57 protein-coding genes and 1 tRNA gene (2 of these 58 running past the window's edge) are annotated in these 55,149 nt (G+C 68.6%); 22 read left to right on the top strand and 36 right to left on the bottom strand.

The features are described from left to right. The 5 genes from BO226_RS01680 to BO226_RS01660 form a co-directional block, all read right to left on the bottom strand. Window positions 1-430, bottom strand: the beginning of a protein-coding gene (locus BO226_RS01680) for a resuscitation-promoting factor (protein ID WP_006553818.1). 698 nt of this gene lie to the left of the window's left edge; the window shows 430 of its 1,128 coding nt (coding positions 1-430); its start codon is at window positions 428-430; its stop codon lies off the left edge, out of view. Window positions 431-822: 392 nt separating this feature from the next. Continuing rightward, window positions 823-2,502 (bottom strand): sulfatase-like hydrolase/transferase, encoded by a 1,680-nt coding sequence (locus tag BO226_RS01675; protein WP_033098246.1) that lies wholly within the window; start codon window positions 2,500-2,502, stop codon window positions 823-825. 141 nt (window positions 2,503-2,643) lie between these two features. Beyond that, window positions 2,644-3,072, bottom strand: coding sequence for a DoxX family protein (locus BO226_RS01670; RefSeq protein ID WP_019288774.1), 429 nt, complete (start codon window positions 3,070-3,072; stop codon window positions 2,644-2,646). A 79-nt stretch (window positions 3,073-3,151) separates the two neighbouring features. Continuing rightward, on the bottom strand, window positions 3,152-4,228 hold the full coding sequence (locus BO226_RS01665) for a maleylacetate reductase (protein WP_071934494.1): 1,077 nt from the start codon (window positions 4,226-4,228) through the stop codon (window positions 3,152-3,154). 40 nt (window positions 4,229-4,268) lie between these two features. After that, a complete protein-coding gene (locus BO226_RS01660; RefSeq protein WP_060652139.1) occupies window positions 4,269-5,099 on the bottom strand; it encodes a TatD family hydrolase in 831 nt (276 codons plus the stop codon). A 22-nt stretch (window positions 5,100-5,121) separates the two neighbouring features. Here BO226_RS01660 and metG point away from each other — a divergent pair, with 22 nt between their 5' ends. From metG to BO226_RS01635, 5 genes are all read left to right on the top strand, one after another. Further along, the gene (gene metG / locus BO226_RS01655; protein WP_006553813.1) at window positions 5,122-6,702 is read left to right on the top strand and encodes a methionine--tRNA ligase; all 1,581 of its coding nucleotides are present in this window, start codon (window positions 5,122-5,124) and stop codon (window positions 6,700-6,702) included. 86 nt (window positions 6,703-6,788) lie between these two features. Beyond that, window positions 6,789-7,928, top strand: a complete 1,140-nt coding sequence (locus BO226_RS01650) for a DUF2786 domain-containing protein (protein ID WP_051121661.1) — start codon at window positions 6,789-6,791, stop codon at window positions 7,926-7,928. Window positions 7,929-8,062: 134 nt separating this feature from the next. Then, window positions 8,063-9,268: an NAD(P)/FAD-dependent oxidoreductase gene (locus BO226_RS01645; RefSeq protein ID WP_083543564.1), complete on the top strand. Its 1,206-nt coding sequence runs from the start codon at window positions 8,063-8,065 to the stop codon at window positions 9,266-9,268. Continuing rightward, entirely contained in the window at window positions 9,265-10,146 is an 882-nt protein-coding gene (locus BO226_RS01640; protein ID WP_024103206.1) for an RNA polymerase sigma-70 factor, read from the top strand. The genes BO226_RS01645 and BO226_RS01640 overlap by 4 nt, the downstream gene beginning before the upstream one ends. Before the next feature lie 12 nt (window positions 10,147-10,158). Then, complete coding sequence (locus tag BO226_RS01635) at window positions 10,159-11,511, top strand: aminodeoxychorismate synthase component I (protein WP_071934493.1); 1,353 nt, start codon at window positions 10,159-10,161, stop codon at window positions 11,509-11,511. On the opposite strand, the gene BO226_RS01630 is transcribed toward BO226_RS01635, so the two are convergent. The 3 genes from BO226_RS01630 to rsmI form a co-directional block, all read right to left on the bottom strand. Beyond that, complete coding sequence (locus BO226_RS01630; RefSeq protein ID WP_071934492.1) at window positions 11,475-15,449, bottom strand: nSTAND1 domain-containing NTPase; 3,975 nt, start codon at window positions 15,447-15,449, stop codon at window positions 11,475-11,477. The genes BO226_RS01635 and BO226_RS01630 overlap by 37 nt on opposite strands. Window positions 15,450-15,735: 286 nt before the next feature. Beyond that, window positions 15,736-17,139, bottom strand: a complete 1,404-nt coding sequence (locus tag BO226_RS01625; protein ID WP_006553808.1) for an alanine/glycine:cation symporter family protein — start codon at window positions 17,137-17,139, stop codon at window positions 15,736-15,738. 224 nt (window positions 17,140-17,363) lie between these two features. Next, a complete protein-coding gene (gene rsmI / locus BO226_RS01620; protein WP_071934491.1) occupies window positions 17,364-18,251 on the bottom strand; it encodes a 16S rRNA (cytidine(1402)-2'-O)-methyltransferase in 888 nt (295 codons plus the stop codon). A 23-nt stretch (window positions 18,252-18,274) separates the two neighbouring features. Between rsmI and BO226_RS01615 the strand changes: the two genes are divergently transcribed. Beyond that, on the top strand, window positions 18,275-19,852 hold the full coding sequence (locus tag BO226_RS01615; protein ID WP_071934490.1) for a dolichyl-phosphate-mannose--protein mannosyltransferase: 1,578 nt from the start codon (window positions 18,275-18,277) through the stop codon (window positions 19,850-19,852). A gap of 31 nt (window positions 19,853-19,883) precedes the next feature. Here the strand turns inward: BO226_RS01615 and BO226_RS01610 are convergent, their stop codons facing one another. The 5 genes from BO226_RS01610 to mscL (BO226_RS01590) form a co-directional block, all read right to left on the bottom strand. Beyond that, window positions 19,884-20,684 (bottom strand): T3SS (YopN, CesT) and YbjN peptide-binding chaperone 1, encoded by an 801-nt coding sequence (locus tag BO226_RS01610; protein ID WP_006553805.1) that lies wholly within the window; start codon window positions 20,682-20,684, stop codon window positions 19,884-19,886. Window positions 20,685-20,772: 88 nt separating this feature from the next. Beyond that, a complete protein-coding gene (locus BO226_RS01605) occupies window positions 20,773-21,219 on the bottom strand; it encodes a hypothetical protein (protein WP_071934489.1) in 447 nt (148 codons plus the stop codon). After that, entirely contained in the window at window positions 21,216-22,826 is a 1,611-nt protein-coding gene (locus BO226_RS01600) for a BCCT family transporter (RefSeq protein WP_006553803.1), read from the bottom strand. The genes BO226_RS01605 and BO226_RS01600 overlap by 4 nt, the downstream gene beginning before the upstream one ends. 114 nt (window positions 22,827-22,940) lie before the next feature. After that, entirely contained in the window at window positions 22,941-23,303 is a 363-nt protein-coding gene (locus BO226_RS01595) for a GntR family transcriptional regulator (RefSeq protein WP_006553802.1), read from the bottom strand. A gap of 12 nt (window positions 23,304-23,315) precedes the next feature. After that, a complete protein-coding gene (gene mscL, locus BO226_RS01590) occupies window positions 23,316-23,765 on the bottom strand; it encodes a large conductance mechanosensitive channel protein MscL (RefSeq protein ID WP_006553801.1) in 450 nt (149 codons plus the stop codon). Window positions 23,766-23,915: 150 nt separating this feature from the next. Here mscL (BO226_RS01590) and arsC point away from each other — a divergent pair, with 150 nt between their 5' ends. Next, on the top strand, window positions 23,916-24,263 hold the full coding sequence (arsC, locus tag BO226_RS01585) for an arsenate reductase (glutaredoxin) (RefSeq protein ID WP_006553800.1): 348 nt from the start codon (window positions 23,916-23,918) through the stop codon (window positions 24,261-24,263). Between the two features lie 7 nt (window positions 24,264-24,270). On the opposite strand, the gene arcA is transcribed toward arsC, so the two are convergent. Beyond that, window positions 24,271-25,482, bottom strand: a complete 1,212-nt coding sequence (arcA, locus tag BO226_RS01580; RefSeq protein ID WP_006553799.1) for an arginine deiminase — start codon at window positions 25,480-25,482, stop codon at window positions 24,271-24,273. A gap of 100 nt (window positions 25,483-25,582) precedes the next feature. On the opposite strand from arcA, the gene BO226_RS01575 reads away from it, so the two are divergent. Continuing rightward, complete coding sequence (locus BO226_RS01575) at window positions 25,583-26,050, top strand: FABP family protein (protein ID WP_071934488.1); 468 nt, start codon at window positions 25,583-25,585, stop codon at window positions 26,048-26,050. Between the two features lie 61 nt (window positions 26,051-26,111). Here the strand turns inward: BO226_RS01575 and BO226_RS01570 are convergent, their stop codons facing one another. From BO226_RS01570 to BO226_RS01545, 7 genes are all read right to left on the bottom strand, one after another. Continuing rightward, window positions 26,112-26,960, bottom strand: coding sequence for an SDR family oxidoreductase (locus BO226_RS01570; protein ID WP_071934487.1), 849 nt, complete (start codon window positions 26,958-26,960; stop codon window positions 26,112-26,114). Between the two features lie 183 nt (window positions 26,961-27,143). After that, complete coding sequence (locus BO226_RS26890; RefSeq protein WP_153811617.1) at window positions 27,144-27,287, bottom strand: hypothetical protein; 144 nt, start codon at window positions 27,285-27,287, stop codon at window positions 27,144-27,146. Between the two features lie 101 nt (window positions 27,288-27,388). Continuing rightward, a tRNA-Ala gene (locus tag BO226_RS01565) sits at window positions 27,389-27,461 on the bottom strand. 163 nt (window positions 27,462-27,624) lie between these two features. Then, window positions 27,625-28,443 (bottom strand): divisome protein SepX/GlpR, encoded by an 819-nt coding sequence (gene sepX, locus BO226_RS01560; RefSeq protein WP_024103194.1) that lies wholly within the window; start codon window positions 28,441-28,443, stop codon window positions 27,625-27,627. 256 nt (window positions 28,444-28,699) lie between these two features. Further along, window positions 28,700-29,335: a GNAT family N-acetyltransferase gene (locus BO226_RS01555; protein ID WP_019288787.1), complete on the bottom strand. Its 636-nt coding sequence runs from the start codon at window positions 29,333-29,335 to the stop codon at window positions 28,700-28,702. Then, window positions 29,335-30,588: a molybdotransferase-like divisome protein Glp gene (gene glp / locus BO226_RS01550; protein ID WP_019288788.1), complete on the bottom strand. Its 1,254-nt coding sequence runs from the start codon at window positions 30,586-30,588 to the stop codon at window positions 29,335-29,337. The genes BO226_RS01555 and glp overlap by 1 nt, the downstream gene beginning before the upstream one ends. A 31-nt stretch (window positions 30,589-30,619) precedes the next feature. Further along, on the bottom strand, window positions 30,620-31,531 hold the full coding sequence (locus BO226_RS01545; protein WP_006553794.1) for a UTP--glucose-1-phosphate uridylyltransferase: 912 nt from the start codon (window positions 31,529-31,531) through the stop codon (window positions 30,620-30,622). A 61-nt stretch (window positions 31,532-31,592) separates the two neighbouring features. Between BO226_RS01545 and BO226_RS01540 the strand changes: the two genes are divergently transcribed. From BO226_RS01540 to mscL (BO226_RS01525), 4 genes are all read left to right on the top strand, one after another. Then, a complete protein-coding gene (locus BO226_RS01540) occupies window positions 31,593-32,195 on the top strand; it encodes a 5-formyltetrahydrofolate cyclo-ligase (protein ID WP_024103191.1) in 603 nt (200 codons plus the stop codon). An 84-nt stretch (window positions 32,196-32,279) separates the two neighbouring features. Then, complete coding sequence (locus BO226_RS01535) at window positions 32,280-32,567, top strand: FmdB family zinc ribbon protein (protein ID WP_006553792.1); 288 nt, start codon at window positions 32,280-32,282, stop codon at window positions 32,565-32,567. 103 nt (window positions 32,568-32,670) lie between these two features. Further along, the gene (locus tag BO226_RS01530; protein WP_006553791.1) at window positions 32,671-33,396 is read left to right on the top strand and encodes an SAF domain-containing protein; all 726 of its coding nucleotides are present in this window, start codon (window positions 32,671-32,673) and stop codon (window positions 33,394-33,396) included. Between the two features lie 125 nt (window positions 33,397-33,521). Beyond that, complete coding sequence (mscL, locus tag BO226_RS01525; protein ID WP_006553790.1) at window positions 33,522-33,953, top strand: large-conductance mechanosensitive channel protein MscL; 432 nt, start codon at window positions 33,522-33,524, stop codon at window positions 33,951-33,953. 89 nt (window positions 33,954-34,042) lie between these two features. Here mscL (BO226_RS01525) and BO226_RS01520 read toward each other — a convergent pair whose 3' ends face one another. The 10 genes from BO226_RS01520 to mrf all read right to left on the bottom strand — a co-directional run bounded on the left by BO226_RS01520 (window position 34,043) and on the right by mrf (window position 42,132). Continuing rightward, a complete protein-coding gene (locus BO226_RS01520) occupies window positions 34,043-34,675 on the bottom strand; it encodes an MspA family porin (RefSeq protein WP_006553789.1) in 633 nt (210 codons plus the stop codon). 53 nt (window positions 34,676-34,728) lie between these two features. Then, the gene (locus tag BO226_RS01515; protein WP_198040600.1) at window positions 34,729-35,544 is read right to left on the bottom strand and encodes an MspA family porin; all 816 of its coding nucleotides are present in this window, start codon (window positions 35,542-35,544) and stop codon (window positions 34,729-34,731) included. 574 nt (window positions 35,545-36,118) lie between these two features. Beyond that, the gene (locus tag BO226_RS01510; protein WP_006553787.1) at window positions 36,119-36,328 is read right to left on the bottom strand and encodes a hypothetical protein; all 210 of its coding nucleotides are present in this window, start codon (window positions 36,326-36,328) and stop codon (window positions 36,119-36,121) included. Window positions 36,329-36,335: 7 nt separating this feature from the next. Further along, window positions 36,336-36,833, bottom strand: a complete 498-nt coding sequence (locus BO226_RS01505; RefSeq protein WP_006553786.1) for a MogA/MoaB family molybdenum cofactor biosynthesis protein — start codon at window positions 36,831-36,833, stop codon at window positions 36,336-36,338. Window positions 36,834-36,907: 74 nt separating this feature from the next. Further along, entirely contained in the window at window positions 36,908-38,122 is a 1,215-nt protein-coding gene (locus tag BO226_RS01500) for a S1C family serine protease (RefSeq protein WP_198040599.1), read from the bottom strand. Between the two features lie 167 nt (window positions 38,123-38,289). Continuing rightward, window positions 38,290-39,693, bottom strand: coding sequence for a HAMP domain-containing sensor histidine kinase (locus BO226_RS01495; protein WP_156895328.1), 1,404 nt, complete (start codon window positions 39,691-39,693; stop codon window positions 38,290-38,292). Between the two features lie 8 nt (window positions 39,694-39,701). Then, on the bottom strand, window positions 39,702-40,391 hold the full coding sequence (locus tag BO226_RS01490; RefSeq protein ID WP_006553783.1) for a response regulator transcription factor: 690 nt from the start codon (window positions 40,389-40,391) through the stop codon (window positions 39,702-39,704). Between the two features lie 69 nt (window positions 40,392-40,460). Then, entirely contained in the window at window positions 40,461-40,634 is a 174-nt protein-coding gene (rpmF, locus tag BO226_RS01485; protein WP_006553782.1) for a 50S ribosomal protein L32, read from the bottom strand. A gap of 32 nt (window positions 40,635-40,666) precedes the next feature. After that, window positions 40,667-40,918 carry a type B 50S ribosomal protein L31 gene (locus BO226_RS01480; RefSeq protein ID WP_006553781.1) on the bottom strand — a complete coding sequence of 84 codons (252 nt, stop codon included), beginning with the start codon at window positions 40,916-40,918 and terminating at the stop codon, window positions 40,667-40,669. Then, entirely contained in the window at window positions 40,915-42,132 is a 1,218-nt protein-coding gene (mrf, locus tag BO226_RS01475) for a ribosome hibernation factor-recruiting GTPase MRF (RefSeq protein ID WP_033098236.1), read from the bottom strand. Before mrf ends, BO226_RS01480 begins: the two co-directional genes overlap by 4 nt. A 101-nt stretch (window positions 42,133-42,233) precedes the next feature. Between mrf and rpmB the strand changes: the two genes are divergently transcribed. The 7 genes from rpmB (at window position 42,234) to BO226_RS01440 (ending at window position 45,944) form a co-directional block, all read left to right on the top strand. Beyond that, window positions 42,234-42,470 (top strand): 50S ribosomal protein L28, encoded by a 237-nt coding sequence (gene rpmB, locus BO226_RS01470; protein ID WP_033098235.1) that lies wholly within the window; start codon window positions 42,234-42,236, stop codon window positions 42,468-42,470. Then, window positions 42,470-42,637, top strand: coding sequence for a 50S ribosomal protein L33 (rpmG, locus tag BO226_RS01465; protein WP_006553778.1), 168 nt, complete (start codon window positions 42,470-42,472; stop codon window positions 42,635-42,637). Before rpmB ends, rpmG begins: the two co-directional genes overlap by 1 nt. 2 nt (window positions 42,638-42,639) lie before the next feature. Continuing rightward, window positions 42,640-42,945: a 30S ribosomal protein S14 gene (gene rpsN / locus BO226_RS01460; RefSeq protein ID WP_006553777.1), complete on the top strand. Its 306-nt coding sequence runs from the start codon at window positions 42,640-42,642 to the stop codon at window positions 42,943-42,945. Between the two features lie 10 nt (window positions 42,946-42,955). After that, a complete protein-coding gene (gene rpsR / locus BO226_RS01455) occupies window positions 42,956-43,213 on the top strand; it encodes a 30S ribosomal protein S18 (RefSeq protein WP_006553776.1) in 258 nt (85 codons plus the stop codon). A gap of 173 nt (window positions 43,214-43,386) precedes the next feature. After that, on the top strand, window positions 43,387-44,313 hold the full coding sequence (locus tag BO226_RS01450) for an AEC family transporter (protein WP_071934485.1): 927 nt from the start codon (window positions 43,387-43,389) through the stop codon (window positions 44,311-44,313). 32 nt (window positions 44,314-44,345) lie between these two features. Continuing rightward, window positions 44,346-44,768: a hypothetical protein gene (locus BO226_RS01445; protein ID WP_039958480.1), complete on the top strand. Its 423-nt coding sequence runs from the start codon at window positions 44,346-44,348 to the stop codon at window positions 44,766-44,768. A 3-nt stretch (window positions 44,769-44,771) separates the two neighbouring features. Next, window positions 44,772-45,944, top strand: a complete 1,173-nt coding sequence (locus BO226_RS01440) for an MFS transporter (RefSeq protein WP_006553773.1) — start codon at window positions 44,772-44,774, stop codon at window positions 45,942-45,944. Between the two features lie 27 nt (window positions 45,945-45,971). On the opposite strand, the gene BO226_RS01435 is transcribed toward BO226_RS01440, so the two are convergent. Further along, a complete protein-coding gene (locus tag BO226_RS01435; protein ID WP_071934484.1) occupies window positions 45,972-47,909 on the bottom strand; it encodes a vWA domain-containing protein in 1,938 nt (645 codons plus the stop codon). Next, entirely contained in the window at window positions 47,906-49,294 is a 1,389-nt protein-coding gene (locus BO226_RS01430; RefSeq protein WP_071936320.1) for an ATP-binding protein, read from the bottom strand. Before BO226_RS01430 ends, BO226_RS01435 begins: the two co-directional genes overlap by 4 nt. Window positions 49,295-49,366: 72 nt before the next feature. Between BO226_RS01430 and BO226_RS01425 the strand changes: the two genes are divergently transcribed. The 3 genes from BO226_RS01425 to BO226_RS01415 all read left to right on the top strand — a co-directional run bounded on the left by BO226_RS01425 (window position 49,367) and on the right by BO226_RS01415 (window position 51,526). Next, on the top strand, window positions 49,367-49,996 hold the full coding sequence (locus BO226_RS01425; RefSeq protein WP_071934483.1) for a DUF4126 domain-containing protein: 630 nt from the start codon (window positions 49,367-49,369) through the stop codon (window positions 49,994-49,996). Window positions 49,997-50,008: 12 nt separating this feature from the next. Continuing rightward, complete coding sequence (locus BO226_RS01420; protein ID WP_039583540.1) at window positions 50,009-50,974, top strand: alpha/beta hydrolase; 966 nt, start codon at window positions 50,009-50,011, stop codon at window positions 50,972-50,974. A gap of 309 nt (window positions 50,975-51,283) precedes the next feature. Then, a complete protein-coding gene (locus BO226_RS01415; RefSeq protein WP_006553768.1) occupies window positions 51,284-51,526 on the top strand; it encodes a hypothetical protein in 243 nt (80 codons plus the stop codon). 39 nt (window positions 51,527-51,565) lie between these two features. Here BO226_RS01415 and purH read toward each other — a convergent pair whose 3' ends face one another. The 3 genes in view from purH to BO226_RS01400 are tightly spaced (at most 55 nt apart) and all read right to left on the bottom strand, a layout consistent with a single transcriptional unit that may run on beyond the window. Beyond that, window positions 51,566-53,128: a bifunctional phosphoribosylaminoimidazolecarboxamide formyltransferase/IMP cyclohydrolase gene (gene purH, locus BO226_RS01410; protein WP_071934482.1), complete on the bottom strand. Its 1,563-nt coding sequence runs from the start codon at window positions 53,126-53,128 to the stop codon at window positions 51,566-51,568. Then, window positions 53,115-53,762 (bottom strand): phosphoribosylglycinamide formyltransferase, encoded by a 648-nt coding sequence (gene purN, locus BO226_RS01405; protein WP_024103172.1) that lies wholly within the window; start codon window positions 53,760-53,762, stop codon window positions 53,115-53,117. The genes purH and purN overlap by 14 nt, the downstream gene beginning before the upstream one ends. Window positions 53,763-53,817: 55 nt before the next feature. Then, window positions 53,818-55,149: the 3' portion of a cell division protein PerM gene (locus tag BO226_RS01400; protein WP_071934481.1), read on the bottom strand. The gene runs 270 nt beyond the window's last position; the window shows 1,332 of its 1,602 coding nt (coding positions 271-1,602); its start codon lies off the right edge, out of view — the gene reads right to left on this strand; it ends in the stop codon at window positions 53,818-53,820.

Raw genomic sequence — 55,149 nt, 5'->3', positions numbered from 1 at the left:
CGGCACCGTCGAGCGGGAGGCGGTGCGAACGGGAGGCGGAGACGTAGGCGTCGTCGGAGAGGCGGAACTGGTCGAGCGCCTCGTCGACGGTCAGCGCGGTGGTCCACACCGAGCGCTCCTCACCGTCGACGGTGAGGCGCAGCTCGCGAGCCTGTCGCAGGACGATGGTGTCGCCGTCGGAGACGGACGAGTCCACGGCCGGGGCCACGACGTCGTTCTCGTCGACGGTGTAGCCGGCTGCGGCCAGGATGTCGCCGACGTTGGAGTTCATCGTGCCGAAGGCACGCTGCTCACCGTCGACGTCGAGGACGACGTCCTTGTGCTGAACCACAGCAGTGGCGCCACCGGCACCGAGGGTGACGAAGACGGCGGCGACCACCGAGTAGAACACCGGCGACTTGAGGCGATTGATCTTGGTGAAAGGTGACACGATTATTTCCAGACGGACGACAACTGTGATCACAGCACGGTAACGAGACGGCATTGTTATCGCAACTTCATCGCCTTTACCTGCACAGATCATGATTTCTGTCAGATCACGACGCACGTCACAGATATCGGATCGATATTAGCTCGATCATTTTCGAGTGTCCGAAATCGCCATTTTCGATCGACACTCGGAAGAAGAACTTCCTCGCGATTCGGGCGGCAAGGACATGGATTCCGTGAGGTAGCCGAGGAGCGCGCGCAGCTGTGCCCTGCCCCATGCGGGGGCGTTCGAGGTGCCGATGCCCACAGGCTCGGACGGAGCGGCCGGCTTCGCGGGCGCAGCGGTTTCCGGGACCGCCTACCGATGGTCGCGGTTGCCGGTGATCGGCTTCGTCAGCGTCCGGCCGACCCGCTGGGAATCGGGAGATCGGCGGATCCGCTCGGTACGGGGAACTGCGGAATCGTCACAGCCGGGGTGGTGCCCGTGCGGGCCATCACGTCCATCAGGACGGCGTGCATGGCCGCGACCTGCACCGGGTCGAAGTTCGCGAGATCGAGCGGGTTCGCGCGGTTGCGCGTCTCGAGCGGATCGTCGTGCAGGTCGTAGAGCTCGAACTGCGGCAGCGCGCGTCCCGACGGATCGAAGTACATCGCGTACTTCCACCTGTCCTGCCGGACGGCACGAATGTGGTTGGGCTGCTTCACCGTCGTCTGCCCGTTGGCCGCGGCGGCGTTCTCGTCGTCGAAGGTGAACAGGACGGTGTCCTGCACCTGTGGCGGCGTGCCACCGGACGACGCGCCCTCGATGACGGGCGTGAGGTCGACGCCCTTGAACGTCCACGCCGAACGGTCGGGCACGGCGGCCATCGTCGCGAGGGTGGGCATGACGTCGATCAGCGACGCGAGCGCGTCGGTGGAGACCGGCCTCGGGAACATCACCGGATTGCTCACCACGAGAGGGACATTGAGCGTCTCCTCGTAGGCGTTGAAGGCCTTCTGGCGGAGTCCGCCGTGGGAGAGCCCCATCTCACCGTGGTCGGCCACCCGGAAGACGACGGTGCGTTCGCGCATGCCCGAAACCGATTCCAGCGCATCGAGAACCGTCCCGATGTGCTGGTCGACGACCTTGTGCATGTAGGCGTACAGGTTGACGTACTGCCGTGCCGCTTCGGGACCGACGAGCGGACCGAGCGCACCTGCGAGCAGCAGGAGCAGTTCGGCCTGGGCGGTGGGCTTGAAGTTGCGGAGCAGGTCCTCGTCGATGGTGGGCGGCAGGTCGATTCCCTGCTCGAAGGCCTCGGGTGCGAAGGCCCCGTAGTTGTTGCAGTCGCCGTCGACCTGATCCCAAGTCTTCGGGTACGAGAGGATGTCGTGGGGATTGGCGAACGACACGATGAGCGCGAACGGCCTGTCGTCGGAGGCGCTGCGCGACCGCAGGAATTCGGCGGCGTCGGAGGCGATCTTGCCGTCGCGGTCGGCGCAGCCACCCCCGAAGTTCTCGGGTGCTGTGTCCTGCCCCGCCTCCGGGGGCTCCCACCCCGCGAAGCCGTACCGCGCGATGTCGTCGGGCGACGGGTCGCCGCCGTCGGCGCCCTTGCTCATGTGCCATTTGCCGCGGTAGTGGACGTCGTATCCGGCGGAGAGCAGCATCTTCGCCATGTTCTGGCCGTCCACCGGCAGCACGGGTTCGGTGGGCGAGAGCGTGCCACCCTCGGTGAGGGTGCTCACCACCCCGTGCTGGGCGGGATAGAGGCCGGTGAAGAACGTGCTGCGACTGGGCGAGCACATCGCGGCGTTGCAGAACGACCGCGTGAAGGTCAGCCCGGTGTCGGCCAGACGCTGCCGGTTGGGCAGGTTGTTGCGCGCCCAGTCGGCCGGCCAGTGCATCGGCTGGCGCTCCTGGTCGGTCATGATGATGAGGATGTTGGGACGCTGCGGTGTCCGAGGCTGTGCCGCAGATGATCCGGCGCCCACGAGGCCGGCAGCGAGGAGCGCACCCGCGCCCACGAGGAAGGTCCGTCGATTGACATTCCACGTGGTGTCGCGACGCGGAACAGCCTGCTGCACGGTCATATCGGTCCTGTCGGAGAGATCCGTGAACGCGTATGTCGTACAGGAGAATAACAAGACATATGCGTTGAGCGCGCGTCATCGGACGGAAGAGGCGCTGAGGACGATCGGGGGAAATCGTCCACAGCGCCGCGGAACCGCAGGTCAGGCCGTGCGCAGGAGCGGAACCTTCCGCGCGAGGAATCGGTCGACGCTGAACGCTCCCGCACCGACCGCGGCGAGTAGGAGGGCCCCTGCGCCGAGCGCGGCCACGAGCTCGAAACCACCGTCGCCGACGTAGATTCCGTTCTCCACGTGCACGATGAAGAACGCGCCGAGCATGAGCAGGAACAGCAGGACGCCGAAGACGGGGACGAGCACACCGAGGATGAGCGCGAGACCGCCGAGGATCTCGATCCAGGTGGCGACGAACGCCGAGACGGCCGGGGCGGGCACGCCCATTCCTTCGAAGCCGGCCTTGGTGCCTTCGTATCCCCACGAATTGAACTTCTGCAGTCCGTGCGCGAGGAAGATGACGCCGAGTACGAGTCGGGCCACGAGGATGCCGAGGTCGCGGACGAGAGGGGTCTTCATGTCGAGCCTTTCGGGTAGGAGGCCGGAGAGCCCCACCTAGTTGAAGCGAAAACTAAGGTAGCAACCCTTGGTTGTAGCTTCAACCAGACTTCTGCGCCGGTTCCGGACGGGTACCGGCGAACGCCTCCCCCAGCAACCGTCGCACGCCCACCTCCGTGACCTCCCGGGGATTCGGATACGGCTTCGCCGTCGCCAGTCGTGCCGCCTCGTCCAGATCGGACTCCCGGAACCCCAGTTCCTCGAGACTCGTCGGCCCACCGGCCGCCGCCACGAGGTCGTAGACGCCCGCGGACGCCGAATCCGTGCCGAGCGCCTGCGCGACCCGCACCATGACGTGCGGTACCGACGGTTCGTTGTAGGCGAGCGCGTGGGGCAGCACGACGGTGTGCGTGGCGGCATGCGGCAGGTCGAACGAGCCGCCCAGCACGTGACAGAGCTTGTGGTGCAGCCCCATTCCTGCCGAGGCGAGACAGGTTCCGGAGAGCCACGCCGCGAGCAGCAGATCCGAACGCCCCTCGGGATCGGCCGAATCCGCACCGAGCGCCGGGATACCCCGGGCGATCGCGGCCACGGCCTCGAGCGCGAGGGCGTCGACGATCGGATTGGCCTGTTCGGAGTAGAGGGCCTCGACCGCGTGGGCCATCGCGTTGATCGCGCTGGTCACCGCCAACGGAATGGGCATCGAGGTGGTGAACTCGACGTCGTAGATCACGGTCTCGGGAAGGATGTCGGGCGACGAACGCGTGGTTTTCACCCCGTCGGCGGTCTCACCGAGAACGGGCGTCACCTCCGACCCGGCGTAGGTCGTCGGCAGGATCACCTGATCGATCCCCGTGCGGAGTGCCAGTGCCTTGGCCAGTCCTGTGGTCGAGCCGCCACCCACCGCGACGACCGCATCGACGTCGTGCTCGGTGACCCGGCCGAGGACCCGTTCGGTCACTTCGACCGGCGTGTGCATCACCGCGCCGTCGATACGCGCGACCTGCAGATCGCCGAGATACTTCTCGACCAGTTCCGCCTGGTGCCGCACGTGCTCGCCGGCGAGCAGCAAAACGCGGGAACGATCGAGTCGACGTACTTCGTCCGCGACCCGCGAGGCGGTACCGGGGCCGAAGATCACACGTACCGGATGAGAGTTGTAGACGAAGGAGCGCATGCCCGTATTCTCACGACGGGAGTGGGGACGCGCGTGCCCTTTACGAAAGTCCGTACACCCGCTCGGCGTTCGCGGTGGTGGCCGCCGCCAGTTCCTCGGCGTCCTCGCCCCGCACCTCGGCGAGCGCGCGCACGGTGTACGGCAGGCAGTACGACTCGTTCGGCGCGCCCCGGAAGGGATGCGGGGTCAGGAACGGCGCGTCGGTCTCCACCAGCACCAGCTCGCGGGGCACGAGCGGCGCCGCTTCACGCAGGGCCTTCGCGTTCTTGAAACTCACGGTGCCCGAGAAGCTCAGCAGGTATCCGGCGTCGACGCAGCGGCGGGCCATGTCGGCATCCGACGAGAAGCAGTGGAAGATCACCTTCTCGGGTGCGCCCTCGTCGTGCAGGACACGCAGCAGGTCGGCGTCGGCCTCGCGGTTGTGGATCATCAGCGGCTTGCCGAGTCGCTTCGCGAGGTCGATGTGCCAGCGGAAGCCCTCCTCCTGCTCGGCCGGTTCGGCGCACCCGTCGAGCTTGCCGGGCCAGTAGAGGTCGAGGCCGGTCTCCCCCACCGCGACGCAGCGCGGGTCGGCGGCGAGTTTCTCGATCTCGGCGCGGGTAGCGTCGTCGAGACTGTTCGCGCGGGTGGGATGGATGGCGACGGCCGCGTGGACGCGGTCGTCCCAGTGCGCAGCCCGCACGGCGAAACGCGCCGCCTCGAGATCGTCGGCGACGGTGACGATGCGTCCGACCCCCACCGCGGCGGCACGATCGACGATCGCGGAGGTCGTCGCGGCGTCCTCGGCACCGCACGCGTCGAGGTGCGTGTGGGCGTCGACGAGGGGACTCAACGGCTGCGGGGCTTCGGGGGCGGGACGGGCTGCGCTCACGCCCTATAAACTACTGGCCACCATGACTGCGCCTGATTCCTCCCGCCCGGCTGCCGGCGATCCCACCCGCCCGCCGTTCTACGTCACGACCGCGATCGCGTACCCGAACGGCGCCCCGCACATCGGGCACGCCTACGAGTACATCTCGACCGACGCGATCGCGCGGTTCAAGCGACTCGACGGCTTCGACGTGCGCTTCCTGACCGGCACCGACGAGCACGGCCTGAAGATGCAGCAGACCGCCGCGAAGGAAGGCATCCCGGTCACCGAACTCGCGTCCCGCAACTCGGACGTGTTCGAGGCCATGGACAAGCGGCTGAACATCTCGTACGACCGGTTCATCCGCACCACGGACGCCGATCACCTCGAGGCGAGCAAGGCGATCTGGCAGCGCATGGTCGACTCGGGCGACATCTACCTCGACACCTACGCGGGGTGGTACTCGGTCCGCGACGAGGCGTTCTACACCGACGGCGAGACCACCCTGCTCGAAGACGGCTCGCGGATCTCCACCGACACCGGCACCCCCGTGGAGTGGACCGAGGAGTCCACCTACTTCTTCCGGCTGTCGGCTTATCAGGACAAGCTGCTCGAGCTCTACGAGAAGCAGCCCGACTTCATCGCCCCGGCCACCCGCCGCAACGAGATCGTCAGCTTCGTCTCCGGCGGCCTGAAGGACCTGTCGATCTCCCGCACCACCTTCGACTGGGGTGTGCCGGTCCCCGATCACCCCGATCACGTCATGTACGTGTGGGTCGACGCGCTGACCAACTACCTCACCGGCGCCGGCTTCCCCGACACCGAATCGGAGTCCTACCGCCGCTACTGGCCCGCCGACCTGCACATCATCGGCAAGGACATCACGCGGTTCCACACCGTCTACTGGCCGGCCTTCCTCATGTCGGCGGGGCTCGAACTGCCGAAGCGGGTCTTCGTCCACGGCTTCCTGTTCAACAAGGGCGAGAAGATGTCGAAGTCGGTCGGCAACGTCGTCGACCCGCTCGAGATGGTCGACCGGTACGGCCTCGACCAGCTGCGCTTCTTCCTGCTCCGCGAGATCTCCTACGGCCAGGACGGCAGCTACAGCCACGAGGCGATCGTCACCCGCATCAACGCCGATCTCGCCAACGACCTCGGCAACCTCGCGCAGCGCTCCCTGACGATGGTCGCGAAGAATCTCGAGGGCACCGTGCCCACGCCGGGCGAGTTCACCGCCGACGACGAGGCGATGCTCGCCCAGGCCGACGCGCTGCTCGCGAAGGTGCGCGCCGAGTTCGACGCGCAGGCCCTGCACCTCGGTCTCGAAGCGATCTGGCACGTCCTCGGCGAGACCAACCGTTACTTCTCGGCGCAGCAGCCGTGGGTGCTGCGCAAGACCGATCCCGAGCGGATGGCGACGGTCCTGTACGTCACGCTCGAGGTCGTTCGGATCGTGGGTCTGCTCGTCCAGCCGGTGATGCCCGATGCCGCCGCGAACATCCTCGATCTCCTCGGTCAGACACCCGAGGCACGGCAGTTCGACGCCGTCGCGACCCGCCTGGCTCCGGGCACGACCCTGCCCGCCCCGGCACCGGTGTTCCCGCGCTACGTCGACGAGGACTGAGCGTCCGATCCGGCGACGGAGAGCTTCACCTGCGTGTTCTCCGTCGCCGCGCAAACCTGTCGGTGCCGTGCGCCACACTGCGGCGCATGCGCAGCGATAGAACACATGTTCGATCCGATGGCCTGAACGAGCACTCCCTGCTCGCCGAGCTGGGCGGTGCCTACGAGCGGGGATGGCAGCCCGCCGACGTGCTCCACGTGACGGCCCGCTCGGGTGGTCCCTCCGATGTCGCACTGACGGCGGCCACGATGCTGTTCGACGCGCAGATCCGGCGCGCGGCCGAACGCGCCCCCGTCGAGTGGGTACGGCAGCTCGACGAGATCACCCGCCGGCACCCGCGTCCGGCCCACGCCGCCGGAGCCCCGACCCTGGCCGACGGTCTGTTCCGCGCGTTCCCCGACGTCACCCGCTTCGAGATCGAAGGGCTCGCCTTCACCTGGAAGTACCTGCCGTCCTTCGCGATCCTCACACCCCCGCCGTCGCGATGGCCGTCCGTCCGGTCCGGCGACCCGTCTGCGCCCGCCCCGCCCGACACCCGGATCCTCGAACGCATCCGGGCACTGCTGTCGAAGGCCGAGTCCACCGACTTCCCCGACGAGGCCGAAGCGCTCACCGCGAAGGCGCAGGAACTCGTCTCGCGTCACGCCGTGGGTGCGGCGCTGCTGGCCGGACCCGACTCCGGCACAGACCCGGTCGTCGGCCGGCGCATCCACCTCGACAGCCCGTACATCCGCGAGAAGGTCCTGCTCCTCACCGCCATCGGCGACGCGAACCGCGTGCGCACGGTGTGGTTCACCCGGGTGCAGATCGCGACGATCGTCGGTACCGCCACCGACCTGCAGCAGGCCGAGATGCTGTACACCTCGCTGCTCGTGCAGGCCGGACGGGCCGTGCAGGCGGCCGGAACGGCGGGGCGGCGCGGATCGTCCGCGACCTCCTTCCGCCGCGCCTTCCTCACCGGCTACGCGCACCGGATCGGCGAACGTCTCCGCGAGGCGGACGTCCGGGCCACCGCCCACGCCGCCGCCGACGCGCAGATGCCCATCACGAAACTCGCACCCATCCTCGCCAGACGCTCCGACGCCGTCGACACCGAGTTCCGGCGGTTGTTCCCCGTCACCCGCGACTCGCGTAGCCGCGGGGTCGACGCCGACGGCTTCCACGCCGGTCGGGATGCGGCCGAGACCGCCTCGCTGACAACGGAATTCCGCACGGTCGGTCGCTGACCGGATCGATCACCGACGAGGTCGACAGCAGGAGACGGGCGTCACAGGAATTCGCGGTGGCGCCGTGTCACATCCCTGCCACGAGCGGTGTCCTATCGGTGACACCACTTCCGACAAGCGAAGGGAACAGAGCGATGACGACGCAATTCCATGTGGTGGTCGTAGGGGCGGGCTACGCCGGAGTGATGGCTGCGAACCGCTTGCTCGCCGAACACCCCGAGGTGGCGGTCACCGTCGTGAACCCGCGACCGGTCTTCGTCGAACGCGTCCGGCTCCACCAGGTGGCGGCCGGATCCGGAACCGCCACACACGAACTGTCCGATCTCCTGCACCCGCGGGTGACGCTGCACGTCGGCACGGCCGTACGGATCGAGCCCTACGCGGTGTCCCTCGCCGACGGCACAGTCCTGCCATGCGACGCGGTGGTCTACGCCGTCGGCAGCACCACGGGCTCCGGCGCGATCCCCGGTGCGGAGAAGGCGTTCTCCGTCGCCGACCTCGACTCCGCCACTGCCCTGCGCGACGCGCTCATCGAGGCGGACGATCACGCCTCCGTCGTCGTGATCGGTGGCGGGCTCACCGGTCTCGAGACCGTCACCGAACTCGCACAGTCGCATCCGCGGCACACCCTCGTCCTCGTCGGCGATCCGGGAGCGGCCCTTCCTGTGAACACGCAGCGTTACATCCGCCACCGGCTCGACGAACTGGGCGTTCAGGTCCGGTCGGGAACGCGGGTCGCCCACATCGACGACGGCTCGGTCGTCCTCGACGACGGCTCCGAGATCCCCGCGACCCTCGTGGTCCGCACGGCCGGTTTCTCCGTGCCCGACCTGGCCCGTCGCAGCGGCCTGCCGGTCGACGACGACGGTCGTCTCCGGGTGCGCGACACCCTGCAGGCGGTCGACGGCTCGCCGATCGTCGGCGTGGGCGACGGCATGCCGGTCGTCGGCGTGGGCGACGTCATGCCGGTCGTCGGCGTGGGCGACGCAGTGGTGGTGGACGGCAACGACCACCTGCGCATGAGCTGCCAGGCGGCGATGCCGCTCGGCATCCACGGCGCCGACACGGTGTGGCAGTTGTTGCAGGGACGCGAGCCGGCACCGCTCTCGCTCGGTTTCGTCACGACCTGCATCTCTCTCGGCCGCGATCGCGGCGTCGTGCAGTTGTCGGCACGCGACGACACCCCGTCGAGGTGGGCCCTGCGCGGTCGGCTCGCAGCACCGGTGAAGGAAGCCGTCGTTCGTGGGACCATCCACACCATGCAACTCCAGGCGCGCGGACGTGCCCTGCCGTCCCGACGCGGACCGGACACCGCCGCACGCGAGAAGGCTCACGTATGACCGGCGACGACGTCTTCACCGAGCATCGGGGACTGCTGTTCTCGATCGCCTACGAGATCACCGGCAGTGTCGCCGACAGCGAGGACGTCCTGCAGGAGAGTTACATCCGCTGGGCCCGCACCGACACCGGCAGCGTCGACAATCCGCGGGCCTACGCGGCGCAGATCGTGACGCGTCAGGCGCTGAACTCGCTGCGCTCGGCGCAACGCCGCCGGGAGGACTACGTCGGGCCGTGGTTGCCCGAGCCGATGCTCACCGCCCCCGACGCAGCCGCCGAGGTCGAACTCGCCGAGTCGGTGTCGACCGCGATGCTGTTGGTGCTCGAGACATTGACGCCCGTCGAACGCGCGGTTTTCGTGATGCGCGAGGTGTTCGGTTTCGAGTACGGGCGCATCGCCGAGACGGTCGACCGTACCGAGAGTGCCGTCCGGCAGATCGCGCACCGCGCCCGCGAGCACGTCCATGCCCGGCAGCGACGCTTCACTCCCGCGGGCGACGAGACCGACCGGGTGGTCGCGGCGTTCCTCACCGCGGCCACCACCGGCGACCTCGACGGACTGCTGTCGCTGCTGGCTCCCGACGTGCGGTACCTCGCCGACGGTGGCGGCAAGGTCACTGCGGCCCGAGTTCCGGTCTTCGGCTCCGCGAAGGTCGCCGGCCTGTTCCTCGGACTGGTCCGGCATCCGCTGCCCGACATGACCATCGAGCCGGCCGTGGTGAACTCGATGCCCGGTTTCCTCGTCTACTCGGCAGGTGTCCTCGACATGGTGCTGCACCTCGAGATCGACGACCACCTGATCACCGGCGTCTACGTGGTCCGCAATCCCGACAAGCTCACGCATCTCCGGGCTCGTCCCGATGCTTCCGACCAGACATGACAAGCTGACGCCATGCGGATGGAACGACTCGGCCGCGGCGGCACCGTCGATCGCGTGCTCGGTGCACTCGCAGAACGCGCCAGGATCCTCGCGATCCCCGCCCCGGCGGCACTGTCGGGTGAATGGTTCGGGGCGGCGGCCGTGCTCGTCCCGTCCGTGTCCGTCGAATCCGTCCCACCGGCAGAGGTCTTCTCCCTCCCCGCGGACGCTCCCGGGCCCGGCGGTGCCGATCGGCGCTTCCAGCGCAGTGACGACCGGCCGCTCATCGGAGGCGGGCGCATCGGTTATCTCGCCTACCCGGATCGCATCCCGGACCGACCCGCGCTGCCCCTCGCCGCGAGCGGGTGGACCGACACTGTCCTGCGTCTCGACGCCGACGGGTGCTGGTGGTACGAGACCCTCGGTACCGCACCCTGCCCCGACGATCTCGCCGCGGCAGTCCTCGATTCACCGTCGACCGCCGCCCCGCCGACGAACGCCACAGAGTCGACGAACGCCACGGACTGGCACATCGACTGGACACCACCGCCTCGCGACGAGCACCGCCGCGGCGTCGAACACTGTCTCGACGCGATCCGCGCCGGCGAGGTGTACCAGGCGTGCGTGTGCACGCGGTTCACGGGCAGATGGGACGGCGATCCGCTGGCGTTCTTCGCCGACGGGATCTCCCGGACTGACCCTCCGCGCGCCGCCTACCTGCAGGGATCGTGGGGTGCGGTCGCGTCGCTCTCGCCCGAACTGTTCGTCTCCCTCCACGGCGACACGCTGCGGTCGAGTCCGATCAAGGGCACCCTCCCCCTCTCCGCCGACCCCGCCGGGCTACGGGCATCGGTCAAGGACGTCGCCGAGAACGTGATGATCGTCGATCTCGTCCGCAACGATCTCGGCCGCGTCGCCGAGACCGGTTCGGTGCGGGTCGAGGATCTTCTGACCGTGCGTCCCGCACCCGGCGTGTGGCATCTGGTGTCCACCGTCGCGGCGGAGCGGCGACCGGGTGTGACGGTCGCCGATGTGCTCGACGCGGCGTTCCCGCCCGCATCGGTGACGGGCTGCCCGAAACTCCGCGCCCGGACGCTGCTCACCAGGTGGGAGGGTTCCGCGCGAGGTGTCTACTGCGGCACCGTCGGCATGTCGAGTCCGATCGCCGGCACCGAACTGAACGTCGCGATCCGCACCGTCGAGTTCGGGCACGACGACAGCGGCAACGGCGTGTGCGCGCTCGGTGTGGGAGGCGGCATCACCATCGACTCCGATCCCGACGCGGAATGGCAGGAATGCCTCGACAAGGCCGCCAGCATCCTCGCGCTCGGCGACGCGCGGGCAGCCGTTCAGCACACCTCGTCGGGAGGCGACGGCAACTCGTAACGGTCGAGGACCTCCTCGAGTCGCACCGAGGTGGAACGGCAGATGCGGGCTACGACGGCATCGGCGTCGAGCCCCCATGTGCGGAGCAGACCGTCGCCACCGGCGGCGACGATGGTGCTGTCGGGCGCGAAGGTCACCTGCCATCGTCCCGTTCCCATGTCGGTGACCGGGCCACCGATCTCGTGCATGCCGCCCGGGTCGGCGACGTCCCACAGACGGACAGTGCCGTCGTCGCTGCCGCTGACCGCGCGGGTGCCGTCGAGGGTGATGGAGACGGAGTAGACCGTGCCGGTGTGGCCGCTCAACCGGGTCTCGCGGGCGACGAAGTCACCGGACTCGGTGCGGTCCCAGACCACCACGTCGTGGTCGTCCCCGCCGGTCACCAGCACGTCGCTCGACCCGCCGAAGGCCACGGTGTTCACGCCGGTTGCGTGCCCGTCCGAGACGTTCACCCGTGTCGGGGAGCGCGGATCGGTCACGTTCCAGGCGTAGATCTCGCTGTCGGCGCTCGTGACCACGAGACTTCGGCCGTCGGGGCTGATGGCAGCACTGCGCACGAGATTCTTCGGTCCCGTCAGCGGCTGGCCCCACGGCACCGGTTCGGCGGGATCCGCGATGTCCCACAACTGCACCGTGGAGTCGTCGGCGCCGGTCACGAGGGTCGTGCCGTCGGGTCCGAACGCCAGGGCGGAGGTGAACCTCGTGTCGAGCGGCACCGGATCGCCGAACGGCTTCGGTGTTGCCGGATCGCGCACGTCCCACAATTGCACGCTGCCGCCGGAGGTCGGTGCCGTGGCCAGGATCGTGCCCGCGGGCGAGAGCGCGCACACGTACGCACCGCCGAGCGGGCGCGGCAACGCGATCCCACCGGCGCGGTTCCAGTCGCCGCCCTGATCGACCCGCCAGAGCGTGACATCCGGTCCGTAGCTGCCGGTCGCGACGAGGGCTCCGGCACGATCGATCGCCGGCCTGGTCAGCGCTCCGTCGGCGACCGCCATCCGGGTCTGCGGCATCGTCCACACCCGGACGTTGGAATCCTGTCCGCCGGTGACGACGGTGGTCCCGGTCGGGCTCACCGCGAGCGTCGGGACACCGCCTCCGTGCCCGGTCAGCGGCGGGCCGATCTCGTCGAGGGTTCGTGTCGACGGGTCGACGTCCCACAGTTTCGCGGTGCCGTCCCAGGACGCGCTCGCCAGTGTGCGTCCGTCGGGGAGGAACGCGATGTTCCAGACACCGCCGGTGTGGGCGTTCGTCGGCACCCCCAGCGGGCGGGCCGCGCTCGGATCGGTGGTGTCGAACAGGTGCAGCACACCGTCGTCGCTGCTCGCCGCGAGGATCGTGCCGTCGCCGTTGAAGCTCACCGAATGGGCCACGTCGCCGAAACCGGTGAGCGGCTCACCGAGCGGCACCGGCCGCGAGGGCGTGCTCACGTCCCATAGCCGGACGGTGCGGTCGTCGCTCGACGTGGCGAGGACCTGCCCACCGGGACGGAAGGCCACCGTCCGCACACCACCGTCGTGCTCGTCGACCAAGGTGACGGGGAACCGGCCCGATCCGGGATCCGAGGTGTCGACGAGTGCGACGTGCCCGTCGTCGTAGGGCACGGCGAGCACCCGCCCGTTGGGTGAGTACCGCACGTTGTGCACGGCGCCGTCGGCGTAGACCTGCCGGTCGAGCACCACGCGCGGCGCGGCACGATCGGACGCGTCGTAGATCCACACACCGCCGTCACCTGCCCCGATCGCGAGGAAACGGCCGTCGGGGCTGAACGAGACGGACGCCATGTACTTCGACGACAACCGCAACGGCTCGCCCACGGCGGACGGTTCGTCGCCGTCGAGTGCCCACAGGCGGACGGTGCCGTCATCGCTCGCCGACGCGAGGGTGGCCCCGTCGGGGGAGACGACGACGCCGTAGACCGGCCCGGTGTGTCCGCTCAGTGTGTAGGCGAGGGGCACGGCCTGGCTGGCGATGAGCCTCGAGTACGCGACCGGGCTGTCGGGCTGGAGTTCGGCCGCGACGAGCGCCAGGTTCGCCGAGATCGTGGAGTCCTTGTCCCGCAGGGAGTCGGACAGCGCGACGATCTGCTGGAACTGCGCGGTGCTCCGTGCCGTCTCGGCCCGGCTCTTCGCGTCCCAGGCCAGTCCGGTCATGACGAACGCGATGATCGTGGACAGCGCCATCGCGGTGATGCCGACCCGCCGGGTCCGGGTCTCGCGGGCGATCTGCCGCCGGGAGGCGTCGAGGAAGGCCACCGCGGTGGGGCTGAGCGCGACCGGCCCGCGCCGGCCCTCGGGAGTGCCCGCCATGGCGAGGTGCGGATTCTGCTCGGACACGACGTCCATGCGTCCGCGCTGGTAGAGCAGCTCGCGGTTGCGTCCGGAGCCGAGCCAGGTCGACGCGTCGGCCTCGATCTGCTGTCGCAGGGCGGCACCGGCGCGGTCCTGCTGGATCCAGGACTTGAGTCGGGGCCACGCGTCGATCACCGCATCGTGGATGAGTTCGACATAGTCGGCGTCGACGACGAGCACACGTGCCGACACGAAATGGTCGAGGACGCGCTTCGACGCGTCGCGATCCTCCCCGCCGACCGCGAGCAGTTCGTTCAGCGACCGCGCGATCTTGACGTCCGTGCCGGTCGTGGTGACGTACACCAGGTGGACGAGCATCGAGCGGGCACGGGCACGGTCGGAATCGTCGGCGAGACTCTCCCACGCTCGTTCGGCGCCGGCGGCGACGGATCCGCGGACCCCGCCGGTCGCGCGGTAGGCGGCGACGGTGAGCGTGCCCCCGCTGCGCTTGTCCCACAGGGAGTCGAGCAGGTGGGACAGCAGGGGAAGTTCGGTGCCGCTGATCTCACCGTCGGCCAGTCCGGTGAGGTCGTGGAGGATGAGGTCGACGAGACCTGGTTCGAGGCGGACACCCACGAGTTTGGCGGGCGCGGTGATGACCTCGACGAGATCGTCGCGGTCGAGGGGCTGGACGGTCTTGGTCCGCCGTTCGAGGGCCCGGGCGAGCACGGGAGTGGCCACTGCCTGGTCGTAGAAGTCCGACCTCATCGTCGCGACGACGAGTGCGGGCGCGTCGCCGTCCGAACCGGTCGACGCCGTCTCGATGAGGGTGAGGAACTCGGTGCGCAGAGCGACGTCGCTGCACTGGGTGAACAGTTCCTCGATCTGGTCGACGACGATCAGCAGCAAGGACGACGACGTACGGGAGGTCGCGGCACGCAGGGCCGCGTGGACGGCGGTGTGGTCGGCGGGGTCGCCGACGTCGGTCAGTTCGGGGAGCGCGTCGACGAGTCGTGCCACCGGGTCGGTGCCGGGGGTGAGGACCACCGGGTGGCAGTCCGGCGCGGAACACAGCTGGGGAATGAGACCGGCCTGTACGAGCGAGGACTTGCCGACGCCGGAGGCACCGGTCACCACGACCGGGCCCTGCCCGTGGGAGGCCGTCACCACGTCGGCGAGGGTCCGCACACTCTGGGCGCGCCCGAAGAACAACCGGGCGTCGTTCTGACGGTAGGAGGCGAGTCCCTTGTAAGGGCGGATCCCGGGCGGCACCGATACCGATGCCGATTCCTTGGTGCGCGGAGCGTTCGCCTGGCCGCGCGCGGCCTTCCACCAGTTCTCCCACTGCTTCAGGGAGTACAGACCGGGGGCCGGCGGTTCGGCGTTGAGCTCCCGCGCCGCGCGGATGAGGACCACGAGCACCGGATGCACCGACTCGAAGTTGGCCGGCATCCGGTTGCCGCTGCGCCAGTCGCTGACCCGCTGTACGGAGACGGTCCGGTCGCTGCCCACCGCCCGGGCGACGGTCGCGGCATCCGAGACGACCTTCTTGAGGGCGGGACGACCGGCTGCGGCGAACAGCATGCGCAACTGGTCGGCGAAGAACTGACGCTGCGCCGAACCAGGCTTTCCGCCGGTCTCTGACATCCGTTCCGCGCCCTTCGTGCTCCCGTTCCCCGCCTGCAAACATCCGCTGCGGAAAAATTCCTCACCACGTCTGAGCAGGGATGATACCGGTTCCGCGCCGGTCGGTATTCTTCGTCCCCATCAAAGACGGGGAAGAGTGGTGACCACGCAAGGTTCGGCCTTGCAGTGTGGGGCGGGGGCCTCCACGCCGATAGGGACTGACGAGGGGTAGTTCCGGGTCGGCGTGGAGGCATGCTCCACATACGTTCGGCCCCGCATCACGCGGGGCCCTTCGCGTATCCCCGGCCTACTTCACGACGTCGGGATCGTCCGTCGCGACGGGGCTGTTCAACAGATACGGATCGCGATCCAGGTAGGCCTTCGTCTCCCGCGCGATCAGACCCGACAGCACCAGCAGACCGATCAGGTTCGGCAGCGCCATGAGGCCGTTCATCACGTCCGAGAAGTTCCAGACCACCTCGAGCTGGGTGGTGGCACCGATGAACACCACGATCACGAAGATCGCGCGGTAGGGCACCACGCCGCGGCGACCGACGAGACGCTCGACGCACCGCTCGCCGTAGTACGACCAGCCGAGGATCGTCGAGAAGGCGAAGAAGACGACCGAGATGGCAACGATCCAGTGACCCCAGTCCCCACCGAGGCCGTCGGCGAAGCCGGCCGATGTCATCGCGGCGCCCTGCTCGCCGGACTCCCAGGCTCCGGTCGTGACGATGACCAGACCGGTGAAGGTGACGACGATGATCGTGTCGATGAACGTCTGGGTCATCGACACCAGGCCCTGACGCACCGGGTGGGTGGTCTGGGCGGCCGCGGCGGCGATCGCCGCGCTGCCCATGCCCGACTCGTTCGAGAAGATGCCGCGCGCCACGCCGTAACGCAGAGCGATCATGAAGACCGATCCGATGAAGCCACCGGTGGCCGCCGTGCCGGTGAAGGCATCGGTGAAGATGAGCGCGAAGGCATCGGGGATCTGCGTGAAGTTGACCGCGAGGACGATGATGCCGGCGCCGACGTAGAGGAGGATCATCGCGGGCACGAAGCCGGCGGTGACCCTGCCGATGGACTTGATGCCGCCGAGCAGGACTGCCGCGGCGAGCACGGTCATCACGATGCCACTGAGCCAGGTCGGCACACCGAAGGTGCCGTCGAGCTGGGTGGCGACGGTGTTGGCCTGGGTCATGTTGCCGATGCCGAAGCTGGCGAGCACGGCGAACACCGCGAACAGCAGGCTCAGGACGAGACCGGCCTTGTTGGGGATGGCGCGGGCGAGGTAGTACTGCGGACCACCGCTCTGCTCACCCTTGGCGTCGGTCGTGCGGTACTTCACGCCGAGGAACGCCTCGGAGTACTTGCTGGCCATGCCGACCAGGCCGGTGACCCACATCCAGAACAGCGCGCCGGGCCCGCCGAAGTAGATCGCGGTGCCGACACCAGCGATGTTGCCCACGCCCACCGTCGCGGCGAGCGCGGTGGTCAGTGCCTGGTACTGGGAGATGTCGCCTTCGGTGGCGCCTTCGTCGTGGCGGGTGATCAGACCCAGCCGCAGTGCGGGCCACAGCTTGCGGAACTGGATGCCCTTCAGCCGAATCGTGAGCACGAGGCCCGTGCCCAACAGCAGCGGGATGAGCAGGTACGGCCCCCACACCACCCCGCCCACCTCGACGAGGAAATCGTTCACCGAATCCATCCGCGTCCTCCTGATCGTCCGAAGCCCCCGACAGCGTCCGACCGGCCGGTGCCGGTGACGTCTGCGCTCGGGACCCGGCAGAGTCTAGGCTTCCGTGGCACGCAATGTCCCCGGACCCCGCGGCGCGTCCGATATGCGTTCTTCTCGATCGGTGGGCGGCAGGCCGCGTCAGTCGCGACGCGCTTCCAGCACCGCGTCAGTCGCGACGCGCTTCCAGCACCGCGTCAGTCGCGACGCGCTTCCAGCACCGCGTCGTACAGTTCGCGCTTCGAGACCGTCGCACCGGACGACGTCGACGCCGCTTCGGCGACGACGGCGCAGGCGTCCTTCAGCCGCATCCCGTCCTCGACCTTCCGTTCCACCTCGTCGACGAGGTCGACGGGGTCGGTGGCCACGGCAACCGCCCCTTCGAGCACCACGGTGATCTCACCGCGCGCGCCCTCGACGGCCCACTCGGCGAGTTCGGCGAGCGTGCCGCGGCGCACTTCCTCGTAGGTCTTGGTGAGTTCGCGGCAGACGGCGGCGCGACGGTCACCGCCGAGCACGTCGACGGCGTCGGCCAGACAGGCCGCGAGCCGGTGCGGTGCCTCGAAGAACACCACGGCGCGAGGCTCCTGGACGAGCGTGCCGAAATACGCGCGTCGCTGGCCCGGTTTGCGGGGTGGGAACCCGTCGAAGCAGAACCGCTCGACCGGCAGGCCCGACAGGGCGAGGGCGGTGGTCACGGCGGACGGGCCGGGTAGGCAGGTCACCGGCAGACCGGTCTCGACGCACGCCGCGACGAGCCGATAGCCGGGATCGCTCACCGACGGCATGCCCGCGTCGGTGACGAGCAGGACGGTGCGGCCCTCCTCGATGTCGGTGACCAGGCCCGGCAGTCGCGACACCTCGACCTGATCGTAGAAGCTCACGACCCGCCCGGTGATGGTGACGCCGAGCGCCGCGGCGAGTGCCTTGGTGCGCCGGGTGTCCTCGGCGGCGATGACGTCGGCGGTGCCGAGAGCGTCGCGGAGACGCGCCGAGGCGTCACCGATATCTCCCATCGGAGTGGCGGCCAGCACGAGCCGGCCCTCTCCCGGGTTCGCGCCGTGGACCGGTTTGGCTGCCTGCATACGGCTCAGCCTACGATCGGAACGTGACCGTGACGGACCGCAGCCCTTCACAGGCCCCCGGCCGTGGTCCGTCGGCAGCGCAGGATCGTCGCCTCATCGGTCCAGGCCCGTTGGTGCCCGGACCCGAGCCCCTTCCGGGAGATCGGGCGCGGGGCTGGATCGTCACCGCCTTCGTCACGGCGCTCGCCGCGATCACGCGGTTCACGATGCTCAACTACCCCACCGATGCGAAGACGCCGGTGTTCGACGAGAAGCACTACGCACCGCAGGGCTGGCAGGTGCTCACCGGCGGCTGGATCGAGGACAATCCCGGCTACGGGCTCGTCGTGCATCCGCCCGTCGGCAAACAGATGATCGCGCTCGGCGAGGCACTGTTCGGATACACCGCGTGGGGTTGGCGTTTCTCGGCCGCTGCGGCCGGTGTCGTGCTCGTCCTGCTGGTCGTGCGGATCGTGCGGCGGCTGACCCGTTCGACGATGCTCGGCGCGATCGCCGGTCTGCTGCTCGTCGTCGACGGGGTGACCTTCGTGTCGTCCCGCCTCGGCATGCTCGACATCTTCCAGGCGGTCTTCGTCGTCGCGGCCTTCGGATGCCTGATCGTCGATCGCGACGATGTGCGTTCCCGCATGGCGAAGGTGCACGCCGAGGGCCGTGTCCTCGACAGTGTGTGGGGTCCGCGTTTCGGGGTGCGCTGGTGGCGCTTCGGTGCGGGCATCCTGCTGGGTCTCGCGGTGGGCACCAAGTGGTCGGGCCTGTATTTCATCGCGTTCTTCGGGCTGATGTCCGTGGCCTTCGACCTCGCGACGCGTCGCGCGTACCGGGTGCAGCGACCGTGGATCGGGACGGCCCTGCGCGACATCGGCCCGGCACTGTATGCCCTCGTGCTCGTCCCGCTCGGGGTGTACCTGTCGACCTACTGGGCGTGGTTCGCGAGCGAGACCGGCGTCTACCGTCACGCGGTCGGCTCGCGGATCGGCCACGACGGGATGTTCTCGTTCGTGCCCGACGCGCTGCGGTCACTCTGGTACTACAGCGCGAGCGTCCTGGAGTTCCACTCCGGCCTGACGAACTCGGCCGGCAACCAGCATCCCTGGGAGTCGAAGCCGTGGACGTGGCCGATGGGCCTGCGTCCGATGCTGTACTACTTCGCCGACGGTGAGCGGATCAGCGGATGCGACGCCGAGCAGTGCGTCAAGGCCGTGATGCTGATCGGAACGCCGGCGCTGTGGTGGGTGTCGGTGCCGGTGCTCGGATGGGGACTGTGGCAGCTGCTCGTCCGCCGCGACTGGCGGTGGGCCGCGGTGCTCACCGGATACGGCGCGGGGATCCTCCCGTGGTTCGCGAGCCTCGACCGGCAGATGTACTACTTCTACGCGGTGCCGATGGCGCCGTTCCTGGTGATGGGTGTCGCGCTGGTGCTCGGCGACATCCTCGGGTCGCCGCACGCCTCGACGGAACGACGGACGACCGGGCTGCTCGTGGTGTGCCTGTATGTCGGGCTCGTCATCGCGAACTTCGTGTGGTTGTGGCCGATTCTCACGGCGCTGCCGATCACCCCGGAGCACTGGAACGACCAGCTGTGGCTCCCCAGCTGGCGCTGAGCGGAGCGCAGTCGCTCGTCCCGAGGAGAGCTCAGTTGGGTTCGTCGAGCACGCTGCCCTCGGCCAGCTCGACGTCGCGGTCCCTGTCGGAGCCGTAGCGGATGCCGTCGAAGCGGCGCTCGAATCGCTCGTCGACGACCGTGAGGAAGCCCTTGAGTCGTTGGAGCAGCTCGGACAGGTGGCGGGGCACGAACGGATCGCCGAGCAGGTCGACGGTGGCGACAAGCCGGTCCTCGACGAGCACCACCTTGATGTGCGGCCACGTCCGGTTCAGTTCGGTGAGCTCGGCGAGCGCGTGGGTGCGACCGCCGGTGGGCGCGGCTCCCGGGGTGTCGTCCTCGGGGATCGCGTGCAGCAGCGGTGCCCACAGCCGGATGCTGCCGTCGTCGTCGATCACGACGAAGACCACATGGGAGTCGAGGACGACGACGAAGTCGCCGTCGGCGTCGACCGGCACAGGACGGCCGAGGGCGTGCGCGAGCGCATCGCTCACGCGTTCGCGGAGGTCGCCGAGGGCTGAGGGCGGGTGTGCCTGCAAGAAGGCCGGATGCGGCACCTTCCCGCGACCGCGCAGCACCGACACGATGTGCCGGGCGAGCGTGTCGGCCTCGGACACAGGCCTGGTGACCGGCTCGGATCCGGTGACCTCGATCGTGGCGTGTCCCCCGGCGCTCGCGAGCACCCGCACGCAGGCCGCGGGCCCCGAGGCGGTCTCGGCGTGCAGTTCGAAGGCGTCGGGTCCGGCGAGTTCGGAGATGCGCCGGGCCAGTTGCGAGGCGTAACGGGACCAATCGCGGTCGAGGGCCTCGTCGAATCGGTCGGTGTCGGTCACGCGCACTCCTCTCGAAGAGCAACTGCCGGGCAGGCGACACCGTACTCGGGGTGGGCGACAACTCACCGCAGGCACGCGGCGTCGTGTGTCACCCGTGATGCCGTCGTCCGGCCGCCGCCCACACCGCGACTCGCGATCCGCGTTCGAGGATGTCGACGATCGCGAATCCTGCCCGTGCGAGAACGGTACTCACGGTCATCGAGACGGTTCCGGTGTCCTCCCCCGGTCCTGCCCCGTCGATCACCCACAGTTGTCCGTCGTCGGTCAGCAGCGGCGCGAGGGCGGCCGCGGCGGCGGTGTCCTCGCGGAGGTCGGGGATGTCGAGTGCGTAGATGCGGTCGAACTTCTCCCGCTGCGCGAACTCGTGGGCGCGGGTCACCGAGGGTGCCACGCGCACGCGGCCGTGGGGACCGACGTTCTCGGCGACCACGGCGGAGGCGGGCCCGGCGTCGATCGCGAGGACGGACGTGCCCGGACGCGCATCGAGGACGTCGAGCAGGAACTCGACGTCCGCGATGTGGGACCGCTCGGTCATTCGACCTTGCGCAGTGTCCGTTTCCTGCGCCCGCCCGTGATCAGGGGGTCGCGCTGCAGATCCCGGTACAGCGACACGCACAGACCGATCATCACGAGGAGGAAGGGAGCTGCCGCGATGATCGTCATCGTCTGCAGGGCGTTGAGGGCTTCCTCGCCGCCGCTCCACAGCAGCAGGGCCGCGACACCGCCGGTGAGTCCGCCCCAGAAGACCACGACGCCGCGATTCGGCGCGAGGGTGCCGCGTTGACTGAGGCTGCCCATCACCATCGACGCGGAGTCCGCTCCGGAGATGAAGAAGATGGCGATGAGGAGCATCGCGACGACCGTGGCGATGCCGGTGAGCGGGAGGTTGCCGAGCACCCCGAACAGCTGTCCTTCGACGCTGTCGGCACCCGCGATGTCCAGGCCGTCCAGCTGCTGTCCGATACCGGCGCCGCCGAACACCGAGAACCAGATGAGGCTGACGAGGCTCGGGACGAGGATGACACCGACGATGAACTCGCGGATGGTGCGGCCGCGGCTGATGCGGGCGAGGAACATGCCGACGAAGGGCGCCCACGAGACCCACCACGCCCAGTAGAAGATCGTCCAGCTCGACAGCCACTCACCTGCGGCCTCGTTGGAGGCGGCCGTGCGCGCCGACATGCGGGCGAACTCCGCGGCGTAGGCACCGAGGGTGGTGGGCACGAGGTTGAGGATGAAGACGGTGGGTCCGAGCACGAACACGAAGATCGCCAGGATCGCGGCGAGCACCATGTTGATGTTCGACAGATATTGGATGCCCTTGGCGACACCCGTGACCGCGGAGGCGATGAACGCGAGCGTGAGCAGTGCGACGATCGCGACGAGCAGCATCACTCCGGCCGTCTCGAGCCAGCCGGTGACCTCGAAGCCCGAGCCGATCTGCAGCGCGCCCAGGCCGAGCGACGCCGCGGTGCCGAACAGGGTCGCGAACAGGGCGAGGATGTCGATGACCTTGCCGAGCGGACCTTCGGCCCGGCGTCCCAGCAGCGGGATGAACGCCGAGCTGATGAGCTGCTTGCGACCCCTGCGGAAGGTGCCGTAGGCGATGGCCAGACCCACCACGGCGTAGATCGCCCAGGGATGCAGGCTCCAGTGGAACATCGAGGTCGCCATCGCGACGCCGGTGCCGCCGGTGCTGCCCGGTGGCGGCTCGACGAAGTGCGAGAGCGGTTCGGCGACACCGAAGAACATCAAGCCGATGCCCATGCCGGCGGCGAACATCATCGAGATCCAGCTGACGGTGCGGAACTCCGGCTTCTCGTCGTCCTTGCCGAGCGGAATGCGGCCGTATCGGCTCACCGCCAGCCAGAGCGCGAAGAACACGAATCCGCTCGCCGTGAGCACGAACAACCAACCGAACTCGACGACGATCCAGTCGAGGATGTTCCCGGTAACGGTCCCGAAATTGTCGGTGGCGGCCAGGCCCCACACCACGATCGCCGCGACCAGCGCGGCAGCGACTCCGAAGACCACTTTGTCGGTCTGCGGCGGATGCGCCGCGGACGCGGCTACTTCAGAAGCACGGGCGCCCGAGACCTCGTCGATCTCCTCGGACCCGGGCCGATCACCAGGGACATTCATGCGAACAAACCTTGCAAGTTTCGGGCGCCTGCGGAGCGGAATCGTCGAACCCGAGAAAATCATCACATTCCGGACGCGCCGTGCATTCTCTGCACGAACCGGAAGATCGGCAGGTCAACCCGCGCGCAGGGCGGCCGAGACGAACTCGAGGATCTCCTCGTCGGACATCCCGAGTGCCCTCACCTCGGTGACGTACTCGTTGGTGGATCGCTGGGCCCGCGTGCGGGTGGGATCGCCCGTGTCGGCGACGAACGTCCCCGCCCGCCCCCGGGCCTCGAGCACACCCACCTTCTCGAGTTCCCGGTAGGTCTTGGCGACCGTGTTCGGAGCGATGCCGAGGGTGTCGGCGAGGCCCCGGACGGTGGGCAGCTTGGTACCAGCGATCAGCTCACCATCGTGGACCAGGTCGACGATGCGTCGCCGCAGTTGCTCGAACGGCGGGACAGGCGAGTCTGGATCGATGGCGAGGTCGAACATTCTCGCAGGTTATCAGCGCTCGGTGACCTTGACGGGCGCTTCGGCCGAGGGCACCTCGGCAGGGGCGTGGTTGTAACTCCCGGTCTCGAGCAGGTCGCGGATCTGGATGAGCAGATCGGTCTCGCTCAGCGGCTCGTCCTCGGGCTCCTTCTCCGGCGCGAAGCGGGCCTTGGCCGCGTTGACCGGCACGATGAGCACGAAGTAGACGACGGCCGCGATGATCAAGAAGTTGATCGCCGCGGAGATGACGGCGCCCAGGTTGACGAAGGTCGCGTCGTTCGACGAGAGCAGGCGGAAGCCGAAGCCCATCTCATTGTCGCCACCCACAGCAGCGACCAGCGGGTTCACGATGTGATCGGTGAACGCCGTGACGATGGACGTGAACGCCGCGCCGACGACCACTGCGACGGCGAGTTCGACGACATTTCCGCGCAGCAGGAAATCCTTGAAACCTTTGAGCATCGTGCTCCGTGCCTTTTCTGGTGAGAAGTCGAAAAACTTCAGTGCGCGGAGATCGTAGTAACGCTGCCCACCGGCTTCAACAGGGACGAATCGGGCAACACGGCGGCGGGTGGCAGCGGGTTACGGATTGCGCCGGGGCAGAATCGGGCCATGGCAACCACGGCGACGATCTATCACAACCCGCGCTGCAGCACGTCACGCAACACTCTGGCGTTGCTGAAGGAGAACGGACTCGAACCCACGGTCATCAAATATCTCGAGACTCCGCCCTCCCGAGACGAACTGCAGGCGCTGCTCGATGCGGCAGGTCTCACACCGAGTCGAGCGATCCGGAAGAAGGAATCGCTCTACAAGGAGCTGAACCTGGCCGAGGCGTCCGAGGACGAACTGCTCGATGCGATGGTCGCGAATCCGATCCTCATCGAGCGTCCGCTGGTCGTCACCGACAAGGGCACCGTGCTCGCGCGTCCGGTCGACAAGGTGCGCGAGATCCTCTGACGAGGAGTTACAGGACCGCCCGCGAGAGCGGGCACGACATGCATCGTGGACCGCCGCGGCCGGAACCGAGTTCCGACCCGGCGATCCGCAGTACCTCGATCCCCGAATCCTCGAGGCGGGTGTTCGTCTCGACATTGCGTTCGTAGGCGACGACGACGCCGGGCGCCACGGCCAGCGTGTTGTTCCCGTCGTCCCACTGCTCACGCTCGGCGACAACGGAATCCAGACCGGTGTCGATGACACGCAGTTTCTCGATCCCCATCGCGTCGGCGGCGGCCTCGAGGAAGGGGCGCGGCCCCGAGATCTGCACCGCGCCGTTCTCGCGGTGGATGGCGAACGCCTGGAGGCTGTCCCGGATCGCCGGGTACATCACCACCGCGTCGACGTCGACCATCGTGCACACGGTGTCGAGGTGCATCGACGCCCGGCGCTGCTCGATCGGGACCGCCAACACGGTGTGCGCGAGCTCGTCGTCGAAGACACTGCGCGCCAACGCTTCCGCACCGGCCGGACTCGTCCTCTCCCCCACCCCCACGGCGACGACGCCGGGCGCGAGGAGCAACACGTCGCCACCCTCGACGGGCGCGGTGTGCGATTCGTACGCGCGTCGCACGTGGAGGAATTGCGGGTGAAAGGCGTAGATGAGGTCGGTGAGGCTGGTCTCGCGCCGGCGCGCGGGCAGCGCAAGATTGGGGATCGCCACGCGCGAGCCGATCCAGAAGGACGAATCGCGCGTGAAGAGCAGGTTCGGCAGCGGTGCGATCGCGAAATCGGAACCGTGGTGCATCAGCCGCACGAGGGACGGGGCAGCGCCGTTGCCCACCGCGGGCAGTTCGTCGAAGGTCATGCCCGCGATGAGGATCCGGGCGAGCTCGGCAGCGGGCAGGGCACGCAGATGGCCCGTCAACTCCTCCGCGAGGGCATAACCGAGACGCTGTGCGTCGACGGCCGACGACACGCTTTGCACCCGCGCGGCGCCACTGGCCTCGAGTGTCTCGGTGAGCAGGTCGGCCAGCAGGAACACCTCCACCCCGCGGCTGCGCAGCAGCTCGACGAAGGCGTCGTGTTCCTCCTGGGCGCGCGCCACCCACGGCAGGGCGTCGAAGAGCAGCTGGTCGTTGTTGCGGGGCGTGAGGCGTTCGAGTTCGGCACCGGGCCGGTGCAGCATCACGGCGCGGAGTTCACCGACTTCGGACTCGACACCCCAGCGATGACTCATATGCTCACGGTATCGCGCAGGACGGCGGCATCCGGGTCAGGCGCGTCGAGTACGGCGGCAACGATTGCGAAGAACACACCGAGAACACGAGGGAGATTTCATGGCCGACGACCCGCTCGGGTGCCTGGCACCGTTCGCCGGGCGCTGGACCGGAGGTGGCGACGGCCACTACCGCACCATCGACGACTTCGCGTACGACGAGACGATCGAGTTCGCCACCATTCCCGGAAAGCCCGTCCTGATGTACGTCAGCCGTACGCGGCACCGCACGGAGGGACGCCCGTTGCACACCGAGAACGGCTACCTGCGCCGCAGCGGCGACGACGTCGAACTGCTCGTCTCGCAGCCCACCGGGTTCGTCGAGATCCAGCGGGCCCGGCCGGAGGGCGGCGTGCTGGACTTCACCACCCTCACCCTGGAGCGCTCACCCGACGCCAAGCCCGTGCACGAGGTCCGGCGGCGTTTCGAGGTCGACGGCGACGTGCTGGTCTACGACTTCTGGATGGCCCACGCCGACACCCCTCTGACGCATCATTTGCACGCCGAGCTGCACCGCGCGCCGGAATGATTCAGGTGGTTCCGGCCCCGCCGAGCGGTGTCGGATCCACTGAATCATGTCGCGCCGAATTTCATTTGGTGCCGACGACGCGACGGAAGTAGTCGTTGGCGGCCTGCATGACGAGGTTGTAGGGCGGCGCGAACTTACGCGCCCACCAGTAACCGAACCGGGTGTCGAAGGACGTGTAGACCATGAAGCGGTTCTTCAGGATGCCGGTGACGATGCGCTCGGCCACCTTCTCGGGAGTCGCGGCGTGGCGGACGAACCGTTGGGTGAGTTTGCGGACCTCGGGACGATCACGGTCGACGCCGACGATCTGCACGGTGTCGACGAGCGGTGTACGCACGGCCCCCGGGACGACCAGCGAGACACCGATGCAGTCGCGCTTGAGGTCGAACCGCAGCACCTCCGACACTCCCCGCAGACCGAACTTGCTTGCGCTGTAGGCGGCGTGCCACGGCAGGGCGAGCAGCCCGGCGGCCGAGGAGACGTTGACGATGTGCCCGCCGCGACCGGCCTCGATCATGGCCGGCACGAAGTTCTCGATGACGTGGATGGGCCCCATGAGGTTGACGTCCACCATGAGCTTCCAGTGCTCGTGCTGCAGCCGGTCGACGGTGCCCCACACCGACACTCCGGCGACGTTGGCGACGATGTCGAGCGACCCGCACGCCTCGTGCACGTCGCGGGCGAAGGCGGTGACGGCCTCGTAGTCGGAGATGTCGAGGGCGGCCGAGTGCAGCACGGTGCCGCCGCGTTCACGAACGCTGCGGACGACCTCGTCGAGGGCCGCCTCCTGCAGGTCGGTGAGCACCAGCCGGGCCCCGCGATCGGAGGCCGCATGGGCCAGGGCGCGGCCGATTCCGCTGGCCGCGCCGGTCACAAGGAATTTGGTTCCGCGCAGGTCGGTGATCGCCATGGCGACACCCTAGCCTCGCCGTGACGACTCGACGCTCCGGCGCGCCACGGACGAACCGGATGCGCCGGAGCGAAGCGACTTGTGTGTCCGGAGCGAAGCGACTTGTGTGTCCGAGCGAAGCGACTTGTGTGTCCGAGCGAAGCGACCTGTGAGCCGGAGTGTTGGGCTCCGGCGGATGGAAACTCAGAGCCGCTGGGCCATCTCCTCCTGGTATTGCCGAATCGTGCGCTCGATCATCTCGACATCGTCGTGGCGATTCTCGCTGCGCGCGAGGTCGGCGCGCTCGCGCAGTACCCGGATCGCCCGACGCAACTCGTCGTCACTCATCCTGTGGTCCATGCCACACAGTCTGCCGGGTTCGGCGTGGACCCGCCAGCGAATGGCCCTGCATACGACGAAAGCCCCGCCGAGGGCGGGGCTTTCAGGGGTGGAGCTGAGGGGAATCGAACCCCTGACCTCTTCGATGCGAACGAAGCGCGCTACCAACTGCGCCACAGCCCCGTAGGTTCCGAGGGAACCGACTCGCAAACTCTAGCAAACCACCCCGTCCATCACGAAATCGGAGTGTCGGCGCAGGTGACGGGCGATTTCACGGCCTGCTCCGAAGCCGGGTCGGGGCCCGCACAGATTCGATGCGGGCCCCGCCGTAAGCGTCGCAGGACGATCATTCCCCCACTGCGCGGGGAACGACGTAGTCGCCGGACTCGTCGTCGCCGTCGCTCGCTCGGACGTCGTAGCCGTGGTCGATGCCGTAGTCGTCCTCGTAGCGATCGAGGTGCTCGAACTCCGGATCCTCGTCGTCGACCTCGAGGACCACGGCCCCCGGGCGACGCAGGCGCTGTGGAACGTCGTCGTGGCCGCCGCGGGCCCCCGCGCGGGACCGTTGCAGTCGCGCGAGGCGACGCCGCCGGATCTCCTGCTCGAGATGCACCTGGCGCCGCAGGTAGAACAGATAGGCGACGAGGGCCACGGCCGCGAGACCGGCGAGCCACCACATGACCGACGAGACGATCAGGGCGAGCGCCGAGGTCATGATCGCGGCGATCAGCAGGCCGAGGACGGCCCGCTGCCGGAATTCGTATCGTGCGGCGCTGGCGACCGCATCGGCGTGCGGGTCGAATCCGCCGCGGCCCCGGCGTTGCGGTGCGTGTGCGCGCACGGGCTCACGATCGGGTGCTGCTTCGTGGTGGACGTCGGCCTCGTCGGAATCGATCTCCGGCCTGTCGTCGAGTTCAGTGTTCATGCGGTCCTCCGCGGGGGTGCGGTGCGTGCGGTCACGACTCGGACGCCAATGAGGATCGCTGCGGTGCCCGGCGGCCGGCCCTCGAGGGGTGATCGGCTCGTCGTCTCCGCGGTGCAGAACTCGAGTTGCGAGCGCGGCGTCGGTCGTCTGCCGGATTCGAGGACGCTTCGTGACCAGCATGGGAACCAGAACGAACAACCACACGGCAACGAGCCCGATCCACAGAAGCGAGTTCGGCATCCGGTGGTCCTCCCTCCAGTCGTCGCCCTACCAGCCCGTCGACGCCACCGACCTACATGAGGCTAACGGCATCACCGCGTTTACCTGTACAGAAACGCCGACTCGATCGACAACAGACGTCACTCGAGTCACGCGAAACCAATTGACACTTTCTTCACTCTAATCACAGAGATCCCACACGCGCTGGGGATTGTTACTCGAGTTGCGAGTAACCTGCGTTACATAGCGGACGAACCCGACTCGAGACGGAAAGCGATCAGGACCAGGTCGCGCGACCGGCACGGACGAGGCGATCCGAGACCGAGCCCGGCACCTCCTCGACCGTCATCGCGACCAGCAGATGGTCGCGGAACCGGCCCTGGACGTCGAGGTAGCGCTTCAGCAGACCTTCCTCGCGGAAGCCGACCTTGCGCAGCACCGCGCGGCTGGCCTCGTTCTCCGGGCGCACGGTGGCCTCGACGCGGTGCAGCCCGACCGGGCCGAAGCAGTGGTCGAGGCCCAGGGCGACGGCGGCGGTCGCGACACCGAGGCCGTTGACCTCCTTCTCCACCCAATAGCCGATCCAGGCCGAGCGCAACGCTCCGCGCACGATGTTGCCCACCGTCAGCTGCCCGCAGAATCTGCCGTCCAGCTCGATGGCCATCGGCAGCATCAGGCCCTTGTGGGCCTCCGAGCGCAGACTCCGGTAGAGCCCGGGCCACACCGAGATGTGGTGCCGCATGTCCCACGGCGCCTCACCGGTCGGCTCCCACGGCTCGAGATGCGCGCGATCACGCAGACGCAGACGGCTCCACGCCGCGGCGTCGCGCAGTCGGATCGATCGGACGGTCACCACGCCCCCTGCCACCCGCAGCGGCCCGAGCTCCGCCGGCCAGCCGGGATGACGGGACATCAACCACGCTGCCCGAGGAACGCCACGTCCACCGGGTCTCCCGTGCGGATTTCGGAGACCTCGGGATCGACGATGACGAGACAGTTCGCCTCGGCGAGGGTGGCGAGCAGATGCGACGACGAACCCGCGGCGCCGCCGAGCGCCTGCACGAGATAGTCGCCCGTCGTTTCGTCGCGCATGAGCCGGCCGCGCAGGAAACCCTTGCGATCGGGGATCGAGGTGATGGGGGCGACCGTGCGTGCCGAGACCACGCGGCGCATCGGCTGGCGACGGCCGAGCGCGATGCGGATCAGCGGCCGGACCATCACCTCGAAGACGACGAGCGCGCTCACCGGATTGGCGGGCAGCAGGAAGGTCGGCACCTCGTCGCGGCCGAGACGTCCGAAGCCCTGGACCGAGCCCGGATGCATCGCGATCCGCTCGACGCCCATCTCGCCGAGATCGGACAGCGCCTCGCGGACCTCCTCGAGCGCGCCGCCGCCCACGGCCCCGGCGATCACGACGATCTCGGCGCGGATCAGCTGACCCTCGACGACCTCGCGCAGCCGCTTCGGGTCGGTACTGGCGATCCCGACCCGGTTGACGTCGGCTCCGGCGTCACGCGCGGCCGCGGCCAGCGCGTAGGAGTTGACGTCGTAGACCTGTCCCGGCCCCGGGGTGCGGTCGACGTCGACGAGTTCGCCGCCGACGGAGATGACCGACAGTCGCGGGCGCGGATGGACGAGCACCTTGTCGCGGCCGACCGCGGCGAGCAGACCTACCTGGGCGGCCCCGATGATCGTCCCGGCCCGCACTGCGATGTCGCCGGGCTGGACGTCGTCGCCGGTGCGGCGCACGTAGTCGCCGGACCGCACCGGTTCGAGCACCTTGATGCGCGCGGCACCGCCGTCGGTGTTGTCGAGCGGCAGCACCGCGTCGGCGAGCGTCGGCAGCGGCGCACCGGTGTCGACGCGCACCGCCTGACGGGGCTGGAGACGGATCGGCTGACGCGAACCGGCACGCACCTCGCCCACGACCGGCAGCGTCACCTCGGCGGGCGCGGACCCGCCGTCGGTCTCGGCCGGGGCTTGGAGGTCGACGCTGCGCACGGCGTAGCCATCGATCGCCGCCTGGTCGAATCCGGGTAGGGGTCGCTCGGTGACCACTTCCTCCGCGCACAGCAGACCCTGCGCCTCGGAAATGGCCACCCGGACCGGCCGGGGTGCGACTGCCGCCGCCGTGACCCTGGCCTGCTGATCCTCAACCGACCGCATACCGCTTCTCGTCCTCCAGCCCGTCCTGCAGTCAGCGCTTCAAGCGCTCGATGAGCCACTCGCGCAGCGAGGGCCCGTACTCTTCCGTGTTCAACGCCGAGTCAACCGCAGCGCGCAGATAGCCCCCGGGATTTCCGAGGTCGTGTCGGGTGCCGCGGTGCACCACCACGTGAACGGGGTGGCCCTCGGAGATGAGCAGGGCGATCGCGTCGGTGAGCTGCAACTCTCCCCCGGCTCCGGGCTCGATGCGACGCAGTGCGTCGAAGATCGCCCGGTCGAGCAGGTATCGGCCGGCGGCGGCGAAGGTCGACGGTGCGTCCTCTACGGCCGGCTTCTCGACCATGCCGAGTACCTTGAGCACGTCGGGGTTGGCGGCGTCCGGCACGACCTCGACGTCGAAGACGCCGTACGCGCTGACCTGTTCCTTGGGCACGTCGATCGCGCACAGCACAGAACCGCCACGCTTGGCGCGGACGCGCTGCATCGTCTCGAGCACGCCGACCGGCAGCACGAGGTCGTCGGGCAGCAGCACGGCGATCGCGTCCTCGTCGGGATCGAGCGCCTCTTCGGCGCACGCCACGGCGTGACCGAGGCCGAGCGGCTTCTCCTGGACCACGGACTCGACCTCGAGCAGCCCCTGGGCCTTGCGGACCTTGGCGAGGAGCTCGTACTTGCCCTTCTCCTCGAGCTTGGACTCGAGGACGAGGTCCTCGACGAAGTGCGCGACCACGCCGTCCTTACCCGGCGCTGTCACGATGAGAAGGCGTTCGGCGCCCGACTCCGCGGCTTCACCCGCCACGAGCTCGATGCCGGGCGTGTCGACCACCGGCAGGAGTTCCTTCGGAACCGTCTTGGTTGCGGGAAGGAACCGCGTCCCCATACCTGCTGCGGGGACAACCGCGGTCTTGAAATGCCGCGTGCCTCCGGTCGTACTGTTCGTCATAGACTCCCACCCTAAACTTCGGCCACCGAGGACGGTGGTTCGGCGATCGTAAGGCGCAGACATGCCCCCACCCCCGAAAGCGGTCTGGCGTGACCGCATTCTTACAGCTCGGCGCGAGCTGAGTGCTGCGAGGCGCAGAATCGAGGACACCGCGCTCGCCACGGTGGCCTCGACGCTGGCCCCGGCGGGGTCGATGGTGTGCGCATATGTGCCCGTGGGTTCGGAGCCCGGATCGATCGCGCTCCTCGACGCTCTGACCGAGGCCGGAACGACGGTGCTCGTCCCGGTGACCCGCACCGGCGAACCGTTGTCGTGGGCCCGCTACATGGGCGAGAAGACGCTGATGGCGGCCGATTTCGGGCTGCGCGAGCCGGGTGGTGAGATCTTCCCGCCCGAGGCGGTGGCGAAGGCTCACACGGTGCTCGTCCCGGCCCTGGCGGTGGACGCGCGGGGCGTGCGGCTCGGCCGCGGCGCCGGCTTCTACGACCGCACCTTGCACCTCGCCTCACCCGAGGCCGTGATCATCGCGGTGGTCCGCGATGAAGAGCTCGTCGACGAACTCCCCGAGGACCCCCACGACATCCGTATGGGATGGGCGCTGACACCCGGGAAAGGGCTGGTCCGGCTCGGTAGCGGCGACCGTGCGGAACAACACACTCCCTAGCGCTGTTGGCACTGTCGGCGGTAGAGTGCCAAAACTGCAGTACGACGAATACTGCGGTTCGACGAACTGGCGGAGGATCAACCGGTGCCCACCTACTCATATGCCTGCACGGCCTGCGACAACAAGTTCGACATCGTGCAGTCCTTCAGTGACGACTCCCTGACCGAATGCCCGCAGTGCGAGGGCAAGCTGCGCAAGCTCTTCAACTCGGTCGGCATCGTGTTCAAGGGCAGCGGCTTCTACCGCACCGACTCCCGCAGCGGCAGCACCGCGAGCGAATCCGCGTCGACGAGCTCGACCAGCTCCTCGTCGAGCGACAGCAGCTCGTCGTCGAGCAGCACGTCCTCGGCTCCGGCGGCCGCCGCGAGCTGACCTCCGGACTCCTTTGTCCACAGGCGGTCGAGTCATCCACAGACCGCCGTCTCCGAGGGTTCATCGGGGCCGACAGAGCATCCCCACCTTCTAGGTTCGGGGCATGCCCGTCGGCCCTTTCTCGTTCCTCCAGCGTGCGCGCGCGCATCCGCACCACTCGCGCTCCTCTGCGGGTGCCTCGCTGCAGCCCACCCTCCCCGACCGGTTCGTCGAACTCCTCCGCCCCGGCTGGTCGCGCATCGTCCGGGCCCGACGGATCGCGGCCGGACTCCTCGCCGTCCTCGCGGTGATCCTCGCGCTGCGCGGCGACCCCGACACCGATCGTGTGGGTGTCGTTGTCGCGGCTCACGATCTCGCGCCCGGGCACACCCTCACGGCCGACGATGTCGCGCACGTGGAGCGCGATCGGTCCACTGTGGTCGCCGGGACCCTGCACGACGTCGACGACGCCGTGGGCCACACTCTCGCCGGCCCTGTGCCGGCCGGTGAACCCCTCGTGGACACCCGCCTTCTCGGTCCTCGTCTCGCCGCAGTCGCCACCGGCTCCACCGAGGCCCGCGTAGTGCCCATCCGGCTCGCCGATGCCGGGGTGAGCGAACTGCTCCGTGAGGGCGACCGCGTCGATGTCCTGACGGTGACGGAGACCGAAGAGGGACCCCTGCCCGGCGCCCACGTCCTCGCTCGGGGTGCAGTGGTGGTGCTGGCCGAATCCGGCGGTTCGACGAGGGATCGGAACGAGCGGGTCGTGCTGGTCGCGCTGGAGCCCGAACCTGCCACGGCGGTCGCGGCGGCGTCACTCGTCAGTGCTCTGACCGTCACACTGCACTGAGCATCCGCTCGTTTCCCCAGCGCAATCGCCACCCGTAACCGACCTCGCGGTTTATCGTGTGAACGTCCGTGTGACCTACCTCATGTGCGCGGCTCCGGCGGACAGGCCGCGAAAAGGAGCACACCATGCTGAAGGGCTTCAAGGACTTCATACTCAGGGGCAACGTCCTCGATCTCGCCGTCGCGGTCGTGGTCGGTGCGGCATTCACCGCTATCGTCACCGCCTTCACCGCGAACATCATCGAGCCGCTCATCAGCGCGGTGGGCGGCGACAACGAGATGGGCTGGGGCTTCGAGATCGTGAGCGGCAACCCGGAGACCTTCGTGAACATCGGCGCGGTGATCTCCGCGATCATCAACTTCATCATCATCGCCGCGGTCGTGTACTTCGTGCTCATCGTCCCCGCCAACGCGGCGAAGAAGAAGTTCGTCACCGAACCGGAGGACAAGCAGGCCAGCGCCGAGGACCTGCTCATCCAGATCCGCGACATCCTCGAGGCACAGGCCGGCCAGGCTACTCAGGGCGCTCACGCCAAACCCAACCCGGGCATCGAGTAGGTGGTCGACGACGAAAAAGACCGGGCCCGCTCGAGATTCGAGCGAGCCCGGTCTTGTCGTGCTGTGTTCGGCCTGAGCCGGACGTCTACTTAGACGGTCCAGGGAGCGCCGTAGGTGGTGACGTTGTCGCCGTTGGCCGTGATGGCGCGGACGAACGGACGGACCTGGACGGCGCCGAGGACGCCGGAGGCCGTGCCGTGGACGTTGGAGAACTGAACGGTCTTGAAATCACCGTCGAACTCGCCCTCGGCGACGACGAGCTCCTCGATGCCCGGAGCCGGGGTCAGCTCGAGCTCGGCGTAGGCCTGCGGGAGGATGTCGGTAACGGTTGCGCCGACAGAGTCGCTGATCTCGAGCTCCAGCTGCGGGGTGGAGTAGGTCACGCCGATGGCACCGTCGATGCTGCCGGCCCACGCGAACTGGTAGCCGAACTGGAAGGTGGTGCCCTCGGCGTCGGCTGCGCCCTCACCGAGGAGGTTCGCGGTGCCGCGGCCGTTGTGGAAGAACTCGCGGTTGAACGGGCTGCCACCGAGGGCCGGAACACCCTGGATGAAGGTGTCTTCCTGGGTCACGACGACCTCGAGGCCGTCGGAGACGATGCGGTTCTGGTCGTTGACCTCGGCCGAAGCGGCGCCCGAGGCACCGAGCACCAGACCGAGGACGGCGGCACCGGCGACGGTGGCGTTACGAGCGGCCTTGAAGCCACGCGACTTGATTCCCATGATTACTCCGTTTGTGGTGGTGGGGATTTCTTGCGGGATGGCGCGGAGCAGGACTAGAGGGTCCAGACCTGGCCGTAGGTGGTGACGTTGTCGCCGTTCTCGGTGATCACACGGACGAACGGACGGAGGGAGACCGGGCCGATGACGCCTGTAGCGGCACCGTGGACGTTGGCGATCTGAACTTCCTTGAAGTCGCCGTCGAACTCACCTTCGGCGACTACAACCTCTTCGATACCAGGAGCCGGGGTCAGCTCGATCGCGACCGTAGCCTGCGGCAGCAGCCCGGACGTTTCGAGGGCGTCCTCGGCGTACGGCTCAGGGCTGGTCTTCCCATTCGGGACGAACAGCGGGTCACCCTTTTCGGTGCCATCTGTTGTCGCGGGGACGCGGTCCTCTGCTTCGACAACGTTGCCGTCGTAGTCGATGTACTTACCGTCGTCGTTGGTATTCCACACCTGGTCGTAGAGAGGCACGTTCTTGACACCTCGCACTGCACCCAGCTCAATCTGCGGGCTGGTCCAGCTGAAACCGACCGCGCCGTCTACCGAAGCGCTCCACGCGACCTGGTAGCCGAACTGGAAGGTCGAACCCTCGAAGTCCGCCGCCTCGGGGCCGACGATGTTGGCGATGCCGCGGCCGTTGTGGAACCACTCACGGCTCAGCGGGCTGCCGCCGATCGGGGGCACACCGTTGATGAAGGTGTCCTCCTGCGTGACGATGACCTCGTGGCCGTTGGAGACGATCCGGTTCTGGTCGTTGACCTCGGCACCTGCGGCGCCGGCCGATCCGAGAACCAGACCGGCCACAGCAGCTGCTGCCACCGTGGCGTTGCGGGTGGCCCGGAAGCCACGTCGCGTCTGAATCTTCATGAATGCCTCATCCGTTCTCTGCGTGCCGGGTTGCGCACCGCGTCCGACAACAAGTGGTCGCCCTGTCGCCCGCGGGCCGCTGTCCACAGCGAACACACCGGCGGATCACCCGTCGGTGTGTCGGTACGTCCATCGTCCGCACGGTTTTGCTTTACCGATTCGTGACCGAGCCCAGGCCGTGAAGCCTGGGCTCGACCGGTTTGAACCTGAGAGGGAGATTAGACCGTGACCATTCCTGGAGCAACGCCTAGCTTTCGTAACGCTCCGGTATAGGCGCGGTGCAGGCCACACGCCCAGCGATTCACCGAAGCGGGCAAATCGGACACTTTTCGGGGTGGAATATGTAACCCGGGATTACACGTACATGACCCGCCCACCGCCACATCGGCGCAGGTAGAAGCCACATATTCAGTGCACCCGGAGTGCAGGACGAAATGCCTTCTGTGACTGGAAACACAGATCCAAAAGATCGCGCGGACCAGATGGAGATGAACGGACCGTTGCGGCGACGTTTCGTTGCGGTCGACAACGGGTTGGAATCCGGTTGAGCGCAACTCGATATCAGTGATACAGATCACCCACCGGAATGGTGCGGAGGCACCTGCCTGCGCAGCCATTCATCCGAGTCGCCACCGCCGGAGTCGTTCTCGCCGCGTTCGTCGCGTGTCGTCTCGGGAAGTACATCCCCGAAGATGCGCGCCAGCCGTGCCCGGTCGATCCGGGCACGGCTCTGCTGCTGCTCGCCGGTCACCTCGTCGTGCGAGGGATCACGGTCGTCGGACACGGCGTCGTCACTCCTCCATCCAGGACAACTCTTCGATGACGTGCGCGGCGAGAGGCAACAACGTCGCCATCCCGTCGCGGATGGCGGGACGCGACGACGCGAGGTTCACCACGAGCGTCGATCCCGAGACTCCCACGAGACCACGGGAGAGGCCGGCGTCGACGGCGCCCGACGCCAGGCCCGACGAACGCAGCGCCTCGGCGATGCCGCGGATCTCATGATCGAGTACGTCCTCGGTCGCGTCGGGAGTCACATCGCGCGGGGTGACACCGGTGCCACCGACGGAGATCACCAGGTCGACGCCGCCGATCACTGCGGTATTGAGTGCATTTCGGATCTCGACCTCGTCGGCAGCGACCGTGACGACACCGTCGACGGCGAAGCCACCTTCGACGAGAAGCTCCGTGACGAGCGGGCCCGCGGAGTCCGGACTGTCGCCGTGGGAGACGCGATCGTCGACGACGACGACGAGTGCGCGGCCTTTTCTGGGAGCTTCGAGTTCCATGAGGTCCACGGTAGTTTGCGGCTCGAAAGCATGCGGCTCTTGTACCGGAATGTGAGCTATGTCCATGTCGTTCCTCATCGTCCGGCCGAATCCGACGCAGTCACCACGTCGACTGTGGTCTCGTTGCCGTCGGGCGTCTTGTAGGTGATCTTCACGGTGTCCCCCGGCGCGCGGGAGCGGATCGCGGCGATGAGCGAGTCGCCGTCGGTCACGACCCGATCGTCGATCCGGACGATGATCGCGTTGTCGGGGATTCCGGCTCGGTCGGCCGGCCCGTCGGGCACGACCTCCACGACGCGCGCACCGTAGGCGTCGTCCCGGGACGGAACCTGGACACCGATGATCGCGTGCGTCGCCTTACCCGTGTCGACGAGTTCCTGCGCGACACGCCGGGCCTGTTCGACGGGGATCGCGAAACCGAGGCCGATCGAACCCGACTGTCCGCCGGCCGTGGCGATCGCGGTGTTGATGCCGACGAGGCGGCCTTCCATGTCGACCAGCGCACCGCCGGAGTTGCCGGGGTTGATCGCCGCGTCGGTCTGGATCGCGTCGATGACCGACGCCTGATTGGCGTTGTCCCCGCTCGTGGACACGGGCCGGTTGAGTGCGGACACGATGCCCGCCGTCACGGTGCTCTGCAGTCCGAGCGGTGATCCGACGGCCACGACCTCCTGGCCTACCGCGAGATTCTCCGAACTACCGAGTTCGATGGGAGTGAGATCGGTGCGCCCTTCGGTCCGGATGACAGCGATGTCCGACACCGCATCCGCACCGACGACCGTCGCCGGCGCGGTGGACCCGTCCGAGAAGAAGACCGTCAGTTGCGCCCCCTGACCTCCACCCGCCACGACGTGGTTGTTGGTGAGGATCAATCCGTCCGACGACAGGACCACGCCCGACCCTTCACCCGCGCCGGTGCGTCCTGCGACCTCGATCCGCACGACGCTCGGCACGACCTTGTCGGCGACGGCCTGCACGCTGCCCTCGGGGGCAGCGGCGACCGACTGGGTATCGGGCTTCGGAGCGTCGAGGGAGTTGACGACCGGTCCGGACGAATCGCGCACCGACCACGCGCCGACCGCGCCACCGATGCCGCCGCTCACCAGCGCGAGCGCGATGGCCCCCACGGCGAGGGCGGAGCGACCCGGCATCCGGCCAAATCCTGCGGTCGGTGGCGGAGGTGCCGACTGCTGGGGTGTCTGCGGGTAGGGGCCGGTGTATCCGCCGGGGCCGTACGGATGGGGTTGCGGTTGCGGTGCTCCCGCGCCGCGGGTGGGGTCCTCACTCATTCGTCACTTCACCTTCGTCCGCCGGGGCCACCGGACGCATACGGGTCGACGTCGGCGTGCGGTGGCCGATGATGCGGGGTGCGTCGAGCACCTCCGCGCTTCTTCGTCCAGCATGGACCGGGCAGCTGAGAGTCGCCTCAGAAGTACCCGCAATTCTGCTGTCGAATTCACTCGATCTCGGTGGGGTGTGTCTCTCCGTCGAGGGCCGGTGTGCCGGGCAGCACGATGCGGATCAGCGCGCCGCCCCGATTCGACCGTTCGACGGCGATCGTCCCGCCGTGCTTCGTGACCATCTGTCGCACGATGGCCAGTCCCAGACCGGATCCCGGCATCGACCGCGCGGTCGTCGCCCGGTAGAACCGTTCGAACACCAGTTCGCGTTCCTCCTCCGGGATCCCCGGGCCGGCGTCGTCGACGGTCAGCTCCATCAGACCGCTGGCGATCTGCCGCATGTTCACGACGACGTCCTCCCCCGCCGGGCTCCACTTGGCCGCATTGTCGAGGACGTTGACCACGGCGCGGGTGAGTCCGGCCTGGTCGCCGAAGACGAACCGCTGCTCGGTGGTGGCCCGGAACTCGATGTCGGTACGCCGTCGACGCGCACGTTCGAGACTGCGGTCCACCACCTCGGCGACGTCGACGACCTCGAAGACCGTCTCCGGCGCATCCTCACGAGCGAGGTCGACGAGATCGCCGACGAGCGTCGACAACTCCTCGATCTGGCCGATGACGTCGGCCCGCAGCTCGGCCATGTCCTCGTCGGGCAGGCTCGGTGCACCGGGACGGCTCGCGGCGATGAGCAGTTCCATGTTGGTGCGCAGCGAGGTCAGGGGTGTCTTCAGTTCGTGGCCGGCGTCGGCGACCAGCCGGCTCTGCCGTTCTCGCGACTCGGCGAGCGCACGCAGCATCATGTTGAAGCTCTCGGTGAGGCGGGCGAGCTCGTCGTGGCCGGTCACCCGGATGGGCCGCAGGTCGTCGGTGCGCGCGACCCGCTCGGCGGCGGCGGTGAGCCGGGCGACGGGACGCAGACCGGTGCGGCCGACGGTCGCGCCGACGGCGGCGGCGAGCACCACCCCGCACCCGCCGACGATGAACAGCACACTCGCCAGGCGGTTGAGGATCTCGACGGTGGGACGCAGTCGCTGCGCGATCACGACCGTGCTGCCGTCGGGCATGCGCTGGGCCAGTACGCGCTGCTGGGCGACGGTGCGCAGCGACGACTCCCGGTCGCCCTCGGCCACCGCCAGTTCGGGTTCGCCGATGGGCACCGACGAGCCCGGCGGCACGTACCTGCCGAGATCCGGGTAGATCAGGGCAACGCTGATGTCGGAGCTGTAGAGCTGGGCCCCACCGATGTAGCGCGGGTCGTAGGTGATGAGGGTGCTCGACTCGACGAGCGCGGCGGCCCGCGCCCGCAACTGGGTGTCGACCTCCGAGTACAACGCCCGCGAGACCACGGCGTAGGCCGCGATGGAGGTGACGGCGACGGCGAGCGCCACTGCGCCGGCCGCGAGAAGCGTGACGCGGATGCGCAGCGGCACCGAGCGGGTCAGGAGAAGAGGTGGTCGCATCAGGTCGCTCACGGCGGGGTCTCGCGCAGCACGTACCCGACGCCGCGCACCGTGTGGATCAGGCGCGGTTCCCCACCGGCCTCGGTCTTGCGTCGCAGATACCCCACGTAGACCTCGAGGGCGTTGCCGGAGGTCGGGAAGTCGTAACCCCACACCTCCTCGAGGATGCGACTGCGCGTGAGGACCCTCCTCGGGTTTGCCATGAGCATCTCCATCAGGGAGAACTCGGTGCGGGTGAGGCTGATCGGCCGGTCGCCGCGAGTGACCTCGCGGGTCGCAGGGTCGAGGCTGAGGTCGGCGAACCGCAGCACCTCGTCGGCGGACGAGTCCGGGTCGGGCGCGGCACGACGCAGCAGCGCCCGCAGTCGCGCGAGCAGTTCCTCGAGCGCGAACGGTTTCGGCAGGTAGTCGTCGGCCCCCGCGTCGAGACCCGCGACCCGCTCCGAGACGGAGTCGCGCGCCGTGAGGACGAGGATCGGCAGGTCGTCGCCGGTGCTGCGGAGCCGGCGGCACACTTCGAGACCGTCGACGCGCGGCATCATGACGTCGAGCACCATCGCATCCGGACGCGACGTCGCGACCTGTTCGAGGGCGTCCTGCCCGTCCGTCGCGAGGTCGACCGTGTATCCGTTGAAGCTCAGTGACCGGCGCAGCGACTCCCGCACTGCACGGTCGTCGTCGACCACCAGAATGCGCATGATCACCATTGTGGCCTGCGCCTACTGAGAGCGCGCTGAGAACCCGCGGTGGCCGGCGGGCCCTACGACTCAGTCGGTCCGCGGGTCGACCTCACCCCTGTGCACGGCCTCGACGAGCCTGCGGGGCACCTTCACGGTCGTTCCGTCGACCGTGATCGGCACGAGATCGGGGACCTTCGCCGTCCACTGCGACCGGCGGTGACGGGTGTTGGAGCGGGACTTCCTGCGTTTGGGGACTGCCATGTGGTTCTCCTTCGATGTCGGGACGTGCGGGATCAGGGTCGGCGCCGGCCGTACTTGCGTTCGAACTTCTCGACGCGACCGGCGGTGTCGAGCAGGCGGGCGGCGCCCGTCCAGAACGGATGCGAGTCGCTTGTGACGTCGACGACGATCAGCGGGTAGGTAAGGCCGTCCGACCAGACGGTCGTGCGTTCGGATGTCGCGGTGGAGCGGGTCAGGAAGGTGGCGCCGGTGTTGGCGTCCTGGAAGACCACGGGGTGGTAGTCGGGATGCAGGCCTGATTTCATCGGTGTCCTTCTCTCTCGTTGTCGCGGCGGTCTGCCGGGAGGTCGTCACAAGGGTCTTCGTGGAATCGGCCGAAGGGGTCGCGCCAGGTCGGCCACAGATCGGGGCGGGCGAACTCGTCGTCTGTCACGACCGCCGCGCGCAGCGTGCGGTCGATGAGTTCCGAGTCGGCGTCGTGGACGAGGACGACGATGCTCGTGTCCCGGTCGCCGTAGCGTTCGTCCCAGCGCAGCGACGCCATCGCGCGGCGTTCCGCCGGGATCTCGCGCTGCTGATCGGGAGTCATCGACGCGAGCCATGGCCCCGCGTGAGCGACCCGCAGTCCTCCACCGGCTGATTCGACGAGCAGCGCATTGTCGGGTTGGGTGGCGACCCACAGTCGCCCGCGGGCGCGCACGACGCCGTCGAGCAGCACGTCGATCGCGTGGTGGAGACGTTCCGGATGGAACGGCCGGTCGGCGGAGAACTCGACGAGGCGGATTCCGCAGTCGTCGTCGAGAGGCGGTTGACCTCGCAGGAGAGGCGAGTGCGCCCCGTCGATCGCCCCCCGACGAGCGGTGGCGGGTATCTCCCGGAGGAGCCGCTCGACGTCCGGTTCCCCCGCCCACGCGATCGGCGCGTCCGGGGCGAGTCGGGTGAGCACCGCGTGCAGGCGCGCCTGCTGCCAGCCGTCCGCTCCGGGGAGCACCACCAGCGCATCGGCGAACTCGACCTGGCCGACGACGACCTGCGCCAGGGTGCGGTCGTCGTCGACACGCTCGTTCAGTTCGTCGTCGCCCGTCGCGTCCTCGAGCCAGGTTGCGGCGTCGAGGCAGGTCACGACGCCGTCCACCCGGACATCGAGGGACGCGGGTCCGTCGACACGACCGACGATCCCGCTCACCACGACATGTTCGACTGCCCAGCACAATGCCTCGGGTTCGAGTTGCGGGTCGAGGTGCAGCACGATCCGGTCGACGCTGCTGTAGTCGCGCATGCGGCGCAGAAGCGGCAGCAGATCCTCGCGCAGTGTGCAGGAGACGCACCCGTGCGCGAGTTCGAGGATCTCGGTGCGTTCATCCTCGACGGTGAGCACGGAGCGGCGGAGTACGCCCTGGTCGAGACCGGACAGGTCATGGTGGACGACCGCGGTGCCCGGACGCAGTAGTGACCGCGCGGCCTGCGCAGTCCGTCCGCGCCATCCGCAGACGATGACGAGCGGCGTCCTGATGTCCACAGCATCCCTTTCGATAACGATTGTCATTAACAATGTCGAAGCGTACAGTTGGCGGCGCACTTTGTCGAAAATGATTGTCGTTACCTACGAAAGGAGCCGACGTGTCGGCCACGTGCCAACTCACCGGGCGGCGACCCGGTTTCGGGAGATCCGTATCGCACTCCCATGTCCGCACCAACCGGCGGTGGAACCCGAACATCCAGCGCAGAACCTATTTCGTACCCTCGCTCGGACGCCGGGTCGCGCTGAACCTGTCCACCAAGGGCATCAAGATCGTCGACCGCGACGGCATCGAGAGCGTTGTCGCACGTCTGCGTGCCCGCGGGGAGAAGTTCTGATGGCAGCACGCAGCGAGATCCGGCCCGTCGTCAAGCTTCGCTCGACCGCCGGGACCGGCTACACCTACGTCACCCGGAAGAACCGCCGGAACGATCCCGACCGTCTCGTCCTGCGCAAGTACGACCCCGTGCTGCGCAGACACGTCGACTTCCGCGAGGAGAAGTAGTCGTGGCGAAGAAATCGAAGATCGCACGCAACGAGCAACGGAAGGCGATCGTGGCCCGGTACGCCGAGCGCCGCGCGGAACTGAAGGAGGTCGTGCGCCGACCGTCGTCCTCGCCCGAAGAGCGCAGCGAAGCCCAGCGGGCACTGCAGCGTCTACCCCGCGACGCCAGTCCGGTACGATTGCGCAATCGAGACGCTGCGGACGGCCGCCCGCGCGGCCACCTGCGAAAGTTCGGGCTCTCACGAGTGCGTGTGCGTGAACTCGCCCACCGCGGGGAACTACCCGGCGTCCACAAGTCGAGCTGGTGAGGAGCGAGATATGGCAGTCAAGCGAGGACCGTCGAAGAAGTCGCGTGCCGTAGAGGGACGCAAGCCCAAGAAGAACCCCCTCTTCGCGGCGAAGATCGAGTACGTCGACTACAAGGACGTCAATCTGCTCCGCACCTTCATCTCCGACCGCGGCAAGATCCGCAGCCGTCGCGTCACGGGCCTGACCCCGCAGCAGCAGCGTCAGGTGGCCGTCGCGGTGAAGAACGCCCGTGAGATGGCCTTGCTCCCCTACGTCAGCAGCAAGTAGGTCGTAGCTTCCGACGCCGCCTCTCCCCATCGGGAGGGGCGGCGTCGTCGTATGTGCACCCGAGACCGGTGTTGTTTTCGAAGATCGGCCGAGAATCACAAACAACACCGGTCTCGACGCTCGCTGCGGTCCGATGGCGGGACGACACTCCGGGGTCCTTAGACTAGGCAACCGTGTCGGGTGTGATCGCGGGGTTCAGTGTCATCTTCGTGATCATCGCCATCGGCTTCACGCTGGGGCGCCTGGGCACCCTCGGGCACGAGGCGCAGACGGTGCTCAGCCGGCTCGTCTTCTTCGTCGCCACCCCCGCGCTGCTGTTCGACGTGCTCGCGACGTCCGACCTGTCGGTGATCTTCTCGCCCAATCTCTACATCGCAGCGGCCACGGCGTTCGCCGTCGCGATCGTGCACTTCGTCGTCGCGAAGCTCTGGCTGCGACGTGCGGTTCCCGAGGCGACCATCGGCGCGCTGTGCGCCGGCTACGTCAACTCCGCGAACCTCGGCATCCCCATTGCGGTCTTCGTGCTCGGCGACGCGTCGTTCGTCGCGCCCCTGTTGTTGTTCCAGATCGTCGTGCTCTCCCCCATCGCGCTGACGATGCTCGACCTGTCGACGATGCGCGCCGGGGTCTCGCTCCTCGACACCCTGCTCGCGCCGTTCAAGAACCCCATCGTCCTGGCCGCCGCGGCCGGACTCGCCATCGCGATCAGCGGGTGGACGCCTCCCGAGGCGTTGCTGCAGCCGTTCCATCTGCTCGGCGGCGCGTCGGTGCCCGGTGCGCTGCTCGCGTTCGGATTGTCGCTGCAGGGCGTCCGGGTGCTCGAGAAGGGGACGAGCCCGCGCCGCGACATCGCGCTCGCCTCGGTGCTCAAGATCTTCGCCCAGCCGGTGCTCGCGTATCTGATGGGGCGTTTCGTGTTCGGCCTCGACGGCCATGCGCTGTTCGCCGTCGTGGTGGTCGCCGCGCTTCCCACCGCGCAGAACGTGTTCGTCTACGCGAGCGCTTACGGTCGCGGCACGGTGCTCGCCCGCGACGCCGCCCTCGTCACCACCCTCGCCTCCATCCCTGCGATCGGCGTGACCGCCGCCCTGCTGGCGTGATGAACACGCGACACGGGAATACCGTGGGAACCATGCGTTCCGTCGTCCGTGCTTGCCGGGGAATCACCGTCCTCGCGATGTGCCTGCTCATCGCGGCCTGCGGATCGAGTTCGGGTACACCGGACGTCCCCGCGCTGCCCGAGGAACCGGTTCCGGCAGGGGCGACGGCGTTCTCGGCGCGACCCGACATCGTCGATGCGCATCCGCTGACGATCCTGTCGTGGTCGCGGGTGAGCGACGACCGGCTCGCCCTGCACTTCGAGACGGGCACCCCCGAGTGCTTCGGCGTCGACGCGACCGTCACCGAAACGGACGACACGGTGACGGTGACGCTCCTCGGCGGCACGCTGCCGGAGATGCAGGACCGCATGTGCATCATGGTCGCCGTCGTCGGCGCCCTCGAGGTCTCCTTGCAGTCGCCGCTCGGCGACCGGGTCGTGACCGCCGGCGCCTGACATATGCCGCATCCTCCGCGTCACTGGCTGCTGTATCTGTGCTTGTCCACGGCCCTGCTGCACGCGGCATTCCAGTCGATCCGTGTCCTGGTCTCCTACCGGATTCTCGCGCTGGGCGGTGACGCGACGACCATCGGTGCCGTCACCGCGCTCTACGCCATCGTTCCGCTGATCGCGGCGGTACGGATGGGACGTGTCGTGGACCGCGGGCACACGACCGCCATTCTGCGTTCGGGCATCGTCGTCACCACGGTCGGTGCCGGGTTGATCGCTCTCAGTTCGGGATTGTTCGTGCTCGCCGCCGGCAACGTCGTGCTCGGTCTCGGACAGTTGCTCGTCACGGTGTCGGGGCAGGCATTCGTGTCGATCCTGTCGCCGCCGGGGCAACTGGATCGCGGGTTCGCCGGTCTCACGCTGGGTGTGTCGGTCGGTCAGGCCGTCGGTGTGCCCGTCGCCGGCGTGATCGCCGCGACCACCGGCGACGGCAACGGCTCCGTCGAGACCACTGGAGCGTTGCTGGTCATGACGGTGTTTTCGCTGCTCTCCCTGCCGCTGGTGCTGGGGCTCCGCGAGCCGCCCGGCTCCGGTCGCACCGCGGAGGACGGCGCGCCGCAGTCGATCCTGTCGATGCTCGCGACGAAGGGCATGAAGCCCGCAATGCTGTCGAGCCTGGTGGTCCTCGCCTCGGTCGACCTGGTCGTGGCCTACCTGCCGTTGCTCGGTGAGCAGTTCGGGTTCGGTGTGCTCCTGGTGTCGATCCTGCTCACCGCCCGCACCATGGCGTCGATCGTCTCGCGTGCTCTGCTGCCGTGGGCGTTGCGCCGGATTCCGCGCAGGTGGCTGCTCGTCTCCGCGACCGCCGGGACCATCGTGCCGGTCGCGCTGCTGCCGCTCGTGCCGAATCCCTGGGTCATCGGCGCGTTGCTCGCCGTGTGCGGAATGTTCTGGGGCGTCGGCCAACCCCTGACGATGACGTGGGTGGTCGAACTCGTCGCACCGGCCGACCGCGCGTCGGCGCTGGCGGTGCGATTGACCGGCAACCGTCTCGGGCAGGTCGCGGTGCCCATGGTGGCCGGCGCGATCGCCGGGGTCGCCGGTGTCGCGTCGATCTTCTGGGTGACCGCCGCCCTGCTGTCCGCCGCCGCGACGACCACGTGGCGGTCGGTGCGCCACTGAGTTCCCGGGGCGCCTCGCGCCGAGTTCCTACGACCGCCGACGGGCCCGCACGTAGTCGGCGACGACCGCCGCCCCGAGACCGTCGACATCGGGCGCGACCACTCGTCCCCCGACGCGACGCGCCAGCACGTCGACGACCCGCGCGAGCCCCGGATCGCTGCCGAGCCGGAAGATCGTGACCTGGGCGCCGAGCCGCGCGATGTGGTCGAGTTCGCGCACCGTCAGCCCCAGCGTGCGTGCGCTCGGCGGGTAGTCGAAGGCCGCGAAGCCGTCCGGTTCGAGGTGAGCGGTGGGTTCACCATCGGTGACGACGAAGACCACCGGCTGCGCGTTGGGATGTCGACGCAAGTGACGACCCGCGAGCATCAGGGCGTGGTGCAGATTGGTGCCCTGCTCGTAGACGCCGTCGAGCCCGGCGAGTTCGGGCGCCGACACCACACGGGCGTGCCGGCCGAACGCGATGAGCTGCAGCGCATCCCCGCGGAAGCGCGTGGACACGAGATGGTCGAGCGCGAGGGCCGTGCGTTTCATCGGCACCCAGCGACCGTCCATGACCATCGAGAACGACGTGTCGACGAGCAGCGCGACCGCCGCCTGCGTCCGCTGCTCGGTCTCGATCACCTCGACGTCCTGCACCGACATCCGCACCGGCAGACCGGGACTGCGCAGGGTCGCGTTGGTGAGGGTCCGTACGACGTCCCACGGTTCGGTGTCGCCGAACTCCCATGCCTTCGACGCGCCGGTCGGTTCGCCGAGCACACCCGCCCGCCGCGACTCGCGTTGCCCGGTGCGCGACGAGATACGGTTGACGACGTCGCGCAGCGCCGCTTCGCCGAGCCGGCGCATGGCCTTGGGCGACAGTCGCCACTGCCCGTCGGCACCGCGGTCGAAGAAGCCCTGTCGCTGCAGTTCTTTCTCGAGCTCGGCGAGGGTGCGTGCATCGGCCGCGGCCTCGGGTCCGAGATGACGGGCGAGCGCGTCGAGGTCGATGTCGTCGAGGGACGCCCCGGCGTACTGCTGCGACAGCTGCTCGGCGAGCTGGTCGAGTTCGGACAACTCCTGCAGCGCCGAGGTGGCCTCGCCGAGACCCATGCCCTGTTCGCCGCGCACCTGCTCGGAGCCGGTCCAGTCCTCGCCGGGACGCGCGGCCCGCAGGTGGCCGTCGAGACGGTCGAGCCGGCTCATCAGATCCGGGGATCCGAACGCCTGCTGTGCGAGAGCGTCGAGTTCGTCGCGCTGCTCGGGGGTGAGGGAGTTGCGCAGCCGCTGCGCCGCCGCGGCCCGCTGTGCGAGGGAGTCGAGCAGTTCCTCGACGTTCTGCGGGTTCTCCGGGAAGAACTCGCCGTGCTGGGCCATGAACTGCTCGAAGTCCTCCTCGGTGTCCTCACCGCGGGAGTGCTTGTCGAGCAGGTCGTTGAGGTCCTCGAGCATCTCCGAGATGCGTTGCCGGTCCTCGTCGGTGGCCCCCTCGAGCGCCTGCTTCATCCCGGAGAAGCGCTGGTCGAGCATCTCCCGGCCGAGCAGGTCGCGGATCTTCTCGTAATCCTGTCGGGCCTGCGCGCTGCGCCAGTCGTAGTCGGCGAGTTCCTGCACGGCCTGCGCCGTCGACGGCGGCAGTTCCTCGATCCGCATCTCGGCGAACCGCGCGTCGTCGTCGAGGGCCCTGGCCAGTTCTTTGCGTTCCTCGAGCACGGCGCGATCGAGAAGCTCGCGCACCTCCTGGAGGGTGCCGTCGAGGTTGGTGCGGTCGAGCAGCTGCCGTCGACGCCGATTCGCCTGCGCGGCAAGCTTGTCGAGGCCACGCATACCGTCGTGACCGCGGCGCAGCAACTCCCGCAGGGCGCGCTTGGGTGAGGCGCCGGCCATGACGTCGTCGCCGATCGCGGCGAGCGCGTCGCGCAGGTCCACCGGCGGGGCGAGCGGATCGCCCCCGGTATACGGACCGTAGCGGGCGGACCTGCTCATCGGGAGTACACCGCCGAGCCGTCGTCGCCGGTCTCCTTGGCGATGCGCCGTGCCAGATACAGACCTTCGAGGGCGAGTTCCACTGCCGCAGCGCGACTTCCGGTGTCGTTGGCACCGAGCCGTTCGGCGACGGCATCGAGCACAGGCAGTTCGGGGAGTTCGTCGAGCAGCACCTTCGCGGTGATCCGCTCACCGGTGACCACCGGCTCGCCCTGCTCGACGGCGGAGACGAGCGGCCCGAGATCGACGCCCGCGAGTCGCGAGCGGGCCGTTTCGGCCGTCGCGCGCCGGAGGAGATGATCGAGGACCTCGAATTCCCTTCCCTCCTCGCCGGATTCGAACTCGACCTTGCCTCGGAGCACCTCCACGACGGTGCCGAGATCGACGGGACGCGCGACCGGATCGTCCTCGCCGAGGACCGCACCGCGATGCAGGGCCGCGGCCGAGACGGTCTCGGCGCCGGCGACGGCGAACCGTGCAGAGACACCCGAACGCTGGTCGACGGACGTCGATTCGCGCAGCAGCCGGGTGAACCGTGCCAGGATCTCGAGCAGATAGTCGGGGACGCGGGCCTGCAGATGCGCCTCCTGCTCGATGACGGCGATCTCGTCCTCGAGTCGCGTCGGGTAGTGCGTGCGGATCTCCGCTCCGAAGCGGTCCTTGAGCGGAGTGATTATGCGGCCGCGATTCGTGTAGTCCTCGGGGTTCGCACTCGCCACGAGCAACACGTCGAGGGGCAGGCGCAACGTGTAACCGCGCACCTGGATGTCGCGTTCCTCCATGACGTTGAGCAGCGACACCTGGATGCGTTCGGCCAGGTCGGGCAGTTCGTTGACGGCGACGATGCCGCGGTGCGCGCGGGGCACGAGACCGAAGTGGATCGTCTCCGGATCACCGAGGCTGCGGCCCTCGGCGACCTTCACGGGGTCGACGTCGCCGACGAGGTCGGCGACCGAAGTGTCGGGCGTCGCGAGCTTCTCGGCGTACCGCTCGCTGCGGTGCCGCCACGCGACGGGCAGGTCGTCGCCGAGTTCGGCGGCCCGGCGGATCGACGCCGGGGTGATGGGCTCGTAGGGATGCTCGCCGAGCTCCGAACCGGCGATGACCGGGGTCCATTCGTCGAGCAGCAGCGGCAGGGTACGTAGCAGGCGGGTCTTGCCCTGACCGCGTTCGCCGAGCAGGACCACGTCGTGACCGGCGATGAGGGCGCGTTCGAGCTGCGGGACGACGGTGTCCTCGAAACCGAGGATGCCGGGCCACGGATCGGTACCGTCGCGCAGCGCAGCGAGCAGGTTGTGCCGGATCTCGTCCTTGACGGACCGTTGCACGTGGCCGGAGGCGCGGAGCTCGCCGACCGTGGAGGGGCGCGGTGTGGGTGACGTCACCTCACCCAAGGTACGACCGAACCGCCGTTTCGGCATCCGCGATCCCGCGACCGGTCCGCCTACACTCGCCGCATGGACACCTGGATCCTGGCGGCCCTGCTCGGGCTGGGGCTCGCGGCCGCCACCGGGCTGCGCACCTTCCTGCCGCTGCTGCTCCTGTCGGCCGCGGTCCACTTCGAACTCTTCGGGGTCGTCCTCAACGAATCGATGCAGTGGCTCGGGTCCACCTCGGCGCTCGTCGCCCTGACGATCGCCACCGCCGTGGAGGTCGTCGCCGACCTCGTGCCGCTCGTGGACAACGCACTGTCCGCCCTCGGCACGGTGACCCGGCCGGTCGCGGGTGCGCTTGCGGCGTGGGCGGCCTTCGCGAGTCTCGATCCCGCGATGGCGGCACTCGCGGGCATCGCCATCGGCGCCCCGACCGCCCTGGCGGTGAGCACGGCGCAGACGGGCACGCGGGTCGCGAGTACCGCGACCACCGCCGGTTTCGGCAACCCGGTGCTGTCGATCGTCGAGAGCGTCGCCTCGTTCGTCACGTCGCTGATCGCGCTGCTCGCTCCCCTGCTCGTCGTCCCGCTGCTGGCGCTGTTCGGATGGCTCGGCGTACGGGGCTACCGTCGGGTACGCCGGGCCCGTTCGTCACGCACGAAACCGACGCCACACCGCGGCGCCCTCGACACGGGCCGGTCCGGCGACTTCTGATAGACACATGACATGTCGGACACCGAGATCACCTTTTCCAGCGGCGACGTGACCCTGCACGGCAGCCTGCGGGTACCCGTCTCCATGAGGGGTCCGGTGCCCGCCGTGCTGCTGCTCGCCGGCAGCGGTCCCACCGACCGCAACGGCGACAGCGCACTGCTCCCCGGATCGATCGGCACCCTGCGGCATCTCGCCGACGTGCTCGAACGCAAGGGATTCGCGAGTCTGCGCTACGACAAGCTCGGCAGCGGTGTGACCGCGCTCGGCCCGTACAGCGTCGAGGACGTCGCCGATCTCGGTTTCTCGACCTTCATCGACGGCGCCGCCGACGCGCTCGCCTTCCTCGGTTCGCAGCGCGGGGTCGACCCGGCGCGGCTCTACGTCGTCGGGCACAGCGAGGGCGCGCTGATCGCGCTGTCGCTCGCCCAGGACAACGACTCGATCGCCGGACTCGGCCTGCTCGAACCGCTCGCCGTGCGCCTGCTCGACCTGCTGACCGCCCAGATCGACGCACAGCTCGACGCCGTCGTCGCCGCGGGACAACTTCCCGTCCAGATCGCCGATGAACTGCGGGTCGCGCTCACCGGCGCGGTCGAGTCGCTCCGCGCCGACGGCACCCTCAGCGACACTCTCCCCGAGCCGCTGCGCAACGCCGGGCTCGTCCCCACCAACGCGAAGGCACTCGCCGAGGAGGACGCGCTCGATCCGCGGATGCTCGCCGCACAGGTCGCCGGCGACCTGCCGGTGCTCACCGCGGTCTCGTCCAAGGACATCCAGGTGCGGGTCGAGGACGTCGACGCGCTCGACGCGGCACTCGTCCACACCCGTCTGACGTCGCTGCGCATGACGCGCACCAACCACGTGCTCAAGGACATCGGCGACCAGCAGTCGACGGGCGCCGACTACGTCGCCGACCTGCCCTTCTCCGACGAGTTCACGTCCGGTTTCGAGGCGTGGCTCGACAAGCTGAGGGGCTGATCGGCCCACCCCCACGCACGGACGACGCGGAAATAACAAATGTCCATTCCGCGTTGTTCGTGTATGGTCATCCGTTAACCAACTGGTTCACATGAGAAAGGTACGGTCCGATGCGATACAAGCACATGTACGTAGCCGGTTGTTCCGTACCGTTTTCTCACTTCTTCTTCCACTTCGCGGCGGAGCGATCCCGAGAATAGAAGTCACACGACGACTCGTTCTCGGGCACTCGGGGCACATACGCCCCGGGTGCCCTTTCTCTATCCCCGACCGCGACCCGTACAAGATCACCTCGACAGGAGAAACACCATGAAACTGAGAATCGAATCCGGCGGCACCGTGTCGACCGAACTGCCCGACGACCTCACCGGTCACGCCATCACCATCGACCTGAGCCGGGTCGGCGGTACCGAGAGCGGCGCCGCCTCCGCGGATCTCATCCGCGAGCTGCTCGACCGCGGCGCTGCCAAGCTCGTCATCTCCGAGGGGCGCGGCAAGCGCACCGTCGAACCCACCGCGCACGACAACGGCACCCACGCGCACGCCGCCTGAGCGACGATGCGCGTGGGTGCCGCGCGTGTGTGTTCGTGACTAGTGCGCGAAGTGCCGCGCGCCGGTGAGGTACAGCGTCACGCCGGCCTCGCGAGCGGCCTCGATGACCTCGTTGTCGCGCACCGAGCCACCCGGCTGCACGATCGCCTTCACGCCGGCCTCGGTCAGCACCTGTAGACCGTCGGCGAACGGGAAGAAGGCATCCGACGCGGCCACCGACCCGGCGACGCGATCACCCGCACGGGTGACGGCGAGTCGCGCCGAGTCGACGCGGTTGACCTGACCCATGCCGACACCGACGGTCGCGCCGCCCGAGGCCAGCAGGATCGCGTTGGACTTCACTGCACGGCATGCGCGCCAGGCGAATTCGAGATCGCGCAGCGTGGCCTCGTCGGCTGCCTCGCCGCACGCGAGCTGCCAGTTGGTGGTGGAGTCGCCGTCCGCGGTGAGCACGTCGCGCTCCTGCAGGAGCAGCCCGCCGGAGATCTGACGGATCTCGACCGGAGCCGACTTCGGCGAATCGGCGCGCAGGATGCGGATGTTCTTCTTGCGGGAGAGCACGTCGACGGCACCGTCGGCGTACGACGGGGCGATGATCACCTCGGTGAAGATCTCGGCGACCTGCTCGGCCATCTCGACGCTCACCTCACGGTTGGCGGCGATGACGCCACCGAAGGCCGAGACCGGATCGCACTCGTGCGCGTTGCGGTGCGCGGTGGCGATGTCGTCGGCGATCGCGATGCCACACGGATTGGCGTGCTTGATGATCGCGACGCACGGCTCGCTGTGGTCGTGCGCGGCGCGCCAGGCGGCGTCGGCGTCCTGGTAGTTGTTGTAGGACATCTCCTTGCCGTGGAACTGCTCGGCCTGCGCGAGCCCCGGCTCACCGGCCTCGTTCACGTACAGGGCCGCGGCCTGGTGCGGGTTCTCGCCGTAGCGAAGGACATTCGCGCGGGTCCAGGTAGCGCCGGTCCACGCCGGGAACTGCGACTCGTCGCCCTCGGGCGCCGCGTAATCGCTGTTCATCCAGCTCGCCACCGCGACGTCGTAGGCGGCGGTGTGCTGGAACGCCTGCGCGGCAAGACGCTTTCGCTGCTGGAGGGTGAAACCGCCACCCTCGACGGCGGCGAGCACGTCACCGTAGGCGGCCGGGTCGACGACGACTGCGACCGACGGGTGGTTCTTCGCCGCGGCACGCACCATCGACGGGCCACCGATGTCGATCTGCTCGACGCACTCGTCGGGGCTCGCACCCGAGGCGACCGTCTGCGTGAACGGGTAGAGGTTCACGACGACGAGTTCGAACGCCTCGATGCCCAGATCGGCGATCTGATCGAGGTGGTCCTGCTTGCGGGTGTCGGCGAGGATGCCGGCGTGCACGCGCGGGTGCAGGGTCTTCACCCGGCCCTCGAGGCACTCGGGGAAGCCGGTCAGTTCCTCGACCTTCGTCACCGGCACGCCTGCGTCGGCGATGGTCTTGGCCGTGGAGCCGGTCGAGACCAGCTCGACACCTGCCGCGTGGAGCCCTGTCGCCAGCTCCACCAGCCCGCTCTTGTCGTACACGCTGACCAGCGCGCGGCGCACAGTCTTACGTTCGGTCACCGGGGATCACGGCCTTTCGTCCATCGGAAACAACTCCACGGGTGGCGACGGCGGCGACCATCTCGGCCAGCAGCCGCCGCTCCACAACCTTGATGCGCTCGTGCAGGGTGTCCTCGTCGTCGTCGTCGAGCACCTGCACGGCTTCCTGCGCGAGGATCGGTCCGGTGTCGACTCCCCCGTCGACGAGATGCACCGTCGAACCGGTGACCTTGACGCCGTAGGCCAGGGCGTCGGCGACGGCGTGCGCGCCGGGGAACGACGGCAGCAGCGCGGGATGAGTGTTGATGATGCGGCCGGCGAACCGTTCCAGGAACGCCGAACCCAGGATCTTCATGAAGCCTGCGGACACCACGAGGTCGGGTTCGTGGGCGGCGACCGCGTCGGTCAGCGCGCGGTCCCACGCGGTGCGGTCCTCGAAGTCGCGCAACGCGACGCGGAACGAGGGGATCCCCTCGTCGGCGGCGTGCCCTTCGGCGGGGCATTCGCGGTCGACACCGACAGCGACGACTGTCGCGGGATATCCGTCGGTCCGGGTGGCGTCGAGCAGCGAACGCAAGAGGCTGCCCGTGCCCGAAGCGAGGACGACGAGCCGCGCCGGCGCGGTGGGCGGCAGCTGGTCACGCGAGGCAGTCAGGGTCCACTCCTGTGAAGTCGAGGTGGGTCGGCCGATCGACCGGCCGTAGGAGAGCCTAGTCGGCACCCTTTTCGGCCTTGTTCGCGACCTCCTCGGCGGGCTCGTCGTCGTCCTCGGCGTCATCCTCGTCGACGACCTCGACCACCTCGGCGTCGATGACGTCGTCGGCGTCCGCATCCTCTTCGAGGCTCTCCGCGTCGTCCTCGGCAGCCTCGTCCTCGTCGACTGCGGCGGCTTCGTCCTCGTCGGCTTCTGCCACCTCGCGCTCGGCGGCGGTGGTGTCCTCTGCCACAGGAGCTTCGAGTGCCGAGGTCTCGTTCTCGGCCGCCTCGAGTTCTCCGTCGGCTCCTGCATCAGCGGCGTCGTCGGCCTCGTCCGCGTCCGTCGCATCCTCCGAGGTCTCCTCGTCCACCTCGGTGTCGGCGCGCAGTGCCACCGCGGCCAATCGTCCTTCGCGCCACACGAGCAGCTGCGCCGTGATGATGCCGAGCAGGCCCGACCAGGCGAAGACGAGGATGCCGGCGAGCCACCAGTTGGCGCCGACCGTGCCGAAGACGCCGAGCGGGCCGCCCGCAACCCAGGTCGCCAGCGCCGTGACGAGTCCGGCGCCCGCTGCGGCAGCGAGCACCGTCCATGAAGCGTCGGCGCTGCCCACCGGGGCACCGTCGGCCTTCGCCTGCAGGGTTCGCTGCGCGGCGAAACGTCCGAGCAGCGCACCGACCGTCGCCGGAACGGCCAGCAGCACCGGCCAGAACGCTGCGGCCGGACCCGAGGGGACCGCCGCGAGCACCGGCAGCGCCGGGAGGTCACCGCCCGTCGCCTCGAACAGGCTCAGGTGGATGTCGCCGACGTGCACGGTGCTGCCCGCCAGAACGGCCGCGGCACCGATGATGACGTTGGGCAGGTACAGGATCGACATCACCGTCAGCCCCAGCACGCCGGTCCAGTGATCCCCGCGCGCGAGCAGTTCACCGACGACGTTCCACGACCACAACAGTCCGGCGACGACCGCCACCCCACCGAGGGCGAACATCCCCAGCAGCACCCGCAGTGCCGGACGGAAGGCGAGCACGAGCCAATCGGGAGCCGAGTAGTAGCGCACCAGCGGCTTCCACACACGGGAGCCGATACCGATGAGAGCCGCGGCCAGGTAGATGGCGGTGACCCACGCGAGCGCGGCAGCTGCATTCGGAGGCGTCACCGGCAGCACGCTCGCCGCATCCTGCAGCACGATCAGCGACGCCGCGGTCACCAGTAGCGGGCCGGCGAGGACGGCGACGGTGATGCGCGAGACATCCTGACGGTCGAGGGCGTACCCACTGTTCTCGACGAGCGCGTCGGCCGCGGACGCGCACCCGCGCGCCGCCTGCCATACCAGGACCGCGGT

Origin of the sequence: Rhodococcus sp. 2G (assembly GCF_001886355.1) — a bacterium.
GTDB classification, from domain to species: Bacteria; Actinomycetota; Actinomycetes; order Mycobacteriales; family Mycobacteriaceae; genus Rhodococcus; species Rhodococcus pyridinivorans.
The sequence above is the reverse complement of the archived record's forward strand: the minus strand, read 5'-3'. Positions and strand labels throughout refer to the sequence as shown.

What these genes read in the sequence shown, in the direction of transcription:
- BO226_RS01425 (WP_071934483.1), top strand. Translation starts at nt 49,367, where the DNA reads ATGGACACCTGGATCCTGGCGGCCCTGCTCGGGCTGGGGCTCGCGGCC.
- BO226_RS01665 (WP_071934494.1), bottom strand. Translation starts at nt 4,228, where the DNA reads ATGCGCTCCTTCGTCTACAACTCTCATCCGGTACGTGTGATCTTCGGC.
- rpmF (WP_006553782.1), bottom strand. Translation starts at nt 40,634, where the DNA reads ATGGCAGTCCCCAAACGCAGGAAGTCCCGCTCCAACACCCGTCACCGC.
- BO226_RS01570 (WP_071934487.1), bottom strand. Translation starts at nt 26,960, where the DNA reads ATGGCGATCACCGACCTGCGCGGAACCAAATTCCTTGTGACCGGCGCG.
- BO226_RS01675 (WP_033098246.1), bottom strand. Translation starts at nt 2,502, where the DNA reads ATGACCGTGCAGCAGGCTGTTCCGCGTCGCGACACCACGTGGAATGTC.
- BO226_RS01500 (WP_198040599.1), bottom strand. Translation starts at nt 38,122, where the DNA reads ATGAGTGAGGACCCCACCCGCGGCGCGGGAGCACCGCAACCGCAACCC.
- BO226_RS01415 (WP_006553768.1), top strand. Translation starts at nt 51,284, where the DNA reads ATGAAACTGAGAATCGAATCCGGCGGCACCGTGTCGACCGAACTGCCC.
- BO226_RS01440 (WP_006553773.1), top strand. Translation starts at nt 44,772, where the DNA reads ATGCCGCATCCTCCGCGTCACTGGCTGCTGTATCTGTGCTTGTCCACG.
- BO226_RS01650 (WP_051121661.1), top strand. Translation starts at nt 6,789, where the DNA reads ATGCGCAGCGATAGAACACATGTTCGATCCGATGGCCTGAACGAGCAC.
- BO226_RS01555 (WP_019288787.1), bottom strand. Translation starts at nt 29,335, where the DNA reads ATGTCCCGTCATCCCGGCTGGCCGGCGGAGCTCGGGCCGCTGCGGGTG.
- BO226_RS01575 (WP_071934488.1), top strand. Translation starts at nt 25,583, where the DNA reads ATGGCCGACGACCCGCTCGGGTGCCTGGCACCGTTCGCCGGGCGCTGG.
- BO226_RS01670 (WP_019288774.1), bottom strand. Translation starts at nt 3,072, where the DNA reads ATGAAGACCCCTCTCGTCCGCGACCTCGGCATCCTCGTGGCCCGACTC.
- mscL (WP_006553801.1), bottom strand. Translation starts at nt 23,765, where the DNA reads ATGCTCAAAGGTTTCAAGGATTTCCTGCTGCGCGGAAATGTCGTCGAA.
- rpsR (WP_006553776.1), top strand. Translation starts at nt 42,956, where the DNA reads ATGGCAGTCAAGCGAGGACCGTCGAAGAAGTCGCGTGCCGTAGAGGGA.
- BO226_RS01640 (WP_024103206.1), top strand. Translation starts at nt 9,265, where the DNA reads ATGACCGGCGACGACGTCTTCACCGAGCATCGGGGACTGCTGTTCTCG.
- glp (WP_019288788.1), bottom strand. Translation starts at nt 30,588, where the DNA reads ATGCGGTCGGTTGAGGATCAGCAGGCCAGGGTCACGGCGGCGGCAGTC.
- BO226_RS01600 (WP_006553803.1), bottom strand. Translation starts at nt 22,826, where the DNA reads ATGAATGTCCCTGGTGATCGGCCCGGGTCCGAGGAGATCGACGAGGTC.
- BO226_RS01420 (WP_039583540.1), top strand. Translation starts at nt 50,009, where the DNA reads ATGTCGGACACCGAGATCACCTTTTCCAGCGGCGACGTGACCCTGCAC.
- rsmI (WP_071934491.1), bottom strand. Translation starts at nt 18,251, where the DNA reads ATGCAGGCAGCCAAACCGGTCCACGGCGCGAACCCGGGAGAGGGCCGG.
- BO226_RS01545 (WP_006553794.1), bottom strand. Translation starts at nt 31,531, where the DNA reads ATGACGAACAGTACGACCGGAGGCACGCGGCATTTCAAGACCGCGGTT.
- BO226_RS01595 (WP_006553802.1), bottom strand. Translation starts at nt 23,303, where the DNA reads ATGTTCGACCTCGCCATCGATCCAGACTCGCCTGTCCCGCCGTTCGAG.
- arcA (WP_006553799.1), bottom strand. Translation starts at nt 25,482, where the DNA reads ATGAGTCATCGCTGGGGTGTCGAGTCCGAAGTCGGTGAACTCCGCGCC.
- BO226_RS01505 (WP_006553786.1), bottom strand. Translation starts at nt 36,833, where the DNA reads ATGGAACTCGAAGCTCCCAGAAAAGGCCGCGCACTCGTCGTCGTCGTC.
- BO226_RS01480 (WP_006553781.1), bottom strand. Translation starts at nt 40,918, where the DNA reads ATGAAATCAGGCCTGCATCCCGACTACCACCCCGTGGTCTTCCAGGAC.
- BO226_RS01445 (WP_039958480.1), top strand. Translation starts at nt 44,346, where the DNA reads ATGCGTTCCGTCGTCCGTGCTTGCCGGGGAATCACCGTCCTCGCGATG.
- BO226_RS01540 (WP_024103191.1), top strand. Translation starts at nt 31,593, where the DNA reads ATGCCCCCACCCCCGAAAGCGGTCTGGCGTGACCGCATTCTTACAGCT.
- metG (WP_006553813.1), top strand. Translation starts at nt 5,122, where the DNA reads ATGACTGCGCCTGATTCCTCCCGCCCGGCTGCCGGCGATCCCACCCGC.
- BO226_RS01625 (WP_006553808.1), bottom strand. Translation starts at nt 17,139, where the DNA reads ATGGATTCGGTGAACGATTTCCTCGTCGAGGTGGGCGGGGTGGTGTGG.
- BO226_RS01605 (WP_071934489.1), bottom strand. Translation starts at nt 21,219, where the DNA reads ATGACCGAGCGGTCCCACATCGCGGACGTCGAGTTCCTGCTCGACGTC.
- mscL (WP_006553790.1), top strand. Translation starts at nt 33,522, where the DNA reads ATGCTGAAGGGCTTCAAGGACTTCATACTCAGGGGCAACGTCCTCGAT.
- BO226_RS01635 (WP_071934493.1), top strand. Translation starts at nt 10,159, where the DNA reads ATGCGGATGGAACGACTCGGCCGCGGCGGCACCGTCGATCGCGTGCTC.
- BO226_RS26890 (WP_153811617.1), bottom strand. Translation starts at nt 27,287, where the DNA reads ATGAGTGACGACGAGTTGCGTCGGGCGATCCGGGTACTGCGCGAGCGC.
- BO226_RS01490 (WP_006553783.1), bottom strand. Translation starts at nt 40,391, where the DNA reads ATGCGCATTCTGGTGGTCGACGACGACCGTGCAGTGCGGGAGTCGCTG.
- BO226_RS01630 (WP_071934492.1), bottom strand. Translation starts at nt 15,449, where the DNA reads ATGTCAGAGACCGGCGGAAAGCCTGGTTCGGCGCAGCGTCAGTTCTTC.
- BO226_RS01435 (WP_071934484.1), bottom strand. Translation starts at nt 47,909, where the DNA reads ATGAGCAGGTCCGCCCGCTACGGTCCGTATACCGGGGGCGATCCGCTC.
- arsC (WP_006553800.1), top strand. Translation starts at nt 23,916, where the DNA reads ATGGCAACCACGGCGACGATCTATCACAACCCGCGCTGCAGCACGTCA.
- BO226_RS01495 (WP_156895328.1), bottom strand. Translation starts at nt 39,693, where the DNA reads ATGCGACCACCTCTTCTCCTGACCCGCTCGGTGCCGCTGCGCATCCGC.
- BO226_RS01515 (WP_198040600.1), bottom strand. Translation starts at nt 35,544, where the DNA reads ATGAAGATTCAGACGCGACGTGGCTTCCGGGCCACCCGCAACGCCACG.
- sepX (WP_024103194.1), bottom strand. Translation starts at nt 28,443, where the DNA reads ATGCCGAACTCGCTTCTGTGGATCGGGCTCGTTGCCGTGTGGTTGTTC.
- BO226_RS01520 (WP_006553789.1), bottom strand. Translation starts at nt 34,675, where the DNA reads ATGGGAATCAAGTCGCGTGGCTTCAAGGCCGCTCGTAACGCCACCGTC.
- BO226_RS01530 (WP_006553791.1), top strand. Translation starts at nt 32,671, where the DNA reads ATGCCCGTCGGCCCTTTCTCGTTCCTCCAGCGTGCGCGCGCGCATCCG.
- rpmG (WP_006553778.1), top strand. Translation starts at nt 42,470, where the DNA reads ATGGCAGCACGCAGCGAGATCCGGCCCGTCGTCAAGCTTCGCTCGACC.
- BO226_RS01645 (WP_083543564.1), top strand. Translation starts at nt 8,063, where the DNA reads ATGACGACGCAATTCCATGTGGTGGTCGTAGGGGCGGGCTACGCCGGA.